The 55,228-nt window shown below is 61.6% G+C and carries 56 protein-coding genes (1 of these 56 running past the window's edge); 32 read left to right on the top strand and 24 right to left on the bottom strand.

Annotation, left to right across the window (positions count from 1 at the left end; genetic code table 11):
- Window positions 1-937 carry the 3' portion of a bifunctional isocitrate dehydrogenase kinase/phosphatase gene (gene aceK / locus M1D78_RS12655; protein WP_437422894.1) on the top strand. Its footprint begins 785 nt before the window's first position, so only the last 937 of its 1,722 coding nucleotides appear in the window; its start codon lies off the left edge, out of view; it ends in the stop codon at window positions 935-937.
- 189 nt (window positions 938-1,126) lie between these two features.
- Window positions 1,127-1,252: a PA1414 family protein gene (locus M1D78_RS12650; RefSeq protein WP_437422893.1), complete on the top strand. Its 126-nt coding sequence runs from the start codon at window positions 1,127-1,129 to the stop codon at window positions 1,250-1,252.
- Between the two features lie 7 nt (window positions 1,253-1,259).
- Here the strand turns inward: M1D78_RS12650 and M1D78_RS12645 are convergent, their stop codons facing one another.
- A complete protein-coding gene (locus M1D78_RS12645) occupies window positions 1,260-1,937 on the bottom strand; it encodes a glutathione S-transferase (RefSeq protein WP_437422892.1) in 678 nt (225 codons plus the stop codon).
- Window positions 1,938-2,031: 94 nt separating this feature from the next.
- Between M1D78_RS12645 and M1D78_RS12640 the strand changes: the two genes are divergently transcribed.
- Complete coding sequence (locus tag M1D78_RS12640; protein ID WP_437422891.1) at window positions 2,032-2,613, top strand: tRNA-uridine aminocarboxypropyltransferase; 582 nt, start codon at window positions 2,032-2,034, stop codon at window positions 2,611-2,613.
- 11 nt (window positions 2,614-2,624) lie between these two features.
- Here M1D78_RS12640 and M1D78_RS12635 read toward each other — a convergent pair whose 3' ends face one another.
- The gene (locus M1D78_RS12635) at window positions 2,625-3,020 is read right to left on the bottom strand and encodes a YbaN family protein (RefSeq protein ID WP_437422890.1); all 396 of its coding nucleotides are present in this window, start codon (window positions 3,018-3,020) and stop codon (window positions 2,625-2,627) included.
- Window positions 3,021-3,032: 12 nt separating this feature from the next.
- Entirely contained in the window at window positions 3,033-3,620 is a 588-nt protein-coding gene (locus M1D78_RS12630; RefSeq protein WP_437422889.1) for a UPF0149 family protein, read from the bottom strand.
- 222 nt (window positions 3,621-3,842) lie between these two features.
- On the opposite strand from M1D78_RS12630, the gene recQ reads away from it, so the two are divergent.
- From recQ to M1D78_RS12615, 3 genes are all read left to right on the top strand, one after another.
- The gene (recQ, locus tag M1D78_RS12625) at window positions 3,843-5,969 is read left to right on the top strand and encodes a DNA helicase RecQ (RefSeq protein WP_437422888.1); all 2,127 of its coding nucleotides are present in this window, start codon (window positions 3,843-3,845) and stop codon (window positions 5,967-5,969) included.
- A 159-nt stretch (window positions 5,970-6,128) separates the two neighbouring features.
- Window positions 6,129-6,560 (top strand): MarR family transcriptional regulator, encoded by a 432-nt coding sequence (locus M1D78_RS12620; protein WP_437422887.1) that lies wholly within the window; start codon window positions 6,129-6,131, stop codon window positions 6,558-6,560.
- 218 nt (window positions 6,561-6,778) lie between these two features.
- Window positions 6,779-8,713, top strand: coding sequence for a FimV/HubP-related protein (locus M1D78_RS12615; protein WP_437422886.1), 1,935 nt, complete (start codon window positions 6,779-6,781; stop codon window positions 8,711-8,713).
- A gap of 6 nt (window positions 8,714-8,719) precedes the next feature.
- Here M1D78_RS12615 and M1D78_RS12610 read toward each other — a convergent pair whose 3' ends face one another.
- A complete protein-coding gene (locus M1D78_RS12610) occupies window positions 8,720-10,897 on the bottom strand; it encodes a patatin-like phospholipase family protein (protein WP_437422885.1) in 2,178 nt (725 codons plus the stop codon).
- 68 nt (window positions 10,898-10,965) lie between these two features.
- Between M1D78_RS12610 and M1D78_RS12605 the strand changes: the two genes are divergently transcribed.
- The gene (locus tag M1D78_RS12605; RefSeq protein ID WP_437422884.1) at window positions 10,966-11,250 is read left to right on the top strand and encodes an Rdx family protein; all 285 of its coding nucleotides are present in this window, start codon (window positions 10,966-10,968) and stop codon (window positions 11,248-11,250) included.
- 442 nt (window positions 11,251-11,692) lie between these two features.
- The gene (locus M1D78_RS12600) at window positions 11,693-13,273 is read left to right on the top strand and encodes an aldehyde dehydrogenase (NADP(+)) (RefSeq protein WP_437422883.1); all 1,581 of its coding nucleotides are present in this window, start codon (window positions 11,693-11,695) and stop codon (window positions 13,271-13,273) included.
- Window positions 13,274-13,363: 90 nt separating this feature from the next.
- Here the strand turns inward: M1D78_RS12600 and M1D78_RS12595 are convergent, their stop codons facing one another.
- The 4 genes from M1D78_RS12595 to M1D78_RS12580 form a co-directional block, all read right to left on the bottom strand.
- Window positions 13,364-14,254, bottom strand: coding sequence for a DMT family transporter (locus tag M1D78_RS12595; protein WP_437422882.1), 891 nt, complete (start codon window positions 14,252-14,254; stop codon window positions 13,364-13,366).
- 142 nt (window positions 14,255-14,396) lie between these two features.
- Window positions 14,397-15,164, bottom strand: coding sequence for an AraC family transcriptional regulator (locus tag M1D78_RS12590; protein ID WP_437422881.1), 768 nt, complete (start codon window positions 15,162-15,164; stop codon window positions 14,397-14,399).
- A 75-nt stretch (window positions 15,165-15,239) separates the two neighbouring features.
- The gene (locus M1D78_RS12585) at window positions 15,240-16,628 is read right to left on the bottom strand and encodes an adenylate/guanylate cyclase domain-containing protein (RefSeq protein ID WP_437422880.1); all 1,389 of its coding nucleotides are present in this window, start codon (window positions 16,626-16,628) and stop codon (window positions 15,240-15,242) included.
- A 155-nt stretch (window positions 16,629-16,783) separates the two neighbouring features.
- Entirely contained in the window at window positions 16,784-17,101 is a 318-nt protein-coding gene (locus M1D78_RS12580; RefSeq protein ID WP_437422879.1) for an Mpo1-like protein, read from the bottom strand.
- A gap of 161 nt (window positions 17,102-17,262) precedes the next feature.
- Between M1D78_RS12580 and M1D78_RS12575 the strand changes: the two genes are divergently transcribed.
- From M1D78_RS12575 to M1D78_RS12565, 3 genes are read left to right on the top strand one after another with little or no spacing between them, the layout of a single operon-like run.
- On the top strand, window positions 17,263-18,312 hold the full coding sequence (locus M1D78_RS12575) for an AraC family transcriptional regulator (protein WP_437422878.1): 1,050 nt from the start codon (window positions 17,263-17,265) through the stop codon (window positions 18,310-18,312).
- 29 nt (window positions 18,313-18,341) lie between these two features.
- Window positions 18,342-19,268 (top strand): DUF808 domain-containing protein, encoded by a 927-nt coding sequence (locus tag M1D78_RS12570; RefSeq protein WP_437422877.1) that lies wholly within the window; start codon window positions 18,342-18,344, stop codon window positions 19,266-19,268.
- A 34-nt stretch (window positions 19,269-19,302) separates the two neighbouring features.
- Complete coding sequence (locus M1D78_RS12565) at window positions 19,303-19,743, top strand: nucleoside deaminase (RefSeq protein ID WP_437422876.1); 441 nt, start codon at window positions 19,303-19,305, stop codon at window positions 19,741-19,743.
- Window positions 19,744-19,746: 3 nt separating this feature from the next.
- Here M1D78_RS12565 and M1D78_RS12560 read toward each other — a convergent pair whose 3' ends face one another.
- Entirely contained in the window at window positions 19,747-21,198 is a 1,452-nt protein-coding gene (locus M1D78_RS12560; RefSeq protein ID WP_437422875.1) for a TrkH family potassium uptake protein, read from the bottom strand.
- 295 nt (window positions 21,199-21,493) lie between these two features.
- Between M1D78_RS12560 and M1D78_RS12555 the strand changes: the two genes are divergently transcribed.
- Both M1D78_RS12555 and M1D78_RS12550 read left to right on the top strand, forming a co-directional pair.
- Window positions 21,494-21,865, top strand: coding sequence for a YkgJ family cysteine cluster protein (locus M1D78_RS12555; protein ID WP_437422874.1), 372 nt, complete (start codon window positions 21,494-21,496; stop codon window positions 21,863-21,865).
- A 60-nt stretch (window positions 21,866-21,925) separates the two neighbouring features.
- On the top strand, window positions 21,926-22,507 hold the full coding sequence (locus M1D78_RS12550) for a nitroreductase family protein (protein WP_437422873.1): 582 nt from the start codon (window positions 21,926-21,928) through the stop codon (window positions 22,505-22,507).
- Here the strand turns inward: M1D78_RS12550 and M1D78_RS12545 are convergent.
- From M1D78_RS12545 to M1D78_RS12520, 6 genes are all read right to left on the bottom strand, one after another.
- Window positions 22,496-23,845, bottom strand: coding sequence for a sensor histidine kinase (locus M1D78_RS12545; RefSeq protein WP_437422932.1), 1,350 nt, complete (start codon window positions 23,843-23,845; stop codon window positions 22,496-22,498). The two genes, M1D78_RS12550 and M1D78_RS12545, sit on opposite strands and share 12 nt — an antisense overlap.
- Before the next feature lie 77 nt (window positions 23,846-23,922).
- Window positions 23,923-24,345: a Spy/CpxP family protein refolding chaperone gene (locus tag M1D78_RS12540; protein ID WP_437422872.1), complete on the bottom strand. Its 423-nt coding sequence runs from the start codon at window positions 24,343-24,345 to the stop codon at window positions 23,923-23,925.
- A gap of 129 nt (window positions 24,346-24,474) precedes the next feature.
- Window positions 24,475-25,152: a response regulator transcription factor gene (locus M1D78_RS12535; protein WP_437422871.1), complete on the bottom strand. Its 678-nt coding sequence runs from the start codon at window positions 25,150-25,152 to the stop codon at window positions 24,475-24,477.
- A 19-nt stretch (window positions 25,153-25,171) separates the two neighbouring features.
- A complete protein-coding gene (locus M1D78_RS12530; protein ID WP_437422870.1) occupies window positions 25,172-25,561 on the bottom strand; it encodes a hypothetical protein in 390 nt (129 codons plus the stop codon).
- 63 nt (window positions 25,562-25,624) lie between these two features.
- A complete protein-coding gene (locus tag M1D78_RS12525; protein ID WP_437422869.1) occupies window positions 25,625-25,924 on the bottom strand; it encodes a YciI family protein in 300 nt (99 codons plus the stop codon).
- Between the two features lie 3 nt (window positions 25,925-25,927).
- Window positions 25,928-26,509, bottom strand: coding sequence for a septation protein A (locus tag M1D78_RS12520; protein ID WP_437422868.1), 582 nt, complete (start codon window positions 26,507-26,509; stop codon window positions 25,928-25,930).
- 176 nt (window positions 26,510-26,685) lie between these two features.
- Between M1D78_RS12520 and M1D78_RS12515 the strand changes: the two genes are divergently transcribed.
- From M1D78_RS12515 to scpB, 5 genes are all read left to right on the top strand, one after another.
- Window positions 26,686-27,561: a PHP domain-containing protein gene (locus M1D78_RS12515; RefSeq protein ID WP_437422867.1), complete on the top strand. Its 876-nt coding sequence runs from the start codon at window positions 26,686-26,688 to the stop codon at window positions 27,559-27,561.
- Window positions 27,558-28,181, top strand: a complete 624-nt coding sequence (locus tag M1D78_RS12510; protein ID WP_437422866.1) for an L-threonylcarbamoyladenylate synthase — start codon at window positions 27,558-27,560, stop codon at window positions 28,179-28,181. The genes M1D78_RS12515 and M1D78_RS12510 overlap by 4 nt, the downstream gene beginning before the upstream one ends.
- Before the next feature lie 73 nt (window positions 28,182-28,254).
- Window positions 28,255-29,430: a tryptophan--tRNA ligase gene (locus tag M1D78_RS12505; RefSeq protein ID WP_457933593.1), complete on the top strand. Its 1,176-nt coding sequence runs from the start codon at window positions 28,255-28,257 to the stop codon at window positions 29,428-29,430.
- 29 nt (window positions 29,431-29,459) lie between these two features.
- Complete coding sequence (locus M1D78_RS12500) at window positions 29,460-30,317, top strand: segregation and condensation protein A (protein ID WP_437422864.1); 858 nt, start codon at window positions 29,460-29,462, stop codon at window positions 30,315-30,317.
- Window positions 30,314-31,081 carry an SMC-Scp complex subunit ScpB gene (gene scpB / locus M1D78_RS12495; protein ID WP_437422863.1) on the top strand — a complete coding sequence of 256 codons (768 nt, stop codon included), beginning with the start codon at window positions 30,314-30,316 and terminating at the stop codon, window positions 31,079-31,081. Before M1D78_RS12500 ends, scpB begins: the two co-directional genes overlap by 4 nt.
- A gap of 29 nt (window positions 31,082-31,110) precedes the next feature.
- On the opposite strand, the gene M1D78_RS12490 is transcribed toward scpB, so the two are convergent.
- Both M1D78_RS12490 and gap read right to left on the bottom strand, forming a co-directional pair.
- Window positions 31,111-31,590 (bottom strand): methylglyoxal synthase, encoded by a 480-nt coding sequence (locus tag M1D78_RS12490; protein WP_437422862.1) that lies wholly within the window; start codon window positions 31,588-31,590, stop codon window positions 31,111-31,113.
- A 28-nt stretch (window positions 31,591-31,618) separates the two neighbouring features.
- Window positions 31,619-32,620 carry a type I glyceraldehyde-3-phosphate dehydrogenase gene (gap, locus tag M1D78_RS12485; protein ID WP_437422861.1) on the bottom strand — a complete coding sequence of 334 codons (1,002 nt, stop codon included), beginning with the start codon at window positions 32,618-32,620 and terminating at the stop codon, window positions 31,619-31,621.
- 124 nt (window positions 32,621-32,744) lie between these two features.
- Here gap and edd point away from each other — a divergent pair, with 124 nt between their 5' ends.
- From edd to M1D78_RS12435, 10 genes are all read left to right on the top strand, one after another.
- Complete coding sequence (edd, locus tag M1D78_RS12480) at window positions 32,745-34,574, top strand: phosphogluconate dehydratase (protein WP_437422860.1); 1,830 nt, start codon at window positions 32,745-32,747, stop codon at window positions 34,572-34,574.
- Window positions 34,571-35,545: a glucokinase gene (locus M1D78_RS12475; protein WP_437422859.1), complete on the top strand. Its 975-nt coding sequence runs from the start codon at window positions 34,571-34,573 to the stop codon at window positions 35,543-35,545. The genes edd and M1D78_RS12475 overlap by 4 nt, the downstream gene beginning before the upstream one ends.
- Before the next feature lie 36 nt (window positions 35,546-35,581).
- Window positions 35,582-36,319 carry a response regulator gene (locus M1D78_RS12470; protein WP_437422931.1) on the top strand — a complete coding sequence of 246 codons (738 nt, stop codon included), beginning with the start codon at window positions 35,582-35,584 and terminating at the stop codon, window positions 36,317-36,319.
- Window positions 36,303-37,763: an ATP-binding protein gene (locus M1D78_RS12465; RefSeq protein WP_437422858.1), complete on the top strand. Its 1,461-nt coding sequence runs from the start codon at window positions 36,303-36,305 to the stop codon at window positions 37,761-37,763. Before M1D78_RS12470 ends, M1D78_RS12465 begins: the two co-directional genes overlap by 17 nt.
- Window positions 37,764-37,923: 160 nt before the next feature.
- Window positions 37,924-39,174, top strand: a complete 1,251-nt coding sequence (locus M1D78_RS12460) for an ABC transporter substrate-binding protein (RefSeq protein WP_437422857.1) — start codon at window positions 37,924-37,926, stop codon at window positions 39,172-39,174.
- A gap of 155 nt (window positions 39,175-39,329) precedes the next feature.
- Window positions 39,330-40,256 carry a carbohydrate ABC transporter permease gene (locus M1D78_RS12455; RefSeq protein WP_437422856.1) on the top strand — a complete coding sequence of 309 codons (927 nt, stop codon included), beginning with the start codon at window positions 39,330-39,332 and terminating at the stop codon, window positions 40,254-40,256.
- Window positions 40,249-41,094, top strand: a complete 846-nt coding sequence (locus M1D78_RS12450) for a carbohydrate ABC transporter permease (protein ID WP_437422855.1) — start codon at window positions 40,249-40,251, stop codon at window positions 41,092-41,094. The genes M1D78_RS12455 and M1D78_RS12450 overlap by 8 nt, the downstream gene beginning before the upstream one ends.
- 9 nt (window positions 41,095-41,103) lie before the next feature.
- Window positions 41,104-42,261, top strand: coding sequence for an ABC transporter ATP-binding protein (locus M1D78_RS12445; protein ID WP_437422854.1), 1,158 nt, complete (start codon window positions 41,104-41,106; stop codon window positions 42,259-42,261).
- A 222-nt stretch (window positions 42,262-42,483) separates the two neighbouring features.
- Window positions 42,484-43,707 carry a maltoporin gene (locus M1D78_RS12440; protein ID WP_437422853.1) on the top strand — a complete coding sequence of 408 codons (1,224 nt, stop codon included), beginning with the start codon at window positions 42,484-42,486 and terminating at the stop codon, window positions 43,705-43,707.
- Between the two features lie 83 nt (window positions 43,708-43,790).
- Window positions 43,791-43,982 carry a DUF1289 domain-containing protein gene (locus M1D78_RS12435; protein ID WP_437422852.1) on the top strand — a complete coding sequence of 64 codons (192 nt, stop codon included), beginning with the start codon at window positions 43,791-43,793 and terminating at the stop codon, window positions 43,980-43,982.
- On the opposite strand, the gene M1D78_RS12430 is transcribed toward M1D78_RS12435, so the two are convergent.
- Window positions 43,983-44,837: a MurR/RpiR family transcriptional regulator gene (locus M1D78_RS12430; protein ID WP_457933592.1), complete on the bottom strand. Its 855-nt coding sequence runs from the start codon at window positions 44,835-44,837 to the stop codon at window positions 43,983-43,985.
- 162 nt (window positions 44,838-44,999) lie between these two features.
- On the opposite strand from M1D78_RS12430, the gene zwf reads away from it, so the two are divergent.
- From zwf to rluB, 4 genes are all read left to right on the top strand, one after another.
- Complete coding sequence (gene zwf / locus M1D78_RS12425) at window positions 45,000-46,469, top strand: glucose-6-phosphate dehydrogenase (RefSeq protein ID WP_437422850.1); 1,470 nt, start codon at window positions 45,000-45,002, stop codon at window positions 46,467-46,469.
- Window positions 46,456-47,169: a 6-phosphogluconolactonase gene (gene pgl, locus M1D78_RS12420; protein ID WP_437422849.1), complete on the top strand. Its 714-nt coding sequence runs from the start codon at window positions 46,456-46,458 to the stop codon at window positions 47,167-47,169. Before zwf ends, pgl begins: the two co-directional genes overlap by 14 nt.
- A gap of 17 nt (window positions 47,170-47,186) precedes the next feature.
- Complete coding sequence (locus tag M1D78_RS12415) at window positions 47,187-47,837, top strand: bifunctional 4-hydroxy-2-oxoglutarate aldolase/2-dehydro-3-deoxy-phosphogluconate aldolase (protein WP_437422848.1); 651 nt, start codon at window positions 47,187-47,189, stop codon at window positions 47,835-47,837.
- A 115-nt stretch (window positions 47,838-47,952) separates the two neighbouring features.
- Window positions 47,953-49,092, top strand: coding sequence for a 23S rRNA pseudouridine(2605) synthase RluB (gene rluB, locus M1D78_RS12410; RefSeq protein WP_437422847.1), 1,140 nt, complete (start codon window positions 47,953-47,955; stop codon window positions 49,090-49,092).
- Window positions 49,093-49,128: 36 nt separating this feature from the next.
- Here rluB and M1D78_RS12405 read toward each other — a convergent pair whose 3' ends face one another.
- The 6 genes from M1D78_RS12405 to M1D78_RS12380 form a co-directional block, all read right to left on the bottom strand.
- The gene (locus tag M1D78_RS12405; protein ID WP_437422846.1) at window positions 49,129-50,046 is read right to left on the bottom strand and encodes a GGDEF domain-containing protein; all 918 of its coding nucleotides are present in this window, start codon (window positions 50,044-50,046) and stop codon (window positions 49,129-49,131) included.
- A 204-nt stretch (window positions 50,047-50,250) separates the two neighbouring features.
- Window positions 50,251-50,991: a YciK family oxidoreductase gene (locus tag M1D78_RS12400; RefSeq protein ID WP_437422845.1), complete on the bottom strand. Its 741-nt coding sequence runs from the start codon at window positions 50,989-50,991 to the stop codon at window positions 50,251-50,253.
- Window positions 50,992-51,049: 58 nt separating this feature from the next.
- Complete coding sequence (gene mupP, locus M1D78_RS12395; protein WP_437422930.1) at window positions 51,050-51,721, bottom strand: N-acetylmuramic acid 6-phosphate phosphatase MupP; 672 nt, start codon at window positions 51,719-51,721, stop codon at window positions 51,050-51,052.
- Window positions 51,721-52,422 carry a bifunctional 2-polyprenyl-6-hydroxyphenol methylase/3-demethylubiquinol 3-O-methyltransferase UbiG gene (gene ubiG, locus M1D78_RS12390; protein ID WP_437422844.1) on the bottom strand — a complete coding sequence of 234 codons (702 nt, stop codon included), beginning with the start codon at window positions 52,420-52,422 and terminating at the stop codon, window positions 51,721-51,723. The genes mupP and ubiG overlap by 1 nt, the downstream gene beginning before the upstream one ends.
- Before the next feature lie 93 nt (window positions 52,423-52,515).
- Window positions 52,516-53,844 carry a TRZ/ATZ family hydrolase gene (locus M1D78_RS12385; RefSeq protein WP_437422843.1) on the bottom strand — a complete coding sequence of 443 codons (1,329 nt, stop codon included), beginning with the start codon at window positions 53,842-53,844 and terminating at the stop codon, window positions 52,516-52,518.
- Between the two features lie 54 nt (window positions 53,845-53,898).
- Window positions 53,899-55,109 (bottom strand): IS3 family transposase gene (locus tag M1D78_RS12380; protein ID WP_437423014.1). Its coding sequence is split into 2 segments (ribosomal slippage): window positions 53,899-54,764 and window positions 54,764-55,109, totalling 1,212 coding nucleotides; the frame shifts between segments, so codons are not numbered across the junction.
- Window positions 55,110-55,228 lie beyond the last annotated feature (119 nt).

The raw sequence follows: 55,228 nt of genomic DNA, 5'->3' as shown, positions 1-55,228 counted from the left end.
GGTGGCAATTCCGGCCGAGTTCATTGGTTTCCTGCAGCGCATCCTGCCCGGCAAGCACATTGCCGAGCTATACACCTCAATCGGTTTCTACAAGCACGGCAAATCTGAGTTCTATCGTGCGCTCATCGATCATCTGGCGAACACTGACGACCGCTTCGTGATGGCGCCTGGCGTACGCGGCATGGTGATGAGCGTATTCACGCTGCCGGGCTTCAATACGGTGTTCAAGATCATCAAGGATCGCTTTTCCCATGCGAAGACGGTCAGTCGCGCCACCGTCATAGAAAAGTATCGGCTGGTGAAGAGCGTCGACCGGGTCGGTCGTATGGCCGATACGCAAGAGTTCGCAGACTTCCGCTTCCCTGTGTCCAAATTCGAGCCAGAATGCCTGGCCGAGCTTCTGGACGTGGCGCCGTCCACGGTCGAGGTGCAGGGCGATACGGTGTTGGTGCGCCACTGCTGGACCGAACGCCGTATGACGCCGTTGAATCTCTACGTGGAAAACGGCAGCGAGCAGCAGGTGCTCGAGGCGCTGGAGGACTATGGGCTGGCAATCAAGCAGCTGGCTGCCGCAAACATTTTCCCCGGGGACATGCTGCTGAAAAACTTTGGTGTGACCCGCCATGGACGTGTGGTGTTTTACGACTACGACGAGATCTGCTTTCTCACCGAGGTCAATTTCCGCCACATTCCCGAGGCGCGCTACCCCGAGGACGAACTCTCCTCGGAACCCTGGTATTCGGTCGGGCCGAACGATGTATTCCCTGAAGAGTTTCCGCGCTTCTTATTCGCCGATATGCGCCTGCGCCGGCTATTTGCCAAGCTGCACGGCGAGCTTTACGACGCCGATTATTGGAAAGGCCTTCAGCAAGCAATTAATGATGGCAAGGTGATTGACGTCTTTCCCTATCGGAGGCGCCAGGGTGCAACCCAATGACGATCGGCGCTGGCGCGCGGTGAACGCCTGGTGACGGGTCGTGTCGCACCTTATAGAGCCGGATGAACGACACCTCGCGCCGAACATGTTGCAACAGCTGTCTCAGGCGGGCGTGCATTTCTTGGGTTATGCTCCAACCGAAGCCCTATGGCTCCACCTAGACCCGTTATCAAGCAGGAGGGTTCGCCCATGAAAGCATGGCTCAATAGTGTGTGCTGGAATCTGGCAGTGGCGCTTGGCTTCGTCGAATCGCCTCGTTTGCAGCCCATTCGGGTAGAGGCGCATCGCGACAAGACGGCCCGTCCACGTCGCTGACCAGGCGCTACCGTCCGGTCATCACAGGTCCTCCATGTTGAACGGCCCGCTGGTAAGCGGGCCGTTCGCGTATGCGGCTCAGGAAACCTTTCAGGCGAGGCCGGCTTGCATCGAGGCCGGCGCGTGCCTCGGCTGCCTCCAGAGGGAAGCTCATCTGAATATCGGCAATGCTGAACGTCGATCCGGCGAACCAGTCCGATTTGCCCAGCTCGCCCTCCATATAGTCGAGGTGTAGCTTGAGTTGCGGCCCGATGAAGGCCTGGTTCGCACCCCTCGCAATGGCGCGAGCGACAGGGCGGACAAAGAAGGGCATCGGCCCGTTGGCGACCCGGTCGAAGACGAGCCGTAGCAGCAAGGGTGGCATGGCTGACCCTTCGGCGTAATGCATCCAGTAGCGCAGCCGCAGATGCTCGGGTGTGCCCGACTCCGGCAGTGCAAGAGGAGCCCCTTCGGCATACCGTTCGGCAAGGTACTCGAGGATGGCGCCGGACTCGGCCAGGCACAGGTCCCCATCAGTGATCACCGGGGCCTTACCCAGCGGGTGGACGGCTTTCAGGTCGTCCGGCGCAAGCATTGTCCGGGCGTCACGTGCGTATCGCTTGATTTCATAGGGCAGCTGCAACTCTTCCAGCAGCCAGAGCACCCGGTGAGAACGAGAGTTCTCCAGATGATGCAGTGTGATCATGATTCGTTCCAGACGAGGTTGGATCGCTCCAGCATAGCCGCTGCGCGGAGGCTTGCCGGTTATGGCAGACTTCGCGGCCCGCCCAGGAGTCGTCATGTCCCGTCCGCAATGCTCACGCTGTCATCGACCGCTCAGCCACTGCCTGTGCCCACTGATTCCGTCGTTGACCAGTCGCACCCGGGTGCTCATCCTGCAACATCCCAGCGAAGTGAGCCATGCGCTCAACACCGGACGCCTGGCTGCGCTGGGTTTGCGCAACGCCGAACTGGTCGTGGGCGAACAGTTCGATGCGCTGCCCCAGTCAACGGTAGACCCTGTATTGCTCTTTCCGGGAGAAGGCGCGCTGCCGGTCGCGTCGCTGGCTGGTTCAGCTCGACCGCTCACGCTCATCGTTCCGGACGGAACCTGGCGCAAGGCGCGCAAGCTTCTTCACGTGAATCCCGGAATCGCCAGCTTGCCGCGTGTCACGCTCCCGCCGGGGTTGGTGTCGCGCTATCGGCTGCGCAAGGCGCCGATGCCGGGGGCGCTGTCGACGTTGGAGTCCATCGTGGTGGCGTTGAATGCGCTTGAGGGGGACGGGCGCTTCGATGCGCTGTTGCGCCCGTTCGACGCCCTCATTGAAAGCCAGATCCAAGCGATGGGCGAGGCCACTTACCGGCGCAACCATTCGACGTAAAGAAACGAAGCTCAGCGGTTAGGCAGCGTCTTGAGGCGCAGGATGTACAGGGTCACGAGCGTCGCGCTGGTGAGCATGCCAACCCGAGCCCAGATCAACGGGACCAGCCAGCACGACACACCAATGCTGAGCCACATCAGGCTGATCGCGTAAACCTTGCCCTTGAGCGGAATACCTTTGCCGTCGAGGTAGTCACGAAACCAGGGACCAAGGCGCGGGTGGCCAACGAGCCAGTCGTAGAATCGCTGCGAACTGCGTGCGAAGCACGCCGCCGCCAACAGAAGGAAAGGCGTGGTTGGCAGCACGGGAAGGAAGATGCCGATCACGCCCAAGGCTACGCTTAGCCAGCCTATGCCCAGTAGCGCATACCGCAGGACCGGGTTGCGATACTGGGCGCGAGGAGTCAAGGCGCGGCTCGGTCAGTGACGACGAGGCTTGAGCAGCGCGGGTTTCTCTTCAGGGGCGTGGCAGATCAGATAGAGGGCCGTGAGGATTTCTGGGATCTGCGAAACCATCTCGTCGACCAGCGCCGGGTCGGCCGCGATGTCGCTGAACTCTGGCTGCTCGTCGAACAGGCCTGAGCCGACCATGATCGGTAACAAGAGCTCGCTGACTTCCTCCTCGGCCTCCTCGAACCAGACGGCTTCCCGCATGAAAACGCCTTCCATGAAGCCGATGCACCACCCTCGAAGGTCGGACTCGTCAGGGTCGTCGCCCATGTCGAGCTCACAGGGCAACTCCATGTCCTCGTCACTGGCCAGCTGGCGCGCAATATGCGCCTTGAGTTGAACCAGCGTCGCCTCGATGGCGTCTCGCTCGGTATCGTCAGAGTACTTTGGCGGCTCGGCGAACAACGCGTCGATCCACTCACGCTCGGGCACTTCTTCCGAGCAGATGCACAGGGCCGTGAGGTAGCCGTGCGCGGCGATGTAATCCAGCGCTTCTTCATGCAGGTCGTCTGCATCCAGAAACACTTGCAGGCGGGCGAGTTGCTCGGCGAATGACATCGGTGGCTACCTTGGATGGAAAACAGCGCTGATTCTAGACGAGCCGCGGGCCTCCGGCTACCGCGCCGGGCGGGTCGCATTCCTGGCGCTTCTGCCTGCACAGAGGCGAAAAATCCCGAGGAGTTCCTGATGGACTGCGGCCGGCCATCTCCTACGTCGTGACGGCGCCTGAATCGATGGGCTCGCTCGCGTATACTCGCGCGTCTTGTTTCGGAGACCGGCATGCTCGACCAGGCACAGCGCATTCTCAAAGATGTATTTGGCTACGACGCTTTTCGCGGCAACCAGGGCGCGATCATCGAGCGGGTGGCCAGCGGCGGTGATGCACTGGTGCTCATGCCCACTGGTGGCGGTAAATCGCTGTGCTATCAAGTCCCGGCATTATTGCGCGAGGGTTTGGCGGTCGTGGTATCGCCGCTGATCGCACTGATGGACGACCAAGTCGCCACGCTCGATGAGCTTGGTGTGCCGGCGGTGGCCTTGAATTCGACGCTGAGCGCGGAACAGCAGCGCGACATCGCCGATCGCCTGCGTCGTCACGAAATCAAATTGCTTTACCTTGCCCCGGAGCGGCTGGTGCAGCCTCGGATGCTGGCGTTCCTGCAACGGCTGCCGATTGGCCTGTTCGCCATCGACGAGGCGCATTGCGTCTCGCAATGGGGGCACGACTTCCGTCCTGAATACCTGCAGCTCGGGCAGCTTGCAGAGTATTTCCCCGAGGTGCCACGCCTGGCACTCACCGCAACTGCGGACAAGCGTACCCGCGAAGAGATCGTGCAGCGTTTGCATCTGGAGAATGCCGAGCGGTTCTTGTCCAGTTTCGATCGTCCGAACATCTTCTACCGCATCGTGCCGAAGGAGCAGCCGCGCAAGCAGTTGCTCGCCTTTCTCGCCGAGCGCCGGGGCAATGCCGGCATCGTCTACTGCATGTCGCGAAAAAAGGTGGACGACACAGCCGCCTTCCTGTCCGAACAGGGGTTCCCCGCGCTGCCTTATCACGCCGGGCTGCCAAGCGAGCTGAGGGCTTTCCACCAGAAACGCTTTCTCAACGAGGAAGGCTTGATCATGGTTGCGACCATTGCGTTCGGCATGGGCATCGACAAGCCCAACGTTCGCTTCGTCGCTCACCTGGATCTGCCCAAGTCGCTCGAGGCCTACTACCAGGAAACGGGGCGGGCTGGGCGCGACGGGTTACCGTCCGACGCCTGGATGGCCTACGGGCTGCAGGATGTCATCTTCCTCAAGCAGATGCTCAACAACTCCGAAGGCGACGACCGGCACAAGCGCATCGAGCAGCACAAGCTCGACGCCATGTTGTCGTTGTGTGAGGAGACCCGTTGCCGCCGTCAGGTGCTGCTGGGCTACTTCGATGAGCTGCTTGCCGAACCGTGCGGGCACTGCGACAACTGCGTCGATGACGTCCAGACCTGGGACGCGACGGAGCCGGCACGTCAGGCGCTGTCGGCTATCTATCGCAGCGGCCAGCGTTATGGCGTCGGTCACCTCGTCGACATTCTGCTAGGGCGAGACAACGAAAAGATACGCAGCCTGGGGCACCAGCACCTGTCCGTGTTCGGCCTCGGCAAGTCGCTTTCTGAAAGCGAGTGGCGCTCGCTGTACCGCCAACTGGTCGCACGAGGCCTGGTGGATATCGATCTGGAAGGCTTCGGTGGCCTGCGCCTCAACGGCAGCTGCCGCGCATTGCTGCGTGGCGAAGAGCCGCTGGCGCTGCGTCGCGAACAGCCGAGCAAAACGCCCAAGCCGACCGCCAGCGCGGCGAGCCAGTTAGTACGTGATGATGAACGTGAAACCTGGGAAGCGCTTCGGGCACTGCGACGCAAGTTGGCCGAGGAGCATGCTGTACCGCCTTACGTCATCTTTCCCGACGCGACGCTCCTTGAGATGCTGCGCAGCCAGCCGCGCACGCTGGGCGACATGGGGCGGATCAGTGGCGTCGGCGCTCGCAAGCTCGACCGGTATGGGCAGGCCTTTCTCGAAGCTCTGCAGGGCACGGCGCAACCGGCAACCGGTGCGCCCGTTGATCTCCGGCATGAACTCATCACGCTGGCGCGAGCGGGCATGACGCCTGCGCAGATCGCCCGGCAGTTCGACTGCAGCGAAAAGAACGTCTACGCGATGCTCGCCGAGGCAATTGCCCAGCAGCAACTGAGCCTCGAGCAAGCGCTTGATCTTCCTGAAGCGCTTCTGGAAGAGATCCAGGAAGCCTTCCTCGATGCCGAGGGAGAACTCCCGCCCGTCGCCGCGGTAGCGGAGCTGTTCGCTGGCCGGGTGTCTGAGCCCGTCCTGTTTTGCGTGCGTGCTGCGCTGCAGGCCGAGTTCGAGCTGTAGGCCTAGACGGCGGCTGAGTGCCGCTACGCTTGTTGGTCGCTTGCAGCCCTCCGGATGCCAGGGCAATGCGGCGTAACGTTCTCGATCTTTGGTAGCCTTGCCAGCATTTTGATGCTGTGATTAGCTCGCTAATAATTAGGTTTTCCAGGAACAGTCTTCATGTACCCCGATCAACATCGCTTCGCCATGCAGCTGGCACAACTGTCGCGTGGCTGGCGTGCTGAACTCGATCGCAGGCTTGCGGACCTTGGCCTGTCTCAGGCGCGCTGGCTCGTTCTGCTGCACCTGGCCAGGTTCGATCACGATCCGACCCAGCGGGAGCTGGCTCAAAGCGTTGCGGTCGAAGGACCGACCCTGGCCCGGCTGCTCGATAGTCTGGAGGCGCAGGGCCTGGTTCATCGCAAGGCAGCCCCGGATGACCGGCGCGCCAAGCTGATATCCCTCGGCGCCCCGGCGCGCCCGTTGATTCAGAAAATCGAAGCGATATCCACCCAGGTTCGTCAGGAGCTGTTCGACGGTATCGATGAAGATGACCTTCGGAAATGCCAGCAGGTACATGCGCGCATCCTGGCCAATCTGGTCAAACGGTAAGCCGCGGCGCTTATCAGCCGGCTATTGAAAGGGCAGTGCGGTACAGCGACCGCCCGCCCGTCGTGAAACCTTGCTGCGATAGCAAAATGCCTTACAACGAAACCCGACAGTCTGTATAAAGCTTTTCACGCGTTTGACGATAACTGCGTCACAAGCTATGAACATCTGGCGGGCCAGCGACATCACGCGTCGACTGCCCAATCTACGGGGAAGGCCACATGGCATTCAGTCGTCGCATATTGTGGTCAGTGGCATCGGGTTCACTGATCTATTCGGGGATGGCGTCTGCCTTGGGCATGGGTGAAATCACCTTGCACTCGGCGCTCAACCAGCCACTGAATGCCGACATTCAACTGGTTGACGCCGGTAATCTCAGCGCCAGCGACATCCGCGTCATGCTGGCTTCGGCCGATGACTTCCAGCGCATCGGTGTCGATCGTCTCGCATTCCTGCAGGACCTGCGGTTCGTTCCGATCGTCGACGCCAGTGGAAGCCGTATCCGGGTGTATTCCGAAAAGCCGGTGCGCGAGCCCTATCTCAATTTCGTCGTTGAGGTGGCCCGCACCAAGAGCCGGCTGCTGCGCGAATACACCGTACTGCTCGACCCGTTGCCATCCATGCCGGCGATGTCCGCGCCGGTTGCGGCGGTAATGCCGAGCCCGAATGTACCGGCTCGTCCGCAGCCGGCCGCGGTGGTACCTCCCACTACCATGCCCGCGGCTAGCGGCGGGCAATACCATCAGGTCGCATCCGGCGAGAGCCTGTGGACCATCGCCGGGCAGTTAGCTGCACGTGCTGGCCAGGCGAGCCAGTCGCAGCTGATGCAGGACATTCTGGCGCTGAACCCCGAAGCCTTTGCCGGCGGTGACGCAGCCCGCTTGAAGGCTGGAGCGCGCTTGTTGCTTCCGGATTATCTCGAAGGGGCGGCACCTGCCCAGGCTGAGGCCGTCGCCAGTGAGGCCGTCGAGGCGAGCGATCCGACGCCTGAGCCGTTACCGAGCGAGCCGACGGTGGCCGAAGATCAGGTCGCGGCGCTGCGACGCCAGTTGTTCGAGGAGCTGGCGGCAAGCCGTGAGGAAAATGAGCTGCTCAGGCAATCGTTGGTCGAGATGCAGGCCCAGCTGGAATTGGTCAATGCCCGGCTGGCCGATCAGCAAAGCGTGGTAGCCAGTCCGGCGGCGGTGGTGACGGCGGCCATGCCGCCTGAGAATCAGGCCTTGCCCGCTGCCGAGGGGGCAGCGGCAGCGCAGAGCCCGTCCACCTCGACGCCCGCTGCCTGGTGGAGCGATTGGGCCCTGCCTGCGAGCGGGTTGGCTGCACTGCTGGGTCTGTTCGGCCTGCTCTATGGCCGTCGCAGGAAAAAGGCCACCGCCGAACAGCATGCAGAACCTGCAGAGCGCTACGCTCAGCCAGTGCCGGCTGTTCGTGCCCCGGCCGCTCTGGTCGCGCACGCTGTGTCGGACATGCCTCGTCAGCCCGCGCACGCATCGGTGAGCGAAACGGACGTGCTGGAGGCGGCCGATATCTACCTGACATACGGTCGTCGTGAAGACGCGCTCGACGTGCTGATGCGCGGGATCGACAAGGCCCCCGAACAGCTGGAACTGCGCCTGCGATTGCTCGGCTTGTTGGCCGAGTCTGGCGATGTCGACAGCTACCGTCGCGAAGCGGCGGCCTATCGCGATGCAGGCGGCAGCGCAGCGAATCTCGATCAGCTGCTGGCGTTGCATCCGGCCATGGCGGCTGCGTTCGCTCAGCTCGAACAGGCAGAACCCACGCCGCCTGAGGACGAAGAATTCGTCCTCGATCTCGATGCGTTGGCCGATCTTGAGGGCGAACAAACTCCGGCATCCAGCCGTGAGGACGAAGCGGTGAAGACACCTACCCAGGCATGGCTCGACGATTTCGATGAACCCCTGACCCTCGATGAACTGCCGTCACTGCTCGATCAGTCCGGCTACGAGGCGCCCGAACTCCCAGCGATCGAGCACCTCGAGCCCAACCCGGAACATCTTGTGCGGCTGAACCAGGCCCTGGCCTACATTCAGCAAGGGCATATCGAGAGCGCGTGCGTCATCCTCGAAAGCCTGGCGAACGAAGGTGACGAGGCGCAGCGTCAGCAAGTGACCGAGTTGCTGGCCCGAATCGCCTGAGTCATTTCAGAAGCTGCTGCCAAGGTTCATATAGAGCGCCCGTTCGGACTCGTCATTCAGCCCGTAGCTGAAGTTGAGGGGGCCGAGCGGCGTTTCGTATCCAATGAACAGGCTGCCGGCGTTGATGTAACCGCTGTCGTATTCGTTGTCATTGTTCCAGGCACGCCCTCGCTCTAGCGAGGCGCCGAGGTAGAGCGGAAAGTCCAGCGGCAGGATGGAGCGGGGAGTCATCCGGCGGAAATAGATCAGCCGAGCCAGGCTGACGTTTTGTCCGGAAAGCGCGTCCTGGCGGAACCCCGAAAGCTGCCGTGCTCCGCCGAGCTGGAAGCTGGAGGGCACCACCTCGGCGTCGTCCAGCGTGCGACCGTAGCGCCCACCCACTACCCATGTATGCACGTCGTGGCTGATGGCCTTGTCCAGGCTGAACTCCCATTGCCGATAACGCTCGTCGGAGCCGAGGCCGGGATCGTACTGGCGCAGCCTGAGGCCAATGTCCTCGCCCTCGTGTGGGAAGTCGACGTTGTCCAGCGTGTCGAAGGCGTACTGCAACTGGTAGTACCCTTCCTCGAACGTGAACTCCGGAGATTGCTGGTCGCCGATGCGCACGTCCGCTTCGCCCCAACTTTGCCCGACGCCCAGGCGCAACTCGCCGTTATTAGCGATCTGCCGGCCGATGCTCAGCCCGTAGCCGTAGCGCTGCAGTCTGTATTCGGCGATCGGGTCATGGTCCTGCAGTGCCTCGAGATTACGCGCCTCAGCGACGATGTTTGGCGCGACGAACCAACGGGAGCCAGCGTCGAGTGGCTGGTAGAACTCGCTGAACAGCTCCTGCCGGTCCCCGAGTTGCAAGCGTGTCAGCCACTCGCCGCCGAGCTCGTTGATACCGTTTTTGCGATAACTGGCGCCGATGTTGAATGCACTGTCGCCTCGAAAATCGTCCGAGAGATTGATGCCGAGACGCAGATAGTCGGTGCCGGATCGCTTGTTGCGCGTGGTGACTACCAGGGTGTTGCCCAAGGTGCCTTGGACCACGCGATATTCGACCCGATCGAAGTAATCCAGGCCGTACAGCGTGCCCATGTCCTTCTGTAATTGCTGAAGATCCAGCGGCTCACCGATGGCCTGGCGGATATGCCGCCGAACTACCGCGTCGCCAACTTTCGAGTCGTTTTCGATGTGCACGGCGGTGATCAAGGGTGACTTGGGCTCCGCCGAGCGAGCCAGGGCCAAGGCAGGATTGCCGGCGTTGGGGCTGCTCATGGCGGTCAGGCGCGCTTCGAGTGCGCTGGCGGCACGGTATCCGGCATCGATGAGCTGTTCGGCGCGATCGAAGTCGGTCGAGCCGAACCCGGCCAGCATCGGTTGTACGAGCAAGTCCTCCGTGCGCAATGTCGCGAGCTGCTCTTCGGAGTTGCGGCGGGTCATCATGGTGATCGACTGGTTGAGCACATCCACGACCGTGAGCAATTGCTCGCGGGGCGCCAGTGGCGTCCCGATATCGACGACGATCAGGCGATCCACGCCCATGTCTCGTGCAACGTCCATGGGGATGTTGTCGACCATGCCGCCGTCGACGAGCAGTCGCCCATCGACCTCGACTGGCGCGAACACTGCCGGAATGGACATGCTCGCCCGAATGACCTGCGGCAGGTGGCCGCTGCGGAAGATCACCTTCTGGTCGTTGGCGATATCGGTCGCGACGGCGCGAAACGGGATGGGAAGACGATCAAAATCCCGCGTATCGCTGATGTGAACCAGCAGACGTTCAAGCAAGAGAGCAAGGTTCTGGCCTTGAATCACGCCAAGCGGCAAGCCGAGGCTGCCATCGTCGCGAAAGCTGAGTTTGCGCTTGACCAAGAAGTCGCGGTCATCCTGTTTGCGGCGAAAGGGTACGTCCTCGCGCGGCGGGTCATCGGAAAGCACTTGCTCCCATTCCAGCGTCAAGGCCAATTCTTCCAGCGAATCGACGCTGTAACCCGCCGCGTAGAGCCCGCCAATGACCGCGCCCATGCTTGTGCCTGCGATCGCATCGATGCGTACGCCATGCTCCTCCAGCGCCCGTAGCACTCCGATGTGTGCCAGGCCTCGCGCCGCGCCGCCAGATAGCACCAGGCCGGTGCGCGGTTGCGGATCGCCGTACGCCAGCAGCGGAAACAACAGAAGGAATACGAAGAGGCGGGGCATGGCGACACCGGGCGCTGTGGAAATGGCGGCTATTATAGGGGCCAGTCATCCACCGGAGCGCCTCTGCCATGCCCGATAGCAAGCCCGAGATCGTCATCACCTACTGCACCCAATGCCAATGGCTATTGCGCGCCGCCTGGTTGGCTCAGGAGCTTCTCTCGACGTTCTCCGATGACCTGGGCAAGGTTTCGCTGGTCCCGGCCTCCGGCGGCACGTTTCACATCAGTTGCGATGGCGTGCAGATCTGGGAACGCAAGCTGGACGGCGGTTTTCCCGACGCCAAGGAGTTGAAGCAGCGTGTTCGTGACCAGATCGATCCGCAGCGCGATCTCGGCCATAACGAGCGTCGGTGAGCAGGCCGCTCCAGCATATAGCTCTCCACTGGTGACGGCAGCCTTCGGGCTCGCCGGCCGCGTGCCACGGTCCGGTTACTGGACAGGAACGACGGGTAGACGGATGGACCGGCTTCTACGCCCAGTCTATCGCTGGCCCGCCGCCCCTCTAATTTGAGGCCCTGGTTTCAGCGAGAGCTGCGGACGCTCGATCTGCCTGCTTGATGACACGAACTACCCTGCGTAGAGGCACTCGAAGTTGCGCGATCGTTCGTTCGGCTCTCGTGTGCTGCTTGCGCAACGGCAATCCCAGCGGCGACCGTCGCTCCGATGCCGCTCAGCACCCGCGAACGGCCTTAACCGCCGGCGCGGCTTTAGCTGCCGCGCTGTGTCGCTTTTCCGCTTCGCTCGCCGATAGACGGGCGAAGACTCATGAGTCCGATCACGTCAGAGGAGCGTTTCCATGCCCAACATCAGCGGCCAGAACTTCATCGCCGGCGCGCGCAGCGCCCAGGGCTCGGTCATCTTGCACAGCGTCGATGCCAGTACCGGCCAGGCCCTGCCCTATGAATTCCGTCAGGCCACCGAAGACGAAGTGAACGCAGCCGCACAGGCTGCGGAGGGTGCGTATCCTGAATACCGCGCATTACCCGCCGCCAGGCGAGCCGAGTTTCTCGACGCCATTGCCGACGAACTCGATGCGCTCGGCGACGACTTCGTCGCACTCGTCTGCCGTGAAACAGCGCTTCCGCCGGCGCGAATCCAGGGCGAGCGCGGGCGGACCAGCGGGCAGATGCGGCTCTTCGCGAAGGTATTGCGCCGGGGCGATTACCTGGGTGCACGCATTGATCGCGCACTGCCGGACCGTAAGCCATTGCCACGCCCGGACCTGCGGCAATGCCGCATGGGGATGGGTCCTGTCGCGGTATTCGGTGCGAGCAACTTCCCCTTGGCGTTCTCCACCGCTGGCGGCGACACCGCATCGGCACTTGCTGCGGGTTGCCCTGTGGTATTCAAGGCGCACAGCGGCCATATGGTGACCGCTGAGTGCGTCGCCGATGCTGTGATTCGTGCGGCGGAAAAGACCGGTATGCCCAGGGGCGTGTTCAACATGATTTATGGGGGTGGCGTCGGCGAATGGCTGGTCAAACATCCGGCTATCCAGGCGGTTGGGTTCACCGGTTCACTGCGCGGTGGTCGCGCATTATGTGACATGGCCGCGGCGCGTCCGCAGCCGATTCCGGTATTCGCCGAGATGTCGAGCATCAATCCGGTCGTGCTGATGCCCGATGCGATCAGGAACCGCGGCGATGCGATCGCCAATGAACTCACGGCGTCAGTGGTGATGGGCTGCGGCCAGTTCTGTACCAACCCTGGGCTGGTGATCGGTGTGCGCTCGCCGGCATTCAGCGAATTTCTGGAGCGGTTGGTCGGCTTCATGAACGAGCAGCCCGCGCAGACGATGCTCAACGCCGGGACGCTCGGCAGCTACGGTCAGGGCGTGCAGCATCTTGAGCAGCATCCAGGCATCAGCCACCTTGCAGGCCAGGCCCAGCAGGGCAATCAGGCGCAGCCGCAGCTGTTCAAGGCGGATGCACAGTTACTCATCGGGGGTGATCCGCTACTGCAGGAAGAAGTATTCGGGCCGACCACGGTGGTCGTGGAAGTGTCCGATAAGGCAGAGCTGATGCGAGCGCTGGCCGGCTTGCAGGGCCAACTCACCGCGACGCTCATCGCCGAGCCGTCGGACCTGGCCGAGGCGGCGGATCTGGTGGCGCTGCTGGAGCAGAAAGCCGGGCGCCTCTTGCTCAACGGCTACCCGACCGGGGTGGAAGTGTGCGATGCCATGGTTCATGGCGGACCTTATCCAGCGACGTCCGATGCGCGCGGTACCTCGGTGGGTACCCTGGCGATCGATCGCTTTCTGCGGCCGGTGTGCTACCAGAACTTCCCGGACGCGCTCTTGCCGGAGGCGTTGAAGAATGCCAACCCGCTCGGTATCAGGCGCCTGGTGGATGGTGAGGTCACCGACGCGGCGCTCTGAAGTGGAACGGCTCGCTTAAGCGAGCCACTGTCCGTCCCGATATCCCAACGCACACCTGACCGGGCTCGGCCAGATGCGTTGGTGCCGATGCTAGGGCGCTTTCGCCAGAGGCGAGGCGCTGTTCGTCACGGCTGGCGTCTTGAGTCGGCTGGTGATGACCGAGGCGAGGATGATCAAGGCGCCACCGAACAGCATCCTCACCGTGGGCTGCTCATTGAATAGCCACCAGGCGATAGCGATTCCGTACACCGGTTCCAGCGCGAAGATCACGGACGTCGTCCGAGCGTTTAGCACCTTTAGGCTCGCCACGAACAGGCTGTGGGCGAGACCGGTGCAGAACACGCCGAGCAGTGCTAGCCATAGCCAGTCCATGGTTGGCACGGCCGGCAGCGATGCCCAGGTGAACGGCAGCAGGCACAGCAAAATGTTTCCGTTTTGCCAGAGGGCGGCCTGCACCGGATCCACGCCGCGCGTCACGGCCCGATTGAGCAGGGACAGAAGCGCGAACATCAATCCCGAGAGAATGCTGTAGATCAGGCCCAGCGTGCTTTCACTGGCAAGGTCGAAGTGCGGCGTCACCAGCAATAAGCCCGCGCAGACCAGGCCAACCATGCCGAATTCCACCGGACGGGTGCGCTCACGGAACAAGAGACCTTCAAGTAACACGGTAAAAGCAGGGAAGCTGGCAAAGCCCAGTGTGGCAATGCCGACACCCGCAACTTTCACGGCCATGAAAAAGGTGAGCCAGTGGCCACCGAGTAGCAGACCACCGAGTAGCAGGCCAGCCCGCTGGCGTGGGCTGGGAGCCGCGCCGCCGCTGCGCAGGAATTGCGTAGCCAGGAGTAGCGCCACGACCGCGAAACCTGCACGCCCAAGCGTAATGATCAGCGGCTCGCTCTCGGCCAGCTTGCCGAACACGCCGGAAAGCCCAAACATCAGGGCGCCGAAGTGGATTGCGAGCAGGGCGTTGCGATGGGTCATGGCTGGATATCCAGCGCGGGGAATTGGCGAAAGGGTGAAGCGGGTGTGCTGGAACGATTCATGAAGCCTCGCAATGGCGTAAGTGGGTGTGGCCTTGGCCCGGAGCGTAGGGTAGGGCGCGCGAGGCGGTTGGTCTGTCGCGCTACTCTCGCCGATTGTCGCGTGCCTCGCGCCGGAATGCCCGTGGCGTGAGGCCGTAGTGGCGACTGAGCGCTGCGGTAAAGGCACTTTGCGAGGCGTAACCGACTCGAGCGGCAATTTCGCCGACCGCATCCTGGGTGCTAAGCAGCAACTCCCGCCCGTGGTGCAGGCGCCGCTGCCGGACGAATTCCTGAGGCGTCGTTCCCGTTTCGCTGACGAAACGTGCATGGAATCGAGGCACGGATAGGCCTGCGACGCTTGCGAGGTCCCTGACTTCGAGTGGATGGGCCAGATGGCGGTCGATGTACGCACGCAGCGCTACCAGCGGGAGTGGATGTCGCTGGCCTGCGGGCTCGCACCCTGACGTGAGGCTTGCCAGCAGCAGCGCTGCGCCTTGTTCCGCGATGATCGGATCGTTGACGGGGCTGGCGGCTAGCCAGTCGACCAACTGGCCTTGCGTAGGGGTCAGCCGGAGCGCCCCGGGGCGTTCGAGCAATCGCAGGGCGCAATCAGCGTGGTAGCCGAGACGTCGTCGCAGCCAGGCCCCATCCGGAATGTCCATCACCAGGCAAAAGCTACCGTCGGCGCTGCCGCAGGCATGCCGCGCATCGGTGGGCACCACGGCCAGAAGTTGCTGTTGGATGCGGCTGCCTTGGCCGTCCACCTCGAAATCCAACTGACCGCGCAGGCCGAACACCAGCTGCGTGTGCGGGTGGCTGTGAACGATCTGGTCGTGGTTGTAATGACGGAGGGAAAGGATGGGCGGCATGGTAGACCTCGACGGCACGCGAAGCGACACAGGCATTGATGTGCAGCGCATTGGACCAGAACGGGCCTGGGCGTGCTACATGATGACCTTGTCGCGCAGCTTGTCGGCGGCCTGATTGAGCGCCTGGATGACGCGCTCCTTGTCGAAGTTCTGAACGCCGTTGGTGTCGAGGTACATCGAGAAGCCTGGCAGCTCGTGTTCGACAAAACTGTTGGTCGCACCGAGGTCACGGCGGAAGTCCACCACCTGATAGATCTGCACCGGACGGGAGAAACCCTTGACAGTGATCTGGCCTTTGTCGCGGCACATGATGACGTCTTTGACCAGTGAATAGGTTTCGTGAGAGATGAGGATCTCGCCGGCCTCGGCCGAGCTTTCGAGGCGGCTGGCTAGGTTCACTTCCCGGCCGATGATGGTGTAGTCCATGCGGGTGTCAGCGCCGAAATTGCCCACCGTACAGTAGCCGGTGTTGACGCCCATGCGGATTTCCATGGGCTTGGTGATGCCCTGGGCACGCCACTGCTGGCGCAGGACTTTCATGTGTTTGCGCATCGCAATGGCCATCGAGACGGCCGCGACCGCGTCCTTTTTCGCGCCCTGGCTGGTTGGGTCGCCGAAGAAAACCATCACGCAGTCACCCACGAACTTGTCGATGGTGCCGCCGTGCTTGAGGGTGATCTTCGACATCTCGTTGAGGTAGTTGTTGAGCAGGTCGGTCAGCGCCTCGGCTTCCAATTCTTCGGCCAGCTCAGTGAAGCCCTTGATATCCGAGAAGAACACCGTGAGCTTCTTGCGCTGGGTTTCCAGCCGCACGCTGCGTTTGCCTGAGAAGATCGATTCCCACACCTGGGGTGACAGGTATTTCGCCAGGTTGCGTGCCAGCCGTGCGGCTTTGGCCTGCTCCGCTTCTACTTCGCTGCGCGCCTGTGCGAGGCGAATGCCTTGCTGGTGGACGTAATAGGCGGTGATACAGACGTACAGGCTGGTGAACAGGATGCTCGCAGCGGATACCAGAACCGGCGTCGGGCCATTGAATTGCAGCGGGATGACCAGGCTGGTCAGGCCAAACCCGACGGTCGCCATCAGGAGTGTCATCAACAGGTGGCGCAAGCTTCCGATCACCAGTGCGCTGAAACCCAGCGTTAACAGGAACATCAGGCTGGGCACCAGTGAACAATTGAGCAGCACGATACCCGCCCCGGCGTTGAGCGCATCGAGGCAGAGCAGGGTCTGGGATGTGCGCTCGGGGTACTCGCGCTTGAAGCGATAGCTCAGGTGATAGGCGAAGTGCGGGTACAGCAGCGTGTAGGGCACCATCCACAGCAGGGTAATGGGGAAGTGCTGGGTGTAGGTGCCGGCGGCAAGGGTCGCTGCGCAGGTCAGGTAGGCGAAGACGCGCGCGTAGTATTCGCGCAGTGGGCGAGTCGCAAGGCCGTTACGCCGTTCGCCGGTCACGGTTGACATCGGTGATTACTATCCCTGATCGATTCGGCTGGAGCGCGCCGTGGAAATCCCGGCGCTGGAAGCCGGCGCCCGGCGCGATCATAACCAAGTCGGTGCATCGCCGCCAAACCGCCCATCCGTTCCGTGACGAAGCGCCGGTGCCATTCGCGCCCGGGCTAGAAGCGGATCTTGCCGGTCAGCATGTCCTTTAGCATGACCCAGTCGCCGAGAAAGCTGTACAGCGGATATTGGAAGGTTGCCGGACGGTTTTTCTCGAAGACGAAATGGCCGATCCAGGCAAAGCCGTAACCGGCAACGGGCAGCGCCAGGAGCCAGACCCAGCGTTGAGAAAGCAGGGCGTAGGACAGAATGCCAAGCACCAGCAAGCTCCCGATGAAGTGCAGCCTTCGGCAGGTCGGATGACTGTGCTCTGCCAGGTAGAAGGGGTAGAAGTCAGCAAAGCGGGTGAAGCGTTCGGCGGTTCGCGCGCTCATGTCGCACCTCCTGTCATTGTGGTGATGGCCAGTCTAGAAGGTTGCAACTGACGGGCCAGTGGCCCGTTGTGCCAGTTCACTGCCCTTGCGTACGTTGGGAGCTCGGCTGAAACTGAGCGGCGCAGCCTCCGTGTGGCCTGCAATGTGATCAGGAATCCTCGATGAACCAGCGCACCACCTCATCCAGCTGGGCCAACAGTATTGTCGAGGCGCTTGCGCTTGATGGTATCGACTGCCGCGCCTTGTTCTCGGAGCTGGGGCTCGACTACGAGGCACTAAGGGACCCGGATGCGCGTTTCCCGCAAGACGCCATGACGCAACTCTGGCAGCGCGCTGTGGCGTTGACCGGCAACACGGCGATCGGCCTAAACCTCGCGCAGGTGATGCGGCCTGGCGCGATGCACGTGGTTGGGTATGCCCTGATGTCGAGTGCCACGCTCAAGGAGAGCTTTGAGCGACTGGTCCGCTACCAACGGATAATCGCCGAGGGGGCGGATCTAAGCTTCAAACCCGAGGCAAATGGCTACCGACTGACCTTGACGATTCACGGCGACCACCTGCCGCCAGCACGTCAAAGCGCCGAGGGGTCGTTGGCCAGTTCGCTGGCATTCTGCCGCTGGTTGACCGGCCGGCCGTTGGACCCGCTGGAGGCCAGTTTTGAGGGGCCTGCCCCGGATAATCTCGCCCCTTACAAACGCCTGTTTCAATGTCCACTGTCGTTCGGTGCCGCGCGTCATTCGTTGTTATTTCGTCACGCCGATCTCGATGTTCCGCTACCCACCGCCAACAGCGAGCTGGCGAACCTGCATGATCGTTTTGCCGGGCAGTACCTGGCGCGCTTCGCTGACAGCCAGGTGACCCACCGAACCCGCCAGTGGCTTTGCCGGCTGTTACCCGAAGGCGAGCCGCGACGCGACGTAGTGGCGCAGCTGTTGCACCTGTCCGAACGGACACTGCAGCGTCGCCTGCACGACGAAGGCACAACGTTCCAACAGTTATTGGATGACACGCGCCGCACGCTTGCCGAGCAATACCTCGCGCGACCCGACCTGGCGCTGTTGGAAATCGCGTACCTGCTGGGCTTTGCCGATCCGAGCAATTTCTTCCGCGCCTTCAAGCGCTGGCACGCAAAGACGCCAGGAGAGTACCGTGCCGAGCGGCTGGGGCTAGTGCCGGAACTTGTCGGCAGGGCCGGCAGCCTTAGAAACTAGTGCGTCCACCACATTCTAGGAAATTCACTTTGGCCAGTAGTTTGCTCGCTCTGATCGACGATATCGCGTCGGTACTCGATGATGTTTCCGTAATGACAAAGGTGGCGGCAAAGAAGACTGCCGGTGTGCTGGGCGACGACCTTGCCCTCAATGCGCAGCAGGTCACTGGCGTCAATGCGGATCGGGAATTGCCGGTGGTCTGGGCCGTCGCCAAGGGGTCGCTGCGCAACAAGGCGATTCTGGTGCCGGCAGCACTGCTGATCAGCGCTTTCGTCCCCTGGCTGATCACGCCCTTGCTGATGCTCGGTGGGGCATTCCTGTGCTTCGAGGGGTTCGAAAAGCTGGCGCATCGGTTCATGCATCGGGACGACGACGCCCATGCTCGGCATGCTGCGGCGCTGGCCAATCCCGACGTGGACATCGCCAGCCTGGAACGGGAAAAAATCAGTGGTGCGGTTCGGACGGACTTCATCCTGTCAGCCGAAATCATCGCTATTACGCTGGGCACCGTGGCGACCGCCACGTTCACACAACAGGTCGCGGTGCTGACCGGCATTGCATTGATCATGACCGTCGGGGTGTATGGGCTGGTCGCCGGAATCGTCAAGCTGGACGACGCCGGGCTTGCGCTGAGCAAAACGGGAAGTGCCGCCGCGCAAGGCATTGGACGCGGCATCCTCGCCGTCGCGCCATGGTTGATGAAGTCACTCTCGGTGATCGGCACGGCTGCCATGTTCATGGTCGGCGGCGGCATCCTGACTCATGGTCTGCAAGCGGTGCATCATTTCATCGAAAACAGCGCCGAGCATTCCCTCGCCTTGCCCTACGTGGGCGCACTCTTGGCCGGGCTCACCCCCACATTGCTCAACGCCGCGTTCGGCATTGTCGCCGGCGGTGTGGTATTTGCTGCGGTTACCTTAAGCAAGCGTTTGTTCGGCAAGTCCGGCGACGTCTGACGGGCGCCGGCCCGTATATCAACGGAGGGATGGGATGAATGACTACATGCAGGCGGCACTCGACGAGGCGCGCCAGGGGCTGGCCGAGGGGGGCATTCCGATCGGCTCGGTGATTGTCCACCAGGGGCGGATTATCGGGCGGGGTCACAACCGTCGCGTCCAGCAGGGCAGTGCGGTGCTGCATGGCGAGATGGATGCCTTTGAGAATGCGGGCCGGCAGCCGGCTCGCGTGTACTCCGAATCGGTGCTGTACACGACCTTGTCGCCGTGCTCGATGTGCAGCGGTGCGATCCTGCTCTACGGCATCCCAAAGGTGGTAATCGGCGAGAACCAGACCTTCCTTGGCGAAGAAGCCCTGTTGCGCAGTCGCGGCGTGGAGATCGAGGTGCTGCAGGACGCCGAGTGCGTCGAGATGATGCGCCGCTTCATCGCCAACAGCCCCGCCTTGTGGAACGAGGATATTGGCGAGACGTGAGGGTCAGTGCCGCCAGAAGGAGGGCGTCAGCATGACCAGTACGGTAATGATCTCCAGGCGCCCAAGGAGCATGCCGAACGACAATAGCCATTTGGCCGCATCCGGCAGGGTCGAGAAGTTGCCGGCTGGTCCGATGATCGGCCCAAGCCCAGGGCCGACGTTGCATACGGCCGTTGCCGCAGCCGTCAGTGCCGTGAGCATGTCTAGCCCAAGCAGCGCCAGTACCAGGGCCAGGGCACCGATGGTAATGGTGAAGAAGAATGAAAAGGTCAGGATGGAGCGGACGATTTCTTCGTCGAGTGGATGATTGTTGTATCGCTGTTTGATCACCGCGCGTGGATGAACCAGCTGCGCGAGGTTGGCGCGCAGTAGCGAATAGGCGACCTGGAAGCGAAAGATCTTCAAGCCGCCAGATGTCGAGCCCGAGCAGCCGCCGATAAAGGTCAGATAGAAGAAGGCGAGTACGGCAAACTCGCCCCACTGGGTGTAATCGCCCAGCGCAAAGCCGGTGGTCGTCACCACTGAGACGACATTCAGCGACACGATCCGCAGCGAGTCCAAAAACCCGTAATCAGAGTTGAGCGTTAGCCAGATAGCGAACGCGACGCACATGATCAGCAGCATGCCGATGAAGCCCTGCACCTGCTGATCCCGGACCAAGGCATAGCGATTCCCGCGAACGGTCGACACCATCAAGATGAACGGCAGTCCGCCCAACAGCATGAACACTACAGCCACCCAGTGTGCCGCCGGGGTGAACTTGCCCATCGAGCTATCGGACGTCGAATAACCACCGGTAGAAATCGTGGTCATCGCGTGATTGATTGCCTCAAACGGCGTCATGTCGCTGAGCCAGTAGGCCAGGCCGCACAGCAACGTGAGGGCGAGGTAGACGACCAGGATCGATTTGGCCATGACGTGCGAGCGTGGCATCGCTTTCTGCGACCAGTCCGACGACTCGGTCTGGAACAGCCGCATACCACCGATGCGTAGCAGCGGAAGGATTGCTACCGCCATCCCAATGAAGCCAATGCCGCCGAGCCACTGGAGCATCGAGCGCCACATCAGCAGGCCAGGTGATGCCGAGTCGAGGCCGGACAGCACGGTCGATCCGGTCGTGGTGATGCCGGACATCGTTTCGAAGAAGGCATCGGTGTAGCTGATGTGGTGGATCAGCATCATCGGCAGCGCCGCGAAGCAGCAGACGATCAACCAGCTCGCGGTGGTCAGGAAATACATGTCGCGAGGGCGCAGCTGCGCTAACTCGGGTTTGCCGGGGGCGACCAGGGCAATGCCGCAGCTGAAGGTGATGAGGCTGGCCCAGAGGAAGGCCTGCAGGTCGTCCGTGCGGTCGAAGGCGAACAGCGTGACCATCGGAATGACCATGCTGACCGCCAGGGTAATCAGGAATATGCCGAGGATGAAACCGATAATGCGCAGGGTCGGCAGGGCCATGTCTGATAAGTGCTCGGCTCGAAAAGAGGCCCGCCATTCTACGCTTGTCGGCGCTTAGGTAAACCGGCTATCGGCCGCTCGTGAAAATCTTCATTGGCGCCTCGTCAGCCTCTTCCCAAGGCCGTTGCGATCAATAGAATAGCCGCCCAGGTCAGGCCAAGTAGAACCCACGAGGCAAGGGCCAGGCGCGGCTGGACGGGCATGTGATCCGGTTCAACGCAGCCTGTCAGTGCGCAGTCGTTTCCACACAGCCTGGGGTGCCGGCCCTTTGCCGGTTTCTGGGTGTTCACCTTCCATGTCGATCGACAATCCCTGCCTCACGTGCGGCGCTTGCTGCGCGTATTTCCGTGTGTCCTTTTTCTGGGGCGAGTGCGCCTCGTCCGGCGGTACGGTGCCGGATGACATTACCGTACAGGTGAGCCCCTTTCACGTCGCGATGAAGGGAACGGAGAGCAAGCCTGCGCGTTGCGTCGGCCTGCTCGGCGATGTGGGTTGTGGGGTGCGTTGCACGCTGTACGAGCAGCGTTCTAGCACCTGTCGCGAGTTCGACGCCTCGTGGGCCAATGGCGAGCACAACGCCCATTGCGACGCCGCACGTGCCGCGCACGGGCTGCCGCCGCTGACGCCGCCGCTCGAGCCGCAGCTGCGGCCGGACCGGGTCGCCTGAAGCGGGTGCCCGCGAACGCCATCGACCTCTAGAATGTCCGATTCGTTTTGGAGGTGATGGATGGAAGCTCTAGACCTGCTGATCAACCGCGTTTCCGTGCCGCGCCTGGCGGAGCCGGCGCCGACCCCGGCGCAACTCGACACGATGTTTCGTGCCGCCCTGCGGGCACCCGATCATGGTCAATTGCGGCCGTGGCGATTTTTGACTGTGGAAGGCGAGGCGCGCCAGCAGCTTGGCGAGCTGTTTGTCACCGCACTTAAGGCGCGGGATGCCGCTGCGCCGGACGATGCCTTGCAGAAGGCGCGCAAGATGCCGTTGCGTGCGCCTCTGCTGGTCGTGGTGATCGCTCGGCTGCAGCAGCATCCGAAAGTGCCGGCATCCGAACAGTTGCTGGCAGTCGCGTGCGCCGCACATGGGCTGCTCCTGGCAGCCCACGCCCAAGGGGTGGGCGCGGTGTGGCGAACCGGTGAGCTGTCCCATGACCGCCGTGTGGCCGATGGCCTCGGCCTCGCTGCCGATGAGCACCTGCTGGGTTTCATTTACCTGGGAACTCCGGAGGGCAACCTGCGTCGCGCGCCAGAGCTGGACCCGCAGGCTTTCGTCAGCCGTTGGGAGACGGCGCGCCAATCGTCAGCCGAGTAGCGGCGGTTTCGTCGCAGTGGCGTGCAGCGGCAGTCGGATACTGGCGATGAATCCGCCCTCTGGGTGGTTGCCCAGTAACAACTCTCCACCATGGCGCTCGGCTGCTCGGCGCGCAATGGCAAGACCGAGGCCATGCCCGGCCGTGGTCTGGCCGGGCGCACGGAAGAAGGGTTCGCTGAGCTGAGCCAGGTGCGCCTCGTCTACGCCCGGTCCGTGGTCGCGGATGCTCAGCACGGCCCAGTCGTCGTCGGCGCTGGCACGCAGTTCGATCGGCTGGCCTTCTGGATTGAAGCGCAGGGCATTGCGCAGCAGGTTATCCAGTGCGCGCTCGAGCATATCCGGCCAGCCACGCAAATCCATCCGGGTTTCCACTTGGCAATCGATGTGCTGGTTCGGGGAGACGATGCGCGCATTCTCTTGCAACTGAGTGAACATCATCTGCAGGTCGATCGGGCTGGCTTTACCCGGGTCGGCATCAAGCCGCGCCAGTTCCAGTATCTCGCTGATCAGGGCTTCGAGCCGGTCGCATTCCTTGGCCAGGCGCGGCCAGATCACTTCACGTTCCGATGGTATCGCGCGTTCAGCCAGAGCGATCGCGATCCGCAGGCGTGCCAGTGGGGAGCGCAGTTCATGGGAAACGTCGCGCAGCAGCTGCCGCTGGCTGCCGATCAGGCTTTGCAGTCGCGCGCCCATGCGATTGAAGTCGCTTGCCAGCACGCCCAGCTCGTCTCGACGTTTCGCTAGTCGCGCCAGGGAATTCTGCTGGTAGGCGGTCTGGCCCAGGTCATGCACCGCCCCGCGGAGTCGGTCGAGCGGACGCGTGATTGATAGCGTCAAGAGCAGGCTGAACCCTGTCAGCACGACCAGCGCGATGCCGATGGCGCTCAGTGGCCAGAACAGGCTACCGCGATGCCAGGCCTGCAACTCTTGGTTCGGGATGCGGTAGATGAACAGGTAGGTTTCGCCCGACAGCGGGCTGGTGTAGTCGGCGGTCAGGCGCCGCCAGGGCAGGCGCCCGGAGAGGTTTTCCTGGCGGGCTTCGAACGCGGCAGCGCGGGGCGGGAACGTCCCGCGTATAACGGGCTGGCCGTTCTCCGCCAGTACCTGGACGTCGATATGGAACCGGGCGCGGTGGCGCTCCAGTAGAAACTGCGCTGCGATGGGGCCCTGACGTTCGTAGACTCGCGTCCACAATTCAGAGAGCCCCTTGACGCCCGGGTGACGGTTGATGATCCAGCTGTCCTGGTTCAGGGCGTAGCCGAGCAGTACCGCAAGACCGGCCGCCAGCGCGATAGCGAGCCAGAACGTGGCCAGAATGCGCCAGAACAGTGATCGCATCATTGTTTCTCCATGACGAAGCCCGGCGTGCGGTCGCTTGCAAAGCGGGCACGGCCGGGCTTTTAGAGGGGCGGCGATCAGCTCTTTTTCTGATCGCGTTCAGCTTTCCACTTCTGGAATTCGGCGCGTTCGGCGCGCTTGGCTTCCATCTTTTCGTGAATTTCGTCGAACAGCTTCTGCTGTTCAGGCTTGAGCAGCTCGCGCATCTGCTTGTGGGTTTTGTCTTTGCTGGCCTGCAATTCGTCCTGCATGGCCTTGCGCTCGTTTTCCGGGAGCTTGTCCAGGTAGCGTTGAGTGATTTCGCGATGACTCTTCATTTGCTCGCCCATCAGGCCGCGCATTTCCTCACGCTGTTGCTTGGTGAGGTCGAGCTGCTCGAAGGGGCCCCGGTGCTCGCCGTGACCGCGGTGGTGGTCAGGTCCATGGTCGCCGCCGGGCATGGCCATCGCGATGGCGGGCAGGGTGGCTGCGAAAAGGGCGGCGATGAGTGTCTTGCGCATGGTGACGTTCTCCTGTGGATATGGAAACCGACCCCGGACCGTGCGGGTCCGGCCTCGATCGGATGAGCTCAGTCTAGGGTGCGCAAGGTCAACGGCGGTCAGGGCAGGGTAAAGGCTCGGTAAAGCCGGTCAGGGTGCGTAAAGATAACCGCGGCTGCGCAGCGCGACGATGCGCGGTCGGCCGTCAGGGTGGGGGCCGAGCTTGCGACGCAAGTTGCTGACATGCATGTCCAGGCTGCGGTCGTACAAGGTTAGCTTGCGGCCCAGTGCGAGCTGGGCGAGCGCTTGCTTCTCGAGTGGTTCGCCAGGCTGGCCGAGCAAGGCTTCGAGAATCCGCCCTTCAGAAAGGGTAAGGGTCACTTCATGGTTGTCGACAGTCGCCACGCCCCGTGCGGGGCTGTAGCAGAGATCACCGAGTTCGAGCTGGCTCGGCGTGCTGGCGGGCTGGCTGCGCCGCAGTACGGCGCGGAGCCTGGCCGTCAATTCACGGGGGTCGCAAGGCTTGGCCAGGTAGTCGTCGGCACCAAGCTCCAAGCCGAGGATACGGTCCAGCGGTTCGCCGCGTCCGGAAAGCATGATCACTGGCAGGTCAGGGTGTTCGCTGCGCAGTTGCTTGAGCAACTCGAGACCGCTGCCGTCGGGCAGCATGACGTCCAGCACGACCGCTGACGGTTGATGTTCGGCGAGCGCCGCACGGGCGCTGTGGCCGTCGTGGCAGGCATGGGCGACGAAACCTTCCTGGGCGAGCCAGCTGACCAGCAGCTCGCAGAGTTCCTGGTCATCGTCAATCAGCAGGAGATCGCTCATGGGTTCGCTCCTGCTCGCTTCAGTTCAGCCACTGGCGGCGCCGACGCCCCCGGGTCGTCAGTACACCCAGCAAGAAGCCGAGTACGCCGACGCCGCCACCGACCGCGAACCATTGCTGGTCCTCGCCGAGCCACAGCGGTTCAGGCTTGGCCTGCTCCTGCTGAAGTTGCAGGCGCAGGCGCTGGTTCTCCTCGCGGAGCTGGGCCAGTTGCACGCGCTCCGCCGCGGTGGCCCGGTCCTCTTCGATTCGCGCGTTGAGCGCTTGCCGCTGCTCCTGGTTGTCCTGCAGGCGCTGCTGCAGCGCCGCTTCCTGCCCAGTGGTCGCCGCATCGGGCGGTAACTCCTCGGCATGCAGGACAGATGCGGCCAGCGTCGTGGCAAACAGTAGAATCAGCGAACCTTTGCGCATCGGAACTCCTTTTTCCTCAATGGCCGCGCATGCAGCGACCCGGTTACTGCTAACGGGTAGCGGTCAGGGATAAACACGCTTGAACGGCTTGACGACGACATCGCCGTATACGCCTGCGGCCTTGTAGGGGTCCGCGTCGGCCCAGGCTTGGGCGGCTTCGAGCGATTCAAACTCGGCGACGACCAGGCTGCCAGTAAAGCCGGCAGTACCAGGATCGTTACTGTCTACAGCAGGATGCGGGCCGGCCAATACCAGGCGACCTTCTTCCAGCAGCTGTTCGAGGCGTGCCAAGTGGGCGGGACGGGCAGCCAGGCGATCCTGCAAGGAGTTGGCAACGTCGGTGGCGATGATGGCATAGAGCATGGGCTAGTCCTTCGATTGTTCGGGTTGCATGTGACGAACCAGGAATACCGCCTGGCCGGCCATGAACAGTAGCGTCAGGCCGAGGCTCCCGAAGACCTTGAAGTCGACCCAGAACGCCGGATAGGCAAAGGCGACGAACAGGTTGGCAGAGCCACAGACCAGGAAGAACAGGATCCAGGCCACGTTCAGCCGGACCCATAGGTGAGCGGGCAATTCGACCGCGTGGCCCATCATGCGCTGGATCAGCGGACGGTCGCCGACGAAACGGCTGGCCAGGAAGGCAAGGGCAAACAGCCAGTTCAATACTGGCGCCTTCCATTTGAGGATGGTTTCGCTGTGCAGGGCCAGCGTCAGTCCGCCGAAGAACAGGCAGGCCCCGAGCGTCAACCACTGGGATTTCTCAAGGCGACGTTGCTGCAGGAACAGCGCGGCGTATACGACCAAAGAGCTGATGATCAATATGGCCGTCGCGCTGTAGATGCCGCCGAACATGAGGCTGATGTCGCCCAGTTCGACTGCCCTTGGCTCGAGCTTGTACACGATGAAGAACAGCAGCAGCGGGACGAAATCGATGATTTGCTTCACGAAGGGAGCCACGGGCGGTGTGTGGCCGGCATAATAACAAACCGCGCTTGCGGCGAAACTGTCACGCCGCCCATTTCCGGACCTGCTCCGAGCTTGGCGGACACGGAAAAGGGGCACGAGCGTGGACCATGGCTGTCACACCTGTGTGCTGCCAAGCCTCTGGAGAATAGGCCTGAATGAATGTCGATCTGCATTGCCATAGCACGGCATCCGATGGCGTATTGGCGCCGGCGGTGCTGGTGGAGCGTGCGCATGCGCGTGGCGTCGAACTGCTGGCTCTGACCGACCACGACACCCTCGAGGGTCTGGATGAGGCTCGCGCGACCGCGGATTCGCTGGGCGTTAGGCTGGTCAACGGCATCGAGCTCTCCTGCCTGTGGAACGGGGCGACTATTCATGTGCTGGGGTACGCCTTCGCTCGCAATGCCGCGCCCCTGGCGAGCGCTATCGCTGACTTGCATGACGGTCGCTGGCAGCGTGCCGAGACTATCGCCCAGCGCCTGGCGGCCAAGGGCATGCCGGGAGCGCTTGAAGGCGCGCGGGCCGTTCAGCAGGCACTAGGTGACAGCGGCAACGCGCCGGCGCGGCCACATTTTGCGGAGTTCCTGGTGCAGGCCGGCCATGTTCGTGATCGTGCGGAAGCCTTCCGCAAATGGTTGGGGGCCGGCAAGCTCGGCGATGTCAAACAGCACTGGCCGACCTTGGAGCGCACCGTTACCACGCTCGCCGAGTCGGGCGCCTGGATCAGCCTGGCCCACCCTTGGATGTACGATTTCACCCGCAGTAAGCGCCGGCGCCTGGTAGCTGAATTTGCCCAGGCGGGTGGGCACGCGCTTGAGGTGGTCAATGGCATGCAGCCGCTGGAGCAAGTCGGCGGGTTGTCGATTCTCGCCCGAGAGTTCGGGCTGATGGCGAGCGGGGGCAGCGATTTCCACGCACCTGCCGATTGGTCGGAGCTGGGCCTGTATCGCACCCTGCCGGAAGACCTGTCGCCGCTTTGGATGCGCTTCGATGAAAGGCCTGCAGCTGTCGTCAAACAGGAGGGAGCATGAGCCAGTTCTTTCAGATTCATCCGGAAAACCCGCAGGCTCGGCTGATCAAGCAAGCCGTGGAGATCATTCGCAACGGTGGAGTAGTGGTCTATCCGACCGACTCCTGCTATGCCATCGGATGCGCGATGGGCAACAAGGCAGGCATCGAACGCATTCGACGCCTGCGTAACCTCGACGACAAGCACAACTTCACCTTGGTCTGTCGGGACCTGTCGCAGCTGGGACTATTCGCCAAGGTCGATACCGCTGCGTTCCGGCTCCTGAAAACCCACCTGCCAGGGCCCTATACGCTGATTCTCGCGGCGACGCGTGAAGTGCCCCGGATGTTATTGCATCCGAAGCGGCGCACCATCGGTCTGCGCGTGCCTGCTCAGCCGATCGCACAGGCGCTGCTTGCCGAATTGAATGAGCCGCTGATGAGCGTGAGCCTGATCCTGCCCGGTAATACCGAGCCGATGAGCGATCCCTATGAAATTCGTGATGCGCTGGAGCGGCAGGTAGACCTGATCATCGACGGCGGGTACGGTGGCGTCGAAGCGTCCACCGTCATCAGCCTGGTCGACGGTGATCCGGAGGTCGTGCGTGTCGGTTGCGGTGATCCCGCGCCATTCTCGGCCTGACGCCCGGCTTTTTCATCCTACGAAGGAAACCCTTTTGAGCTCCATGGATTCACAGCGACGGGTGGTGTCTGGCATGCGTCCCAGCGGGCGCCTGCATCTCGGGCATTACCATGGCGTCCTGAAGAACTGGGTCAGGCTGCAGCATGAATATCAGTGCTTTTTCTGCATCGTCGACTGGCATGCGCTGACGACCGATCATGCTGGCGGGGCTGAGATGGCCCGCAACGTCCACGAAATGGCGATCGACTGGTTGGCAGCGGGTGTCAGCCCCAGTTCGGCCACCTTGTTCATCCAGTCGCAAGTGCCCGAGCACGCCGAGCTGCACCTGTTGTTGTCTACGATCTGCCCGCTGGCCTGGCTGGAGCGCGTACCCTCGTACAAGGAGCTGCAGCTCGACGGCGAGCACAAGGACTTGTCGACCTATGGATTCCTCGGTTACCCATTGCTTCAGGCGGCCGACATCCTGGCTTACCGGGCCGGCGTGGTGCCGGTCGGCGCCGACCAGCTACCGCATATCGAATTCGCGCGTGACGTAGCCCGGCGCTTCAATCACCTCTATGGCAGTGAAGAAGATTTCGAAGCGAAGGCCGAGGCCGCTATACGCAAGCTCGGCAAGAAAGGCTCGAAGCTGTATGCCAGCCTGCGCAGAAGCTACCAGGAGCAAGGCGACCTCGAGGCGCTGAATACCGCCCGAGCACTTCTCAAGGATCAGCAAACCATCACCTTGGGCGACCAGGAACGGCTGTATGGCTACCTTGAAGGTGGCGGTAAGCTCTTGTTGCCGGAGCCGCAGGCACTGCTCGGCGATACGCCGAAGGTCTCGGGCCTCGATGGCGGCAAAATGTCGAAATCCGCGAGCAATTCGATCTTCCTGCGTGACACGCCGGCCGAGATCGAGGAAAAGATTCGCCGGATGCCCACCGATCCCGCGCGCGTGCACCGTCATGACCCTGGCGAGCCGACGCGCTGCCCGGTGTGGCAGATGCATCAAAACCATTCCGACGACGACGTCTGCCGATGGAGCGAAGAAGGCTGCCGCAGCGCAGGCATTGGTTGCCTGGAATGCAAGGCGCCCTTGATCGAGGCCATTCAGCTCGAGCTGGCGCCGCTGCAAGAGCGTGCGCTGGACTACGAGCAAAGCCCGGACTTGGTCCGCAGTATCCTGGCCGAAGGCGCCGAGCAGGCTCGCGATGAAGTACGCGAGACGCTGGTCGTGGTACGCCAAGCCATGGGCATTCACTACCGATAGATCCACCTCCGTCCGCTTCTGGAGCACCCATGCAGGAATCTCAGGAACCGCAGAGTCCCGTTGCAGGCGAGCAATTGCGGTTGGCGCTGGTTTACGGCGAAGCATTCAATGAGCTGCCTCAGGATCTGTACATCCCACCGGATGCGCTCGAAGTGTTCCTCGAAGCCTTCGAGGGCCCGCTGGACCTGCTGCTGTACCTGATTCGCAAGCAGAACATCGACATCCTCGACATCCCGGTAGCCGAGATCACGCGCCAGTACATGGGCTATGTCGAGCTGATGAAAGCCGTGCGGCTCGAACTGGCCGCGGAGTACCTCGTCATGGCGGCCATGCTTGCTGAGATCAAGTCACGCATGCTGCTGCCGCGGTCGGCCGAGGCCGAGGAAGAAGAGAGTGATCCACGTGCCGAGCTGATTCGAAGATTGCAGGAATACGAGCGCTTCAAGCTCGCCTCCGAAAAACTCGACCAATTGCCCCGCGTGGGTCGCGAGCTGCACGTGCCGAGGCTCGAAGCGCCCGAAGCGCGAGCGCGCAAGCTGTTGCCGGATGTTCGGCTGGACGAATTGCTGATCTCGATGGCCGAGGTGCTACGCCGTGCCGACATGTTCGAAAGTCACCAGGTCACGCGCGAGACCCTGTCGACCCGGGAGCGAATGAGTGACGTGCTGGAGCGTCTGAAAGGCGGCGCGTTCGTACCCTTCGTCGCGCTGTTCACGGTCGAGGAGGGCCGGCTCGGCGTGGTGGTAACCTTCATGGCCGTGCTGGAGCTGATCAAGGAATCGCTGGTCGAGCTGGTGCAGAACGAGCCGTTTGCCCCCATTCACGTACGCGCCCGGTCTGAGGAAGCAGCAACGCTGACGACCGCCCTAGAGGAGGCAAGCCTGTGAACCTGTCCGATCCCAAGGATCTCGCTTCCCTGCTGGAAGGGCTGTTGCTGGCGTCCGGCAAACCGATGTCGATCGAGCGGCTCGCGGAGCTTTTCGACGAGGCCGAGCGGCCATCACCAGCGCTGTTGCGCAAGGCGCTGGAAGCGCTCGAAAAGTCGTGCAAAGGCCGCGCCTTCGAGCTCAAGGAGGTTGCCAGTGGCTATCGCCTGCAGGTTCGTGCGCAGTATGCGCCCTGGGTCGGCCGGCTCTGGGAGGAACGGCCGCAGCGCTATTCGCGTGCGTTGCTCGAGACGCTAGCGCTCATCGCCTACCGACAGCCCATCACGCGTGGGCAAATCGAGGAATTTCGTGGGGTTGCGGTCAACAGCCAGATCGTCAAGACGCTGCTCGAGCGTGAATGGGTGAGGGTCGTTGGTCATCGCGACGTGCCGGGCCGGCCCGCCATGTTCGCTACGACCAAACAGTTTCTCGACTATTTCAACCTCAGCAACCTCGATGAGTTGCCGCCGCTGGCCGTGTTGCGCGAGATGGAACCCGAACCGGTGATCGACCCCGAAGACGCTCCCGTGCCTGCGGCATTGCAGGCTCGCGCTGATATCGGGTCAGACGAGGCGCTCGGCGAGAGCGCGCCGGCAGAACAGACCAGTTTCCGCAGCTTGCTGGCCGAGCTCGACAGCATGGAGGTCGGCCTCAAGACCGATTTCGACGATCTGCGCGACGAGGCTGACGAGCAGCTGCTGCCGGACTCACCGCCCCGGGACTGACCGCTGCGGGCTTCCGCCGCCGGTTGCGGTCAGCTGCGCGTTGTCGGTTTGCGTGCAGACAGGTAGTTGTCGTAGTCCGGAACCAGCAGCGAATGCGCCTGCTCGAGTAACGGGCTGGAGAGCAGGTAGTCCGCGCTGCTTTCGTTGGCCGCTAGCGGAATGTTCCACACCGCCGCGACCCGAAGCAGCGCCTTCACGTCCGGGTCATGGGGCTGGGGCTCGAACGGATCCCAGAAGAACACAAGCATGTCGATTCGCCGCTCGGCGATGCGTGCGCCAATCTGCTGGTCGCCTCCGAGTGGCCCGCTGATCATGCACTCCACCGGCAATTGCAAGTGCTGCTCCAGCAGTAGACCGGTGGTGCCGGTGGCGATCAGCTCGTGACGCGCCAGCCGTTCCTTTTGCCGCTGCGCCCACTCCAGCAAACGTGCCTTGCAGTGATCGTGGGCGACGAGCGCGATCCGCTTGCGGGCGGGCAACGTTGCGGTGATGAAATCGATACGGTTCATGCGCTTCCTTGTCGTCTACCTGATGAGATCAGGGCGCCTCGTGCAGGGCACGGCAGGTGTCGAGCATCCGGTTGGAGAAGCCCCACTCATTGTCGTACCACGCCATGACCTTCAGCAGGCGCCCGCTCACCTTCGTATGGTTGGTGTCGAATATGGACGACATCGGGTTGTGGTTGAAGTCGCAGGACACGAGCGGCAGCGAATTGCAGTCCAGAATTGGCGAACGCGCACTCGCGTCGCGCATCAGCGCGTTGACTTCGTCCGCGGTGGTTTCGCGGCTCAACTCCAGGGTCAGGTCGACAAGCGACACGTTGATGACCGGGACTCGCACTGCCATACCGGTCAGCTTGCCGGCCAATTCCGGCAGCACCAGGCCAACGGCTTCGGCTGCGCCGGTCTTGGTCGGAATCATTGACTGCGTGGCCGAGCGCGCACGGTACGGATCGCTGTGGTACACATCCGACAGGTTCTGGTCGTTGGTATAGGCATGAATGGTGGTCATCAGGCCGTGTTCGATGCCGTATGCTCGGGATAGCACTTGCGCGACGGGGGCTAGGCAGTTGGTCGTGCAGGATGCGTTGGAAATGATCTGATGCGATTGGCGCAGCGTGTCGTGGTTGACGCCGTAGACGATAGTCGCGTCCGCGCCAGACGCCGGCGCTGAGATGATGACTTTGGCGGCGCCGGCCTGAAGGTGCGCGGCGGCTTTGTCTCTCGAGGTGAACAGGCCTGTGCACTCGAACACCACGTCGACGTCCAGCGCGCGCCAGGGGAGTTCGGCCGGGTTGCGGATCGCCGACACCGAGATGGCGTCGCCGTTGACGATCAGTTTGTCGTCGGCGACTTCCACCGAGGCATCGAAATGGCCGTGGACGGTGTCGTACTGCAACAGGTGCGCGTTCATAGCGCTGCTGCCCAGGTCGTTGATGGCGACGACCTGCATGTGTTCGCGATAGTCCTGGGTGTACAGGGCACGAAGGACGTTGCGTCCGATACGGCCGAAACCGTTGATGGCGATGCGAATGGTCATAAGAAGGTCCTGGGCGGAATTTGTTATGGGAATTACAAGATTATTCCTGTCAAAATAGAAATCAAGCCCATTGGTGCTATGTTTTGTTTGTAAAACTACAGATTAAGTAGCAGGAGTGATTGGCATGCATCCGCGGATTCAGGAAGTCACCGAACGTTTGATCGAGCGCAGCCGGCCCACGCGCGAACGCTATCTGGCGCAGATGGCCGCCGCGGCGAGCCAGGGCCCGCAGCGCGGCAAGCTGCAGTGTGCGAACTTTGCCCACGGGGTCGCCGGATGTGGATCGCAGGAGGACAAGCAACGCCTGCGTCTGATGAACGAAGCCAACGTCGCGATCGTGTCGGCCTACAACGATATGCTGTCGGCGCACCAGCCGTACCAGTACTTTCCCGATGTGATCAAGGAAGCCCTGCGCGAAATGGGGTCGATCGGCCAATTTGCCGGTGGCGTGCCGGCGATGTGCGACGGCGTGACCCAGGGCGAGGCCGGTATGGAACTGAGCTTGGCCAGCCGCGAAGTCATCGCCATGGCTACCGCGGTCGCGCTGTCGCACAACATGTTCGATGCGGCGCTCTATCTCGGCATCTGCGACAAGATCGTTCCCGGGTTGATGATCGGTGCGTTGCGTTTCGGGCACCTGCCGACCGTCTTCGTCCCCGGTGGCCCGATGCCCTCAGGTATTCCGAACAAGCAGAAGGCCGAGGTTCGCCAGCGCTACGCCGAAGGCAAGGCGAGCCGAGAAGAGCTGCTCGAATCGGAGATGCTCTCCTACCACAGTCCCGGCACCTGCACCTTCTACGGCACGGCCAATACCAATCAGGTGGTAATGGAGATTATGGGGCTGCACCTGCCGGGGTCGTCCTTCGTCAATCCGTACACGCCGCTGCGCGACGAGCTGACCCGCGAAGCCGCTCGGCAGGTGACGCGACTGACGGCGCAGTCGGGCAGCTACGTACCGATGTGCAAGGTCGTCGATGAGAAGTCCATCATCAATTCGGTCGTCGCGCTGAACGCCACCGGCGGTTCGACCAACCACACGCTGCACATCCCGGCTTTCGCCCAGGCCGCTGGTATCCAACTGACCTGGCAGGACATGGCGGATATCTCCGCCGTGACCCCGACGCTGGCGAAGGTTTACCCCAACGGCCAGGCCGACGTGAATCATTTCCATGCCTGCGGTGGTGTGCCCTTCATGGTTCGTACGCTGCTTGACGCCGGCTTGCTGCACGAAGATGTGTATACCGTCATGGGGCAGGGCCTTCGGCAGTACACCCGTGAGCCATTCCTGGCGGACGGCAAGCTCGTCTGGCGCGAAGGCCCGGAAAACAGCCTGGACGAGGCTATCCTGCGGCCGGCCGAGCGGGCGTTCTCGCCCGAAGGCGGGTTGCGAGTCCTGGAAGGTAACCTCGGCCGCGGCGTGACCAAGATTTCGGCTGTGGCGCCCGAGCATCGTGTGGTCGAAGCGCCGGCACGGGTGTTTGGTGATCAGGCCGAGCTAGCCCAGGCATTCAAGAACGGCGAGCTGGAGCGCGACTTCGTCGCCGTGGTGCGCTTTCAGGGGCCCAAGGCGAACGGCATGCCGGAGCTGCACAAGCTGACGCCATTTCTCGGTGTGCTGCAGGATCGCGGCTACAAGGTCGCGCTAGTGACGGACGGGCGCATGTCTGGCGCGTCAGGCAAGGTGCCCGCGGCTATTCATGTCAGCCCGGAGGCGCTCGATGGCGGGCCGCTGTGCCAGGTGCGGGACGGCGATGTGATCCGCGTCGATGGTGAAACCGGTGAGCTGTGTGTGCTGGTCGACCAGGCCGAGTTCGAGGCGCGCGAGCGGATTATGGCGCCGGAAGGGCTGGGAATCGGTTGCGGGCGCGAGCTGTTCGGCTTCCTGCGTGCGGCCTTCAGCCCAGCCGAGCAGGGAGCGAGCGTATTTACCGAGGGACTGGAGGCACTCAAGTGAAGGCGGCCCTGGTTGGAGACATTGGCGGAACGAATGCGCGCTTCGCTGTTTGGCGTGACCAGCAGATCCATTCGGTAAGGGTGCTGCCAACCCGGGAATTCCCCCGACCGGAAGATGCGATCAGGGCCTATCTCAATGAGGTCGGCCTGCAGTTGGAGGCGCTCGAGGCGGTCTGCCTTGCGTGTGCGGGGCCGGTGTCTGGCGACGAGTTCGCCTTCACCAATAACCACTGGCGGCTGAGCCGACAGGCATTCTGCAAAGACCTGGGGTTGAGCGAGCTCCTGTTGATCAACGATTTCACGGCGATGGCGTTGGGCATGACCCGGTTGCGTGACGGTGAGCTGATCGAGATCTGCCCAGGGCAATCGGCACCCGGTCGTGCTCGGTTGGTGATCGGCCCAGGTACCGGTCTGGGTGTGGCCACGCTGTTGCCGTTGCCCGACGGCCGCTGGCAAGCCTTGCCCGGAGAGGGCGGGCACGTCTGCTTGCCAATCGGCAGTCGCCGGGAGGCTGCGTTGTGGGAACGGTTGCACGCAAAGCTTGGCCACGTGAATGCCGAAGCGGTGCTCAGCGGCGGCGGCTTGCTGGAGCTCTACTGGACTAGCTGCAGTCTGGATGGCGTGGCCGCGACCTTGACGACGCCGGCGGAGGTTACGGCCGCGGCGCTCGATGGCGATGCGTACGCTTCATCAGTGCTGGAACAATTCTGCGTATGGTTAGGTCGGATTGCCGGCGACAATGTCCTGACGACCGGAGCGCAGGGTGGCGTCTATATCGCAGGCGGTATCGTGCCGCGCTTCGTAGAATTCTTCGCCCGCAGCGGCTTTGCTCAGAGCTTTCGCGACAAGGGCTATATGAGTCGCTATTTTGACAAGGTTCCGGTTTGGGTCGTGACGGCGGAATACCCTGGGCTGGAAGGTGCAGGTGTCGCGCTTCAGTCCTTGCTGGAGGGCGCGCCCTGCGGGTCTTGACCCGCCTCGAACGACATAACAAGAGAAGGGATGCCGGTGACACAGACGGGAAGATCGATTCTGCTGGTCGATGACGATCAGGAAATCCGCGAACTGCTGGAGGCCTACCTGAGCCGCTCGGGATTCAGCGTGCGTTCCGTGGCTGACGGGGCGCAGTTTCGCGATGCTATGAGCAGCAACCCGGCCGACCTGGTCATTCTCGACGTGATGCTCCCCGACGAAGACGGCTTCAGCCTCTGTCGTTGGGTGCGTGGGCATCAGCGCCTTGCGCAGATGCCGATCATCATGCTGACCGCCAGCTCCGACGAAACCGATCGGGTGATCGGGCTCGAACTCGGTGCGGACGACTACCTGGGCAAACCCTTCAGCCCGCGGGAGTTGTTGGCGCGTATCAAGGCGCTGCTGCGTCGGGTGAGCTTCGCCCACGAGCGAGGCGGTAGCGACGTGCTGGCGTTCGATGAATGGCGCCTGGACATGATCAGCCATCGGTTGTTTCACCAGGACGGCGAAGAAGTGCTCCTGTCCGGCGCGGATTTCGCCTTGCTCAAGCTTTTTCTCGATCACCCGCAGCAAATCCTCGACCGTGACACCATCGCCAATGCGACCCGCGGTCGCGAGGTGATGCCGCTCGAGCGCATCGTCGACATGGCGGTGAGCCGCCTGCGACAGCGCCTGCGTGACACGGGCAAATGCCCGCGATTGATCCGCACCGTTCGGGGCAGCGGTTATCTGCTCGCCGCGCAGGTGATGCCTCATCATGATTCGCTCGGATAAGCGCCGCTGGCCGCTGGTTCCGCGTTCGCTGCTCGGGCGAATGTTGCTGCTGACCCTGCTCGCTGTGCTGCTGGCGCAGGCCTTGTCGAGCTTTATCTGGGTGTCGCAATTACGCGCAAGCCAGATGGAAGGGCTGCTGACCAGTGCGCGCAGCGTTGCGCAATCGATGTCCGCCAGCGTCAGCTATTTCCGTTCCTTACCGCTGGGCTACCGCCCGTTGGTGCTTGATCAGCTGCGCAGCATGGGGGGGACACGGTTCTTCGTTTCGCTCAATGACAAGCCACTGGATATGCAGGTGCTGCCGCCAACCGAGCGCAAGCGTGCGGTGCTCGCCGAGGTCGATGAGGTACTGCGCGAGCGGCTGGGGCGGGACGTGGATATGTCGGTCAGCTTCGTCAGCCCCGATGACCTGCGAATCTTCAACGGCGGGCTGAAACTCGACGAGCTGCCTCGCTCCTGGGCGCACTACGCGCTGAGCCTGGAGCCGTTGAACCCGCCGGTACTGGTGACGCAGATCCAGATCGCCCCTAACGAATGGCTTTATCTCGCCTCGCTGATGCCGGCGCCCTACGCGAGCCTGGAGGAGGACGTCATTCCGGTTCAGCAGCTGTGGTTCATCGCGTTCACCAGCAGCTTTTTGCTCCTGTTCATCGGCGTTCTGGTGCATTGGCAGAGTCGGCCTCTCAAGCGTCTGGCACGTGCGGCGCGGGAGATGTCGCTGGGTAGCGAGATCGAACTACTACCCGAAGCCGGCGGAAGCGAGGTGGTCGAGGTCAGTCGGGCGTTCAACAGCATGCGCGAGCGCATTGGGCGTTACCTCAGCGAGCGCAGCCAGTTGTTCAGTGCGATTTCCCATGACTTGCGCACCCCGATCACACGCCTGCGGCTGCGCGTCGAACTGCTCGAGGACGAGGCGCTGCAGCGCAAATTCAGCCGCGACCTGGACGAGCTCGAACTGCTGGTCAAGGGTGCGCTTCAATGCGTCAAGGACACCGACATCCACGAGAACATCGAGCCGCTCGACCTTAACCTGTTGCTCGACTGTGTCACCGAGCCCTACTTGGCGCCAGCCGGCAACGGCCGAGTAACGGTGCAGGGTAGGGCGGCCGCGCCCTACCCTGGCAAACCGCTAGCGCTCAAGCGCTGCATCGGCAACCTGCTCGACAATGCACTCAAGTACGGGGACCGTGCCCATCTGCGCATCGAAGATGACCGGCGCACCTTCGTGCTCCATGTCGACGACGAGGGGCCCGGCGTGCCCCAGGCGTGGCTCGAGCAGGTGTTCGAGCCTAACTTTCGCTTGGCGACGAAACAGCCAGGCTATGGGCTCGGGCTAGGAATCGCGCGCAACATCGCGCATGCCCACGGCGGCGAAATCAGCTTGAGCAACCTCGATGAAGGTGGCTTGCGGGTCACGCTCAGCTTGCCGCGTGAGACGGCCTGACCACAGCTTGCTGCTCTAGCGTCGTTACAAGCCGGCGAGCTTTGTAACTGGCCTGTGACGTTTCCATATCCCTTCGTTACCCGGGGCGCCGAAAGGCTCGCCTAGAATCGATGCAGCGCAAGCCAAGCCTTGCATCGATAAAAACAAGAAAGGAAAACCCATGAACGCGATACATCGTCTAGTTACTGCTGTTTCCCTTGCTTCCCTCGTTCCACTCGCCCATGCCGGTGAAGTCGAAGTTCTGCATTGGTGGACGTCCGGCGGTGAAAAGCGCGCTGCCGATACGCTGCAGCGCCTCGTCGAAGAACAGGGCCACACCTGGAAGGATTTCGCCGTCGCGGGCGGCGGTGGCGAAGCCGCCATGACCGTTTTGAAGACCCGTGCCGTCTCCGGTAATGCGCCTGCCGCAGCACAAATCAAAGGCCCCGACATCCAGGAGTGGGGTGAGCTGGGCCTGCTGTCCGACCTCAACGAGGTCGCCGAGAAGGCTAAGTGGGATGAGCTGCTGCCTAAGCAGGTCTCCAAGGCAATGAAGTACGAGGGTGACTATGTAGCCGTGCCGGTCAACGTGCACCGCGTCAATTGGCTATGGATCAACCCTGAAGTGTTCGAGAAGGCGGGCGCGACGCCGCCGACCACACTCGACGAGTTCTATGCCGCTGCCGACAAACTCAAGGCCGCCGGCTTCATGCCGCTTGCCCACGGCGGCCAGCCCTGGCAGGACGGCACCGTATTCGAGGACGTCGCGCTCGCCGTGCTCGGCCCAGAAGACTACCGCAAGGCCTTCGTCGAGCTCGACCGGGACGTGCTGACCGGCGACAAGATGGTCGAGGCGTTTACTCAACTGAAGAAGCTGCGCAGCTACGTCGATCAGAATGCGGCAGGTCGTGACTGGAACAGCGCTACGGCGATGGTAATGAACGGTAAGGCCGGTATGCAGATCATGGGCGACTGGGCCAAAAGCGAGTGGACGGCTGCAAACAAGATTGCAGGCGAGGACTACAAGTGCATCCCATTCCCTGGCACTCAGGGTAGCTTCACCTACAACATCGATTCGCTGGCGATGTTCAAACTCAGCAACGAGGACAACCGCCAAGCCCAGAAAGATCTGGCGCGCACTGTGCTCGAGCCTGAGTTCCAGCAGTTCTTCAATCAGAACAAGGGGTCGATCCCGGTTCGCCTCGACCAGGACATGAGTGAATTCGATAGCTGCGCCCAGCAATCGATGAAGGACTTCAAAGCGTCGGCGCAGGGCCCGGGCTTGGTGCCTAGTCTGGCTCACGGTATGGCGGCCTCCAGCTACGTGCAGGGCGCGGTGTTCGATGTCGTCACCAACTTCTTCAACGATCCGAACGGTGATCCGAAGAAAGCGGCGCAGCAGTTAGCAGCTGCGATCCAGGCAGTCCAGTAGGGCTTCCGGGGGCGCCAGGCGCCCCCTTTTCCAAATCAACGATGCATGGCATCGCAAACCCGGCGGCCAGAGTGTTCATGGCCGCGCTGGGTAGCGCTTGCCGATCGATCCGTACCGAGACGAGCCATGCGTACTGAATTCTCCCGGAGCCATTCATGAGCTCAACCGCTGTCATCACCAAGGCGTCCCGGCTGCCGAAGGCTTCCCCTCTGGACGCGCTGCAGCACTGGCTACCCAAGCTGGTCCTGGCGCCGAGCATGCTGATCGTGTTGGTCGGCTTCTACGGCTACATTTTCTGGACCTTCCTTCTCTCGTTCACCAACTCCCGCTTCATGCCCAGCTACAAATGGGTTGGGCTGCTGCAATACGAGCGCCTGTGGAACAACGACCGCTGGTGGGTGGCGAGCAAAAACCTACTCGTTTTTGGCGGGTTGTTCGTGACGGTCAGCCTGGTCATCGGCGTATTGCTTGCGGTGTTGCTGGACCAGCGTATCCGCCGTGAAGGGTTCATCCGTACCGTCTATCTCTACCCCATGGCGCTGTCGATGATTGTCACCGGCACGGCCTGGAAGTGGCTCCTGAACCCCGGCCTTGGCATCGACAAAATGCTGCGTGACTGGGGCTGGGAAGGTTTTCGTTTCGACTGGTTGGTCGATCCGGACCGAGTGGTCTATTGCCTGGTCATCGCTGCTGTATGGCAGGCATCGGGTTTTGTCATGGCCCTGTTTCTGGCCGGGCTGCGTGGCGTGGACCAGTCCATCGTCAGGGCTGCACAAATCGATGGTGCGAGCCTGCCCAGTATTTACCTGCGCATCGTTCTGCCGAGCCTGCGTCCCGTGTTCTTCAGCGCATTGATGATCTTGGCGCACATTGCGATCAAGGCGTTCGACTTGGTGGCCGCGATGACCGCAGGCGGGCCGGGCTATGCCTCGGATCTCCCGGCGATGTTCATGTACGCACACACGTTCACCCGTGGGCAGATGGGGCTGGGCGCCGCCAGCGCAATCCTGATGCTCGGCGCGGTGATGGCGATTGTGGTGCCTTACCTTTATTCGGAACTGAGGAACAAGCGCCATGACTAGTCTGGTAGGGCGCAAGCGCCTGACATTCAGCCGAGTGGCGATCTACGCGACGCTGTTGACGGCAGTCGCCCTGTATCTGGTGCCGCTGGTGGTGATGTTATTGACCAGCTTCAAGACACCCGAGGACATCCGGACCGGCAACCTGCTGTCCTGGCCGGACGTGATGACCGTAATCGGCTGGGTCAAGGCTTGGGACGCGGTTGGGGGGTATTTCTGGAACTCGGTGAAGATCACCGTGCCAGCGGTGATCATCTCGACGCTGCTTGGGGCATTGAACGGCTACGTACTGGCCATGTGGCGGTTCCGTGGCTCGCAGCTGTTCTTCGGGTTGTTGCTGTTCGGTTGTTTCTTGCCGTTCCAGGTCATCTTGCTGCCAGCGTCGTTCACCCTCGGTCAGCTCGGGCTGGCCAATACGACGCCCGGCCTGGTGCTGGTGCACCTGGTCTATGGGCTGGCCTTCACTACGCTGTTCTTTCGCAACTTCTACGTGAGTGTGCCGGATGCGCTCATCCGTGCCGCCCGTCTCGACGGAGCAGGCTTCTTCACTATCTTCGCCAAGATCCTGCTGCCCATGTCGATCCCCACGATCATGGTCTGCCTGATTTGGCAGTTCACGCAGATCTGGAACGACTTTTTGTTCGGGGTGGTTTTCGCCAGCGGCGATACGCAACCGATCACGGTGGCGCTGAACAACCTGGTCAACACCAGCACAGGCGCCAAGGAATACAACGTAGACATGGCCGCCGCGGTGATCGCTGCGCTGCCGACGCTGGTGGTGTATGTGCTTGCCGGCAAGTATTTCCTGCGCGGGCTCACTGCCGGCGCGGTCAAGGGTTAGGAGAACAACATGGCTGCACTTGAACTCTGCAATGTCCGCAAGAGCTACCCGGGCAGTGCGCACGACACGCTAAACGACATCGACCTGAAGATCGACGATGGCGAATTCCTCATTCTTGTCGGGCCTTCGGGCTGCGGGAAATCGACGCTGATGAACTGCATCGCCGGGCTCGAGGAAATCACCGGGGGCGAAATCCGCGTGGATGGCGCCGATATCAGCTCGGCCAGCCCGAAGGATCGGGACATCGCCATGGTGTTCCAGTCCTATGCCCTCTATCCGACGATGACGGTGCGGGAAAACATCGCCTTTGGCCTGAAAATGCGCAAGGTGCCGGCGGCGACCATCGAGGAAGAGGTGACCCGGGTCGCCAAGCTGCTGCAGATCGAGCACCTGCTAGGCCGCAAGCCGTCGCAGTTGTCCGGTGGTCAGCAGCAGCGTGTCGCGATGGGGCGGGCACTGGCGCGGCGGCCAAAGATCTACCTGTTCGACGAACCCTTGTCGAACCTCGACGCCAAGTTGCGCGTGGAAATGCGCACCGAAATCAAGTTGATGCACCAACGCCTCAAGACCACCACCGTCTATGTTACGCACGACCAGATCGAGGCCATGACGCTTGGCGACAAGGTCGCGGTAATGAAGGAAGGCGTTGTGCAGCAGTTCGGCACTCCGAAGGAGATCTACAACAACCCGGCGAACCTGTTCGTTGCGAGCTTCATCGGTTCGCCGCCGATGAACTTCATCCCGCTGCGCCTGAACCGGCAGGGCGGCGCGTGGCTGGCGCTGCTCGACAGCGGCCAGGATCGATGCGAACTGCCGTTGCGCCTGGCTGATGGCGAGTCCCTTGAGGGGCGCGAAGTGATCCTTGGCATACGCCCGGAACAGATCAGCTTGGGTAGCGATCCTGCGCTGCCATCCTTGCGCGCAGAGGTGCAGGTGGTCGAGCCCACCGGCCCTGACACCATGGTCTTCGTCGAACTCAACCAGACCAAGGTGTGCGTGCGGCTTGCGCCGGATGCCGCGACCGATGCCGGCAGTACCCTCACGCTGCAATTCGAGCCAGACAAAGTTTTGCTTTTCGACGCCAAGACCGGCGAACGCCTAGGCGTCGCTAATGGAAATGGTGGCCAAGGCCGCAACGGCACGGTGACACGGTTGGTTGCGCGTTAAAGCCATGTGGGAAAAAAGCCCGGTCGCTGGATATTTGCGTACCGGCACAGCTTTCGTCCGAATGTTATTGATGTACATGGTTTTTTGGCGGCGCAGGGCGAACCCCAGGCGCCGCCGGGAAGTCGAACCGCTGCTGGCATCGCTCGCACGCGGATCGTTAAGGAGAGCCACAGCGGCTCAATCCAACGGCAGTAACAACAATAAGAGCTATTTGGAGCGGATATGAAAAAGACCACACGCTTGGGCCTGGCGGTATCGTTGGCCAGTCTCGCAATGCCGTTTACTGTCCAGGCTCTGGACTTCAACGGTTATGTGCGAAGCGGTATCGGCGAATCCAGCGGGAGCGACTCGCAGGCCTGTTTCCAGTTGCCCGGCGCACCTTCGAAGTTCCGTCTCGGCAACGAATGCGAGCAGTATGCCGAGCTCGGTTTGCGCCAGGATTTGTTCACGCTGAGCGACGGCTCCGTCCTGAGCGTAGAAGGCATGGCCGCGCTGTACAACGAATATGACCACACGCCGAAGTTCACTGGCGACCATGGGTTCGCACGCATGGTTCAGGCCTACGCCGAATGGAGCAAGGTGCCGGCACTGAACGGCGGTTCCCTGTGGGCCGGCCGGCGATTCTACAAGCGGAACGACATTCATATCTCCGACTTCTATTACTGGAACCAGAGCGCGACCGGCGCTGGCATCGAGGACATGGAAATTGGCGGGCTGAAATACAGCTACGCCTTTTCCCGTAAGGACAATGTCTTCCAGGAAAACTACACCAATCGTCACGACTTCAACGTGGGCGGTATCGATACCAATCCCGATGGCGAACTTATGTTCGGGGTTAGCTACATCGACGATCCGGACCGTAACGACTCCAACAGCGGCTGGTCGGTCACGGCCCAGCACAAGCAGATCGGCTTTCTTGGTGGCAGCAACACGTTCGCGCTGCAGTATGGCGAGGGGCCCGGTACAGGGCTGGGCTATACCGGTGATGTCACCCTCGGTAGCAGCGACAAGAGCTGGCGGGTGGTGGAGTTCTTCGATTGGCAGGTCACGCCTCGCTTCGGTGGCCAATTCCAGGCGGTGTATCAGAAGGACAAGCGGCAGGATGGCGGCGACCAGGACTGGATTTCGGTCGGCGTGCGCCCGGTGTATGGACTGACTGAACAGTTCAAGCTTGTCGCGGAAGTTGGTCACGATCAGATCGACGCTCCAGACGGCACCCGCAAGCTCACCAAATTTACCGTTGCGCCGACCTGGTCGCCCGCCGGCCCTGAATTCTGGGCTCGCCCGGAAGTGCGCCTGTACTACACCTACGCGCAGTGGAATGACGCCGCGCAACGTGCAGCGAACCTGATGGCGGCGGGCAGCGCCCTGTCTGACACCGGCGCGTTCGGGAATGCGCAGCACGGTTCCAACTTCGGTGTACAGGTCGAGTACTGGTGGGACTGATTGGCGCGATAGCCTGAATCGGTTAGAACCTCCGGCAGCTGTGCCTTTCTACTAGCCATACGCACAGCTGGACGGAGGTGGGTTTGGGCGACAAGGCGAAAAATCCCTGTATCAGCCTTTGCAAGCTCAAAGACGAAGTTTGCATTGGATGCGGCCGCAGCCGGGACGAAATGAAGGCATGGAAGGGGCTGTCCAATAAGGAGCGCAAGGCGGTCAATGAGTTGGCCGCCAAGCGTTTGAAACGGCTGGGCAAGGCTGCGAGGAAAAAGAAGTGATCAGCTGTCCTCGCTGGGATAGCGCGTCGCGACCAGGCTTTCCTTGATCTTGCGAAGGTGGGGCTGGAAATCCACGCCGCGGCGAAGCGTCACGCCCGCCGCAAGGGTATCGAGCACCGTCAGCTGAATGATTCTGGACGTCATCGGCATGTAGATGTCGGTGTCTTCCGGCAGGGGTATGTCCAGGCTCAGGGTGCACACCTTGGCAAGCGGTGAATCCGCCGCGGTCAGCCCCAGTACGGAGGCTCCGTTGTCCCGCGCGATGGTTGCCGCTTCGACTAGCTCACGGGTACGTCCGGTGTAGGAGATGATCACGAACAGGTCGCCGGTATGCGCGACCGAGGCGAGCATTCGCTGCATCAACACATCGGCGTGGGCCGTCACCGGCAGATTGAATCGAAAGAACTTGTGCTGGGCGTCCAACGCGACCGATGCCGAAGCGCCGAGTCCGAAGAAGTGAATCTGACGCGCCTGAATCATGAGATCGACCGCTTGGCTGATCACTTTCGGATCGATGGCCTGGCAGGCGGCATCCAGCGAGGCGATGGCGCTGCCAAATATTTTTCGCGTATAGGCTTCCGGACCATCCGTCGCCTCAACGGCCTGGCTGACATAGGCCGCACCGCTGGCGAGGCTCTGCGCCAGTTGGATTTTCAGGGCCGGATACCCGGCGGCACCGAACGACCGGCAGAAGCGGTTGACCGTTGGCTCGCTGACGTTTGCTGCCTGCGCCAAGGCCGCGATGCTATACCGAGTCGCCTGCTGAGGGTCGCTGAGGATCACTTCGGCGACCTTGCGTTCGGCTTTATTCAGCTCGTCCAGCCGATTTTTTATCTGTTCCAAGAGATTTTTCATGCGATCCATGTCTCTTCCTTCAAGGGCTCGTCGCCGTGATCTGGCGAATACGGCGTCGCTAAGAGCAAAAAATACGGCTTTTGTTGTTTTAACAACAACATTTTGGGCTTAAACTGCGAAAGCCTATCCCACACGCAGCCTAATTTGGTTAATAAAAAGATCATGCCTGCTATTACTGTTGATGCGACGACCTTTGCGCTGTTCGGCGCTCTGGGCGATCTGGCTCTGCGCAAGCTGTTCCCGGCACTTTATCAGCTCGACCGGGCCGGGCTGTTGCACAGCGAGACGCGCATTCTGGCGCTTTCCCGCGATACGGGCGATGCCGAGCTGCATTTGCAGCGTATCGACCAGGCGCTTCGCAAGCATGTGCCCGCGGCGCAGCTTGATGAAGACGCGCTGTCACGGTTTCACAGCCGACTGGACTATCTGACGATGGATTTTCGCAACGCGGCCGATTACGCGGCGCTTGCTGAAAAGGTGTCGTCGGCAATGCCGCTCATAGCCTACTTCGCGACGCCAGCGGCAGTGTATGGGGCGATCTGCGAGAACCTCGCCGAGACGGGCCTGGCGGACCAGACGCGGGTCGTTCTGGAGAAGCCGATCGGTCATGACCTCGAGTCTTCTCGCGTGGTCAACGAAGCGGTGGCGCGTTTCTTCCCCGAGTCGCGTATCTACCGTATCGACCACTACCTCGGTAAGGAGACGGTACAGAACCTCATCGCCTTGCGCTTTGCTAACAGCCTGTTCGAAACGCAGTGGAACCAGCACCACATCTCGCATGTGGAGATTACGGTCGCCGAAACGGTGGGTATCGAGGGGCGCTGGGGCTATTTCGATCAGGCGGGCCAGTTGCGCGACATGATCCAGAATCACCTGCTGCAGCTGCTTTGCCTCATCGCGATGGATCCGCCGAGCGACCTCACCGCCGATAGCATCCGCGACGAGAAGGTCAAGGTGCTCAAGGCGCTGGCGCCGATCACTCCGGAGCGCTTGGGTCGCTATGTCGTACGGGGGCAATATGTTTCCGGCTCCGTAGGTGGCAAGACGGTACCTGGCTACCTTGAAGAAGAGAATTCCAACGCTGAGAGCAGCACGGAAACGTTCGTCGCGCTGCGTGCCGATATCTGCAACTGGCGCTGGTCCGGCGTACCGTTCTATCTGCGCACAGGCAAGCGCATGGGTGAGAAGGTTTCCCAGATCGTCATCCATTTCAAGGAACCGCCGTTCTACATATTTGCGCCCGAGCAGCGTTCGTTGATCAGCAATCGCCTGATCATCCGCTTGCAGCCGGACGAGGGCATCTCGCTGCAGGTCATGACGAAGGAGCAGGGCCTGGACAAGGGTATGCACTTGCGCAGCGGTCCGCTCCAGCTCAATTTTTCCGAAACCTACAAGAGCTCCCGAATTCCGGATGCATACGAACGGCTATTGCTCGAGGTGATGCAGGGCAACCAAAACCTGTTCGTACGCAAGGACGAAATCGAATACGCCTGGAAATGGTGTGACCAGTTGATCGACGGTTGGTCTCGCATGGGGGAGCCGCCCAAGGCCTATCCGGCTGGCTCCTGGGGGCCAGTCGCGTCGATAGCACTTATTACACGTGACGGGAGGTCTTGGTATGGCGATCTCTGAGCTGGTGCTTCCGCCCGATGTGGTCACGCACGACCTGGCCAATGCCGCCCAGCTCGCTGATGCCTTGGCTGCCCGCGTTGCCCAAGCACTCGAGGCAGCTTTGAAAGAAAAAGATACGGCCAGCTTGGTGGTATCTGGAGGGCGCAGCCCCATTGCGTTTTTCGAGGCGCTTTCCCGCTACACGTTGGAATGGTCCCGTGTGCAGGTCAGCCTGGCCGACGAGCGTTGGGTTGAGCCGACGCATCCGGACAGTAATGAAGGGCTCGTGCGACGGCACTTGCTTCAGAACGCTGCTACGGCTGCGCAATTGATCGGTCTGTATCAGGCTGGTGACACCCTGGATCAGGCCGCGGCGCGCGCAGGCGAAGGGCTGGAGCGCCTGGGTATGCCTATCGATGTGTTGGTGCTTGGGATGGGCAACGATGGCCATACCGCTTCGCTGTTTCCCGGCAGCCCTCTGCTGGCGAAGGCGCTCGATAGTGCCTGCAGCGATCGATGCCTGCCGATGCTGGCACCTGTCGAGCCCAGCGAGCGGATCAGCCTGACCTATCCAGTCCTCGCGGCAGCGTACGTCCAGTGTCTTGCTATCCAGGGCACTGCCAAGCTTGAAACTTTACGACAGGCCATGCGCCTTGACCCGTCGCAGATGCCTATTCGGGCATTCCTGCGATCCCCTCTGGAAATTTACTGGTGCCCTTGAGGGCCGAGGATTCAGTCATGTCCATGGAACAAAAGAACGCCGCGATCGAAAAAATCTGTACCGAAGCACGCATCCTCCCGGTGATTACCATCGGTAGCGAGGATCAGATCCTCCCGTTGGCCGATGCACTTGCCGCGGGCGGTTTGACAGCCTTGGAAATTACTTTGCGTTCGGCCCATGGCCTCACCGCCATCCGCCGCCTGCGGCAAGAGCGCCCCGACCTCTGCATCGGCGCGGGTACGGTGCTGGACAAGCGCATGATGGATGAGGTCGAAGCCGCTGGCGCTCAGTTCATCGTGTCGCCGGGGTGCACGGATGAGTTGCTGCAGGCCGGCGTTAATTGCTCCGTCCCGCTGCTGGCGGGCATCAGCAGTGCTTCCGACATCATGCGCGGCTACGCGTTGGGCTATCGCCGATTCAAACTGTTTCCAGCCGAGGTTTGCGGTGGGGTCAATGCGATCAAGGCACTCGGTGGCCCGTTCGGGGATGTGCGGTTCTGCCCGACCGGCGGCGTTAGCGCGGCGAATGCCTCGCAGTACTTGGCGTTGTCCAACGTGATGTGCGTGGGCGGTACCTGGATGATCGATTCGTCTGCGCTCAAGTCAGGCGATTGGAGCAGCATCACGCGTGCCACCGCCGATGCGCTGGCGGCGCTCGGTCCGCGTTGATCCTAAGCGTCCTCGTCGCCGGCGATCCGGCTAAGCTGATGATGCGTATGTAGGCCGTTGCGCGTATAGTGCGCGGCCTTTTCCCATCGGAACTGCCACACCGGGAGGTGCCCAGATGACCGAACACGAAGACTCTACCCCTCATGTCGCTCACGGCGAAAAATTGCAAAAGGTACTGGCCCGCCTTGGCCTCGCCTCACGCCGCGACGTTGAAAACTGGATTGCCGCAGGCCGCGTCAAGGTCAACGGTAACGTGGCCACACTCGGCCAGCGTGTCGATTCGCACGACGCCATTTCGGTCGATGGCCGTTTGCTCAAGCGAGAGGAAGCCATCGAGAACCTCCGTCGGGTGCTGATTTACAACAAGCCAGATGGCGAGATTTGCACGCGTGATGATCCTGAGGGGCGGCCAACTGTGTTCGATCGCCTGCCGCGGCCTAAAGAAGGGCGCTGGATCAATATCGGCCGCCTGGATATCAATACGACGGGCCTACTGCTGTTTACCACTGATGGTGAGCTCGCCAATCGTCTCATGCACCCCTCGTTTGAAATGGACCGTGAATATGCGGTTCGGGTCCGAGGTGAGGTTGACGATGAGATGATCGAGCGCCTCAAGACCGGCGTTATGCTTGAAGACGGCCCGGCTCGATTCACCGACATTCAGCAAGCCCCAGGCGGAGAGGGCTTCAATCACTGGTATCACTGCGTTGTTATGGAAGGTCGAAACCGCGAAGTGCGGCGCCTTTGGGAATCGCAGGGGTTGGTAGTGAGTCGTCTCAAGCGGGTCCGTTTCGGCCCGGTTTTCCTCACCTCGGACCTTCCCATGGGCCGGTGGCGCGAAATGTCGCAGGCAGAAGTCGATATTTTGAGCGAGGAAGTTGGGCTCAAACCTGTGGCGTTGCCCGAGATGAAGGCGCGAACCAAGGAAAAGCTCGACCGGTTGCAGCGAAAAGTCGCTAAGCCCGTTGGCCGTGGCGATAGACGTCCGCGTGTGTTGCGCTCGCCGGGTGAGGCGGATGCACCGACCTCCGCTGGAAAACCGCGCGGAGAGCGTCCGGCTCCGGCGTCGCGTCGTGGTACGCCGGTTGCTGAGCGTCCGGCTGAGGTTCGTCGTGGTCATGGCAAGCCCGCCGGGTCCGCCAATCCCGAAAAAAGCGGCAGGAAGCCGGCCCCTAAATCCCGAGAGGGCGGGGTGTCAGGTGAAGGGCAGCGTCCCGGTTTCGGTCGCGGGCGGCGCTCCAAGCGTTCCGAGTAAGCTGGCGGTCGAGGCGCAGCGTTGAGGCCTAGGCGTTCACGCTGCGCTGAACACTTGGTTGCGACCGGCACGCTTGGCAAAGTAAAGGGCTTGATCCGCACGGCGTAACAGTTGTTCCTGCGCTTCTCCCGGCTCATAGGTTGCGCAGCCAAGGCTGGCCGACAGCCGAACCTGCCGTTCGCCGACGAAGAAGGGCAGCTGCTCGATAGCTGCTCTGATCCTCTCGGCAACGATCAGCGTAGCGGTCGAGCAGGTATTCGAAAGCACGAGCGCGAACTCCTCGCCACCGAAGCGAAACACCATGTCGACGTTGCGGAGCTGTTCTTTCATCAGCAGTGAGACCGCTCGGAGCGCGGCGTCCCCAGTCTGATGCCCATATGCGTCGTTGAGATGTTTGAAGTGGTCCATGTCGAGCATGATCACCGATAGCGCTTGGCCGTGGCGTCTTGCTAGCTCGGTTTCCCGGTTGAGGCTTTGTTCAAGGGCAAGCCGGTTGCCTGTACCGGTGAGCGGATCTCTCAGTGACGCTCGTACAGCGTTGCGGTAGAGCAAGGCATTGCGCAGCGGGAAGATGAGGCAGTCCAGCGCGCTGGCGAGTTGCCTGGCCGCTAGTTCTGAAGGGGCCTCACGAGTCGAGATGACCAGTTCGCCTAAGCCATCGCCTTGGTGCGAGAGGCTGAATTCAAGCTGGATCCCAGAGCGATCGCCAATTTGCAAATCGACTTCGGTCGGAGTGTGGCGATAACTGATGCCGTCTATGACGGTCAGCTTGCGTACCTCTTCGAAAAAGAAGGTCAGCAAACGGTCTACTTCGAGACTAGTTTGAAGTCGGCCGGCCAGGACGCGAACTAGGTCTGCCAGGTCAAGCGGCCGACTGGCCGACGGCTGGAAGCTACATTCGCTTCGAGCGGTGCTGATATCGACCGTAAAGTTGTTTTGCATCAGTGGCAGCATGGCTTTCCCTCGTACGCAATTGCGCTGGCGATTGAAGCTATGCGAATTAAATGCCAGTAATGAAAAACTCTTTCAGATCAAAGCTTTGGTCGAATATTGCCGCTCTGCTTGATGGCCTTGCGCCAGTAAAGCGGCAAATTTGCGCCGGTTCGTTTATTCCCTACCGCTTAGGCCGACGGGAAACCGGCGGCCAGTTCCGATGCGCTACTGCGCGTTCAAAGCCTGGCCATTGACGTCGCGGCTGTCTGGACCCATAAGAAACAGGTAGAGCGGCATGATGGCTTCCGGTAGCGGATTCACACTTGGATTTTCGCCGGGGTAAGCTTTGGCCCGCATATCGGTGCGAGTCGCACCGGGATTCACGCTGTTTGCACGAACATTTGAGGTGCCTTCCAGCTCATCTGCAAGGACTTGCATCATGCCTTCGACCGCAAACTTCGACACCGCATAGGCCCCCCAATAGGCTCGCCCTTTGCGGCCAACGCTGCTTGAGGTGAACACGACCGAAGCGTCTTCAGAAAGCTTGAGGAGCGGAAGCAGAGTACTGGTAAGCATGAACGCCGCGTTGACATTGACCTGCATGACACGGGAGAAATTGTCGCCGGACAATTGTTCGATCGGAGTTCGCGGTCCGATGATGCCCGCATTGTGTAGAACGCCGTCGAGGCGGCCGAATTCGCGTTCGATCATTGCAGCCAGTTCGTCATACTGATGGGGCAGGGCTGTCTCCAAGTTGAGCGGGATCACTGCGGCTTGCGGCCAACCCGATGCTTCTATGTCATCGTAGACCTGATTCAGGTTGTCCTCGTTTTTACCTAGCAGCAGTACAGTTGCGCCATGGGAGGCATAGGCCTTGGCAGCCGCCTCGCCGATGCCGCGACCGGCTCCGGTCACGAGGATGATCCGGCCTTCGAGTAGATCTGGCCGTGCTGAATATTCGTACATCTGTGTCTCACTGTCGGAATGAGGCGCCAAGGGGACTGGCGATCTAGGTTCGGGGGGGCTAACAGCATCCAAGCGCGCGATCCAGGACTGCGCGGAGCTCGAGCGGGTGGCTGACGACCACGTCGGCGCCCCAATGATCAGGGTTGTCGTCCGGATGGATATAACCGTAGCGCACTGCCGCTGTCTTACTACCGGCTGCACGCCCTGATTCAATGTCTCGAAGGTCATCCCCGACGAAGAGGACTTCCGACGGGGCCAGAGCTAATTGGCTGCACGCGAGTAGCATGGGCTCCGGGTCTGGCTTGCTCTTGCTCACATGATCCGGGCAAACCAAGACCGCCGCTCGTTCTGCCAGGCCGAGACGCTGCATGATCGGTTCGGCGAAGCGAACTGGCTTGTTGGTCACTACGCCCCATGTCAGTTTGGCCCTCTCGATGTCATCAAGGAGCTCTGCCATCCCTTCGTACAGGCTGCTTTCAACAGCGCAATGCTCCTGATAGCGATCCAGGAACTCCCGACGCAATATTTCGAACTCAGCGGAAAGGGGATTCACATCGAAGGCAGCCATTACCATAGCTTGGGCGCCACCGGAGACAACGTCGTGAATGGCCTTGTCGGGAACTCGATCCAGCCCGCGCGCCAAACGCATGGCCTGCACAACCGCGATGAAGTCGGGCGCGGTGTCCAGCAGCGTTCCGTCCATGTCGAACAATACGGCACGTAGTCGCATCATGCCTCCCGCCGGCGTGTCTGGATCATGTAGTTCACGTCCACGTCTGGCGACAGTTTGTAATGCTTGGTCAGGGGGTTGTAGGTGAGGCCAATGATGTCATTCACTTCCAATCCGACACTCCGGCTCCAGGCGCCGAGTTCGGAAGGGCGGATGAACTTGCGATAGTCGTGGGTTCCGCGCGGCAGGAGCTGCAGCACATATTCCGCCCCGATGACCGCGAAAGCATATGCCTTAGGGTTGCGATTGATGGTTGAAAAGAACACCTGCCCGCCTGGCTTGACCATCGTGCAGCAAGCACGAATCACCGAAGCGGGGTCGGGCACGTGTTCGAGCATTTCAAGGCAAGTAACTACATCGAATTGAGACGCGCACTCTGAAGCGAGCGCTTCGGCGGTGATCTGGCGATAGTCGATTTCAAGACCTGATTCCAGCAGATGCAGGCGCGCCACCGATAGGGGGGCCTCGCCCATGTCGATGCCTGTCACCTCAGCGCCTCTTTGCGCCATTGCTTCGCTCAGGATGCCCCCACCGCAGCCAACATCGAGCACCTTCTTGCCGGCAAGCGGCACATGCTCATCGATCCAGTTGACGCGCAGGGGGTTGATCTCGTGCAGTGGCTTAAATTCACTTTCGCGATCCCACCAGCGGTGGGCCAGCGCTTCGAACTTGGCTATTTCGGCGTGGTCGACGTTGCTCATGATTTGTCCCGTTAACATTTGCGAGTAAGTTTCGCCTGTAAGCGCAGATGGTGCCAGCTTCGCCTGCTAATGACGCATGGCGATTTTGTCGCGCTACGTCGTTCGAATCTTGTCACCCCATTGCCGGGCGTTCGCGATGATGCGTTCTTCATCCATACGTGTTAGCTGACCGTTTTCCGACAACTTTTTGCCGCCTACCCATACATGGCGCACGCAGTCGCGTCCGCTGGCATATATAAGCTGCGAAACCGGGTCATAGACGGGCTGCTGGGCTAGGCGAGAAAGGTCGAATGCAACCATATCGGCGAATTTGCCGATCTCCAGCGAGCCGATGCAATCCTCAAGACCAAGTGCTCGCGCTCCATTCAGTGTTGCCATACGTAATGCTCGATGTGCATCCAGTGCAGTCGGCGAGCCCGCCACGGCCTTGGCTAGCAAAGCAGCGGTGCGTGTCTCCCCAAGCAGGTCAAGATCATTATTGCTGGCGGCGCCGTCTGTACCAATCGCGACGTTCACTCCAGCTTCCCAGAGCCGCTCGACCGGACAAAAACCGCTGGCGAGCTTGAGGTTCGACTCGGGGCAGTGAATAACGCTGCAGTTGTGTTCGACCAGTAGGGAGATATCGTCTTCGGTAACCTGCGTCATGTGGACGGCCTGGAAACGCGGGCCCAGCATCTGCAGCCGAGCGAGGCGTGCCAGTGGCCGTTCCCCATCCTTGCGAATCGCTTCTTCTACCTCTTGCGAGGTTTCGTGCACGTGCATGTGAATGCCGATATCCATCTCGGCCACGAGCGTGCGGATGGATTCCAGTTTCGCGTCAGCTACGGAGTAGGGTGCATGCGGGCCAAAGGCTACTGTCATGCGAGGGTGATGCTTGAGGTCATCGAACAGTTCGACCCCCTTTCGCATAGCCTCGTCAGCGTCCAAGGCACCGGGAATGGGGAAATCCAAGACAGGAATGGTTATCTGCGCACGAACGCCGCAGGCATGAACCAATTGGCTTACCACTTCTGGATAGAAGTACATATCCGAGAAGCAGGTAATGCCACCTTTGATCTGCTCCGCTATAGCCAGCTCGGTACCGTCATGAATAAACGCCTCATTGACCCATTTCGCTTCTGCTGGCCATATGTGGTTGCGCAGCCAGGTCATCAGCGAAAGGTCATCGGCGAGCCCGCGGAAAAGCGTCATGGCCGCATGACCGTGGGCATTGACGAGCCCGGGGGTTAGAACCATATCCGGGAGCTCAAGTGTCTCATGAGCCGCGAGCTCGTGGGCCTGCTCTCTAGAGCCGATGAATGCGATGCGGCCTTGCCTTAGACCTATTGCGTGCCCCTTGAGCACGACGCCGGCAGGCTCTACTGGGACAAGCCATGTCGGAAAAAGAAGAAGGTCTAACGTATCGTCGGGCGCTGAGGGCATGTAATCGCTTCGGATGTTGGGCTTGCCCCTATCAAACCGGACACCGCGGCCCCGTTAAATTGATGCTGCGCTCATTCGCCTGAACTCCCGAGGCGAGCGGTATTTCAGTGCGCTGTGCGGATGCTCTTCGTTGTAGTGTTCGAAAGCAATCGCCAGGTTGCGTAGCGCTGTCTGGCGATCCGGCCGTGGCATATGGGCGATGTAATCGCGCTTCATCGTCTTCACGAAGCTCTCCGCCATGCCATTGCTTTGCGGGCTGCAAACCGGCGTGGTCAGTGGCAACAAGCCTATCTGCCGGGCAAAAGCGCGCGTCTGGTCAGCGGTATATGCCGAGCCGTTATCGCTCAGCCACTGGATCGGAGCGATAGGCAGCGTTTGTCCGAAGCGTTTCTCGACGGCTTCGAGCATGACGTCACGGACATCATTGCCGCTGTAACCAAGCGGGCTGGCGACCCAACTGATGGCTTCACGATCACAACAGTCCAGGGCGAACGTCACGCGCAGGCGGTCACCATCGTCACAGCGAAATTCAAAGCCGTCCGAGCACCAACGGGTGTTGCTTTCGTCCACGGCTACTCGACCTTCATGACGACGCGCTACTCCGGGTTGCTTTCGCCGCCTCTCCAGTAGCAGGTTGTGGTCGCGCATGACGCGATAAACCCGCTTCACATTGACCACCGGTTCGGTCTGCCTACGCAGAAGTGCCCAGACCCGGCGGTAGCCATAGCTGGGCAAGTTGGAGATCGCAGATTTGATCCGCTCCACCAGAGCCGCATCGTCAGGGATACGCCGACGACGGGCTCTTTTGTTTTCAGTGGCCTGCTTGATTCGAGCCGTCAGTTGCGAGCGCGACACACCGAGACTTTCACTAACCAGCTTCACTGGTCGTCCCCCGGCAACAAGGGTGAGTGCGCAATCCATTTTCGCGAACGGGCAATCTCCACAGCCTCCTTGAGAACTTCCGCTTCCATGGTCTTCTTGCCCAACATGCGTTGCAGCTCGCGGATCTGCTTCATCGCATCGGCCAGTTCCGAAGCCGGTACCACAGCCTCACCGGCACTGACCGCCGAAAGGCTGCCGTCTTGATAAAGCTTGCGCCAATGGAATAACTGGTTGGGGTTGATGCCGTTGCGCCGAGCCACGACGGAAACGCTTTGCCCCGGCTCCAGGCTCTCGCGAACCATGGTGAGCTTTTCCTCGACGCTCCAGCGGCGACGCCGCTCTTGGCCGAGCACTTCGATATGTCTGTCTTTACTGGTAGTCATAAACACGACCGTTTGCCTATCCCTTATGGTAAGGGGGAAACGGTGTCCGGTGTTTCAAGGGGCTTGTTCAGATGTGCTGTGGTTCTAGCAGTGTAAAGCCTGGAAAGGTGTTGTTGAAG

It is taken from the genome of Pseudomonas sp. SA195 (assembly GCF_054131565.1).
The sequence above is the reverse complement of the archived record's forward strand: the minus strand, read 5'-3'. Positions and strand labels throughout refer to the sequence as shown.

Excerpts from the sequence above, each read along its gene's own strand:
- M1D78_RS12650 (WP_437422893.1), top strand. The coding sequence starts at position 1,127 with ATGAAAGCATGGCTCAATAGTGTGTGCTGGAATCTGGCAGTGGCGCTT.
- M1D78_RS12645 (WP_437422892.1), bottom strand. The coding sequence starts at position 1,937 with ATGATCACACTGCATCATCTGGAGAACTCTCGTTCTCACCGGGTGCTC.
- M1D78_RS12640 (WP_437422891.1), top strand. The coding sequence starts at position 2,032 with ATGTCCCGTCCGCAATGCTCACGCTGTCATCGACCGCTCAGCCACTGC.
- M1D78_RS12630 (WP_437422889.1), bottom strand. The coding sequence starts at position 3,620 with ATGTCATTCGCCGAGCAACTCGCCCGCCTGCAAGTGTTTCTGGATGCA.
- recQ (WP_437422888.1), top strand. The coding sequence starts at position 3,843 with ATGCTCGACCAGGCACAGCGCATTCTCAAAGATGTATTTGGCTACGAC.
- M1D78_RS12620 (WP_437422887.1), top strand. The coding sequence starts at position 6,129 with ATGTACCCCGATCAACATCGCTTCGCCATGCAGCTGGCACAACTGTCG.
- M1D78_RS12615 (WP_437422886.1), top strand. The coding sequence starts at position 6,779 with ATGGCATTCAGTCGTCGCATATTGTGGTCAGTGGCATCGGGTTCACTG.
- M1D78_RS12610 (WP_437422885.1), bottom strand. The coding sequence starts at position 10,897 with ATGCCCCGCCTCTTCGTATTCCTTCTGTTGTTTCCGCTGCTGGCGTAC.
- M1D78_RS12605 (WP_437422884.1), top strand. The coding sequence starts at position 10,966 with ATGCCCGATAGCAAGCCCGAGATCGTCATCACCTACTGCACCCAATGC.
- M1D78_RS12600 (WP_437422883.1), top strand. The coding sequence starts at position 11,693 with ATGCCCAACATCAGCGGCCAGAACTTCATCGCCGGCGCGCGCAGCGCC.
- M1D78_RS12595 (WP_437422882.1), bottom strand. The coding sequence starts at position 14,254 with ATGACCCATCGCAACGCCCTGCTCGCAATCCACTTCGGCGCCCTGATG.
- M1D78_RS12590 (WP_437422881.1), bottom strand. The coding sequence starts at position 15,164 with ATGCCGCCCATCCTTTCCCTCCGTCATTACAACCACGACCAGATCGTT.
- M1D78_RS12585 (WP_437422880.1), bottom strand. The coding sequence starts at position 16,628 with ATGTCAACCGTGACCGGCGAACGGCGTAACGGCCTTGCGACTCGCCCA.
- M1D78_RS12580 (WP_437422879.1), bottom strand. The coding sequence starts at position 17,101 with ATGAGCGCGCGAACCGCCGAACGCTTCACCCGCTTTGCTGACTTCTAC.
- M1D78_RS12575 (WP_437422878.1), top strand. The coding sequence starts at position 17,263 with ATGAACCAGCGCACCACCTCATCCAGCTGGGCCAACAGTATTGTCGAG.
- M1D78_RS12565 (WP_437422876.1), top strand. The coding sequence starts at position 19,303 with ATGAATGACTACATGCAGGCGGCACTCGACGAGGCGCGCCAGGGGCTG.
- M1D78_RS12560 (WP_437422875.1), bottom strand. The coding sequence starts at position 21,198 with ATGGCCCTGCCGACCCTGCGCATTATCGGTTTCATCCTCGGCATATTC.
- M1D78_RS12555 (WP_437422874.1), top strand. The coding sequence starts at position 21,494 with ATGTCGATCGACAATCCCTGCCTCACGTGCGGCGCTTGCTGCGCGTAT.
- M1D78_RS12550 (WP_437422873.1), top strand. The coding sequence starts at position 21,926 with ATGGAAGCTCTAGACCTGCTGATCAACCGCGTTTCCGTGCCGCGCCTG.
- M1D78_RS12545 (WP_437422932.1), bottom strand. The coding sequence starts at position 23,845 with ATGCGATCACTGTTCTGGCGCATTCTGGCCACGTTCTGGCTCGCTATC.
- M1D78_RS12540 (WP_437422872.1), bottom strand. The coding sequence starts at position 24,345 with ATGCGCAAGACACTCATCGCCGCCCTTTTCGCAGCCACCCTGCCCGCC.
- M1D78_RS12535 (WP_437422871.1), bottom strand. The coding sequence starts at position 25,152 with ATGAGCGATCTCCTGCTGATTGACGATGACCAGGAACTCTGCGAGCTG.
- M1D78_RS12530 (WP_437422870.1), bottom strand. The coding sequence starts at position 25,561 with ATGCGCAAAGGTTCGCTGATTCTACTGTTTGCCACGACGCTGGCCGCA.
- M1D78_RS12525 (WP_437422869.1), bottom strand. The coding sequence starts at position 25,924 with ATGCTCTATGCCATCATCGCCACCGACGTTGCCAACTCCTTGCAGGAT.
- M1D78_RS12515 (WP_437422867.1), top strand. The coding sequence starts at position 26,686 with ATGAATGTCGATCTGCATTGCCATAGCACGGCATCCGATGGCGTATTG.
- M1D78_RS12510 (WP_437422866.1), top strand. The coding sequence starts at position 27,558 with ATGAGCCAGTTCTTTCAGATTCATCCGGAAAACCCGCAGGCTCGGCTG.
- M1D78_RS12505 (WP_457933593.1), top strand. The coding sequence starts at position 28,255 with ATGCGTCCCAGCGGGCGCCTGCATCTCGGGCATTACCATGGCGTCCTG.
- M1D78_RS12500 (WP_437422864.1), top strand. The coding sequence starts at position 29,460 with ATGCAGGAATCTCAGGAACCGCAGAGTCCCGTTGCAGGCGAGCAATTG.
- M1D78_RS12490 (WP_437422862.1), bottom strand. The coding sequence starts at position 31,590 with ATGAACCGTATCGATTTCATCACCGCAACGTTGCCCGCCCGCAAGCGG.
- gap (WP_437422861.1), bottom strand. The coding sequence starts at position 32,620 with ATGACCATTCGCATCGCCATCAACGGTTTCGGCCGTATCGGACGCAAC.
- edd (WP_437422860.1), top strand. The coding sequence starts at position 32,745 with ATGCATCCGCGGATTCAGGAAGTCACCGAACGTTTGATCGAGCGCAGC.
- M1D78_RS12465 (WP_437422858.1), top strand. The coding sequence starts at position 36,303 with ATGATTCGCTCGGATAAGCGCCGCTGGCCGCTGGTTCCGCGTTCGCTG.
- M1D78_RS12460 (WP_437422857.1), top strand. The coding sequence starts at position 37,924 with ATGAACGCGATACATCGTCTAGTTACTGCTGTTTCCCTTGCTTCCCTC.
- M1D78_RS12455 (WP_437422856.1), top strand. The coding sequence starts at position 39,330 with ATGAGCTCAACCGCTGTCATCACCAAGGCGTCCCGGCTGCCGAAGGCT.
- M1D78_RS12450 (WP_437422855.1), top strand. The coding sequence starts at position 40,249 with ATGACTAGTCTGGTAGGGCGCAAGCGCCTGACATTCAGCCGAGTGGCG.
- M1D78_RS12445 (WP_437422854.1), top strand. The coding sequence starts at position 41,104 with ATGGCTGCACTTGAACTCTGCAATGTCCGCAAGAGCTACCCGGGCAGT.
- M1D78_RS12440 (WP_437422853.1), top strand. The coding sequence starts at position 42,484 with ATGAAAAAGACCACACGCTTGGGCCTGGCGGTATCGTTGGCCAGTCTC.
- M1D78_RS12430 (WP_457933592.1), bottom strand. The coding sequence starts at position 44,837 with ATGAAAAATCTCTTGGAACAGATAAAAAATCGGCTGGACGAGCTGAAT.
- zwf (WP_437422850.1), top strand. The coding sequence starts at position 45,000 with ATGCCTGCTATTACTGTTGATGCGACGACCTTTGCGCTGTTCGGCGCT.
- pgl (WP_437422849.1), top strand. The coding sequence starts at position 46,456 with ATGGCGATCTCTGAGCTGGTGCTTCCGCCCGATGTGGTCACGCACGAC.
- M1D78_RS12415 (WP_437422848.1), top strand. The coding sequence starts at position 47,187 with ATGTCCATGGAACAAAAGAACGCCGCGATCGAAAAAATCTGTACCGAA.
- rluB (WP_437422847.1), top strand. The coding sequence starts at position 47,953 with ATGACCGAACACGAAGACTCTACCCCTCATGTCGCTCACGGCGAAAAA.
- M1D78_RS12405 (WP_437422846.1), bottom strand. The coding sequence starts at position 50,046 with ATGCTGCCACTGATGCAAAACAACTTTACGGTCGATATCAGCACCGCT.
- M1D78_RS12400 (WP_437422845.1), bottom strand. The coding sequence starts at position 50,991 with ATGTACGAATATTCAGCACGGCCAGATCTACTCGAAGGCCGGATCATC.
- mupP (WP_437422930.1), bottom strand. The coding sequence starts at position 51,721 with ATGCGACTACGTGCCGTATTGTTCGACATGGACGGAACGCTGCTGGAC.
- ubiG (WP_437422844.1), bottom strand. The coding sequence starts at position 52,422 with ATGAGCAACGTCGACCACGCCGAAATAGCCAAGTTCGAAGCGCTGGCC.
- M1D78_RS12385 (WP_437422843.1), bottom strand. The coding sequence starts at position 53,844 with ATGCCCTCAGCGCCCGACGATACGTTAGACCTTCTTCTTTTTCCGACA.